Source organism: Streptomyces sp. NPDC001070, assembly GCF_053598835.1.
The window spans coordinates 222482-280152 of record NZ_JBSFLB010000001.1; the positions used below are offsets into that span (position 1 = coordinate 222482).

Sequence of the window (57671 nt, forward strand, 5' to 3'; positions counted from 1 at the left end):
ACCCGGTCGGGGTGGCGCAGCGCGTCGTGGCCGGCGACGACGGCGGAACCGGAGTCGGGCCGGGCCAGGGTGGTCAGGATCTTCACCGTGGTGGACTTTCCGGCGCCGTTGGGGCCGAGCAGCCCGAAGACGGTGCCCGGTTCCACGGTGACGCCCATCCCGTCGAGGGCCCGTACGTCCCCGGGATAGGTCTTGACGAGATCGTGCGCCACGATCGCGGGCGCGGGTGTGCTCATGACAGATTCCTCCGCCTGTCCATGGGGCCGGCCGTGCGCGCACGGCCTGGCGATCGGTCTGGTGACGGGCCGCGCGGCGGACCCGTGGCGGGTCCTGCGCGGGGCCCCGTACGAACGGCCGGACCGATCAACGGGAGGAATGCCGGGCTATCCTGGGTGTGCCGCACCTCGATCGCCCGACGACTGTTCCCGCAGTGGTCCGGTCCGGGGTCACCGCCCCCGGCGCCCGCTGTTCCCGCAGCGCGCGCCGGGGGCGTTTCTCATGTCGGTGTCACGTCGGGGTCGGCCAACCTCCCCAACTCCTCCCTGAAATGCCGTGCGGTGGCGGACTGGCCGCCCCTCTCCTCGATCTCCGTCCAGGCCTCGGGGACCTCCCCCGTCTCCTGCCAGCGGCGCCACTCGGCGGCCCCGGAGACGGTGCCCTTCTCCAACTCGTCGAGGAAGCCGCGGATCCACTCCGCCTCGGCCTCGATCATGTGGACCTGGTACTCGGTCTCGATCAGGAACATCCTGGGCAGGTCGTGCCTGAGCCTGGTGAGCGCGCCGTGGACGGCGGCCGCCTGCACCTCCAGCTTCGCCACCCGCTCGGTCAGCAGCCCGACCACCTCGTCGGCCGGCAGCACGAGCAGCAGCGACAGCGCCGCCTCGAAGGACGGGTACTCGCGGACGGGCACGGCGACCAGGTCGGCGAGCCAGTCGTGCAGCTCCTCGCGGCCGGCCCCGGTGAGCCCGTACAGGGTGCGCTCGGGGCGGTTGCCCTGCCGCTGGACGCCGGTGACCTCGACGAAGCCGTGCTTCTCCAGGTTCTGCACGACGGTGTAGAGCGAGCCGTAATTGATCTTGATGCTCTGCTCCTTGCCCCGTTGCCGGAGCACCTGGGCGATCTCGTACGGATGCATGGGGCGTTCGCCCAGCGTCGCCATCACGGCGAGCGCCAGCGGGTTGCCGAGCTTGCGCCGCTTCGCCATCCCCGCACACCTCCTCGCATCCGTATATCCGTGGCCGAACATATCGCGAGTCACCCTCGCTGACAAGCGCGATACATCGCGAATTGCGAGGGGTTCCCGCGGTGAGCACTTCGGAGCATCGCCGACATGGACGCGACACGTGCACGAAATGGACCGCCCCTAATTTCTGTCACCCGACAGGAATCCAGCGACAGGGGTCCGCCATGACCACCACCGCACCGTCCGCGTCCTCCGCGCCCTCCCCGCCTCCACCCGCCGCAGACGACGGCACCACCCTCGCCGGCTTCGGCTACCGCCAGGAACTCCACCGCAGCATGGGGCGCTACGCCTCCTTCGCCGCGGGCTTCTCCTTCATCTCCGTCCTGACGACGGTCTTCCAGTTCTTCGCCTTCGGCTACTCCTTCGGCGGCGCCGCCTTCTTCTGGACCTGGCCCGCCGTGCTGATCGGGCAGTTGCTGGTCGCCGCCTGCTTCGCCGAACTCGCCGCCCGGTACCCGATCTCCGGGGCGATCTACCAGTGGGCGACCCGGCTCAGCACTCCGTCGTGGGGCTGGTTCGCCGGATGGATCATGGTGATCGGGCAGGTGGTGGTCGTGGCGGCGGCCGCGCTCGCGCTGCAGGTCGTGCTCCCCGCCATCTGGTCGGGATTCCAGCTCGTCGGCGGCGACCCGGCGCCGATCACCCCGACGGGCGCGGCCAACGCGGCACTGCTCGGCGTGGTGCTGCTGGCGCTGACCACCGTCGTCAACACCCTTGACAACCGCGTCTTGTCGGCCGTCAACCGCGTCGGCGTCACCGCGGAGATCATCAGCGCCGCCCTGATCGTCGTCCTGCTGTTCACGCACGCCGAGCGCGGGCCCGGCGTCACCCTCCACACCGGCGGCCGGGGCGGGGCCATCGGCGCGCTGCTCGTCGGCTCCTTCACCGCCGCGTACGTCCTGATCGGCTTCGACAGCGCGGGCGAGATGAGCGAGGAGACCCGCTCACCGCGCCGCACCGCGCCACGCACCATCCTCACCGCCCTCGCCGCGGCCGGCGTCCTCGGCGGACTGCTGCTCCTCGGCGGACTGCTCGCCGCCCCCGGCCTCACCGACGGGCGGCTCGCGACGGAGGGGCTGAGCTACGTCCTCACCAGCAGTCTCGGCACGGGAGTCGGCAAGGCCCTGCTCGTCGACGTCACCGTCGCCATCGCCGTCGCCACCCTCGCCATCCAGACCGCCGGCACCCGCATGCTCTTCTCCATGGCCCGCGACGGCGTCCTCCCCTTCTCCGCCCGCCTGTCCCGGGTCTCGCCGCGCACCGGCATGCCCGCCGCGCCCGCCCTGGTCGTCGGCGTCGCCGCGGCCGCGCTCTGCCTGCTCAACCTCCTCTCCCCGGACGCCTTCCTGGCCATCGGCACCACCTGCATCGCCATGCTGTACCTGGCCTACGCCATGGTCACCGGGCCGATGCTGCTGCGCCGCCTGCGGGGTGAGCGCTTCGGCGCCGGCGGGACGGACGAGCGGGGCCGCCCGCTGTTCTCCCTCGGCCGCTGGGGGCTGCCCGTCAACGCGCTGGCCCTCCTCTACGGGCTGGTCATGACGGTCAACCTCGCCTGGCCGCGGGCCGCGGTCTACGACCCGGCGGGCGGCCACTGGTACTTCCAGTGGTTCACCGTGCTCTTCCTCCTGGCCACCGTGGGCGCGGGCGCCGGATACCGGGCGCTTCGGGCACGGCGCGGGCACGCCGCTCCGGAGGGGGTCCCCTCGACGGCCCCGGCGGCTCCGGCGGAACTCGCCTGAGGCGCGCACGGTCACGCACGGTGATGCGTCCCCGGCCTCGGGGCCACGGGCACGGCTCGGCCGGGACGGCGGCGGGGAGCGGCGGGGCCGGTCAGCGCGAGCGCGCCGACAACTGCCTGACCCCCGGCGTCTCGCGGATCCGCGCGGCCGGGGCGGGACCGGTCGCGCCGGCCACGAGCCAGGCGAGGAAGGCGAGGACGAACACGCCCTCGACGGTGACCGACAGGGGGCCGTACGGCGCCTCCCAGCCCTCCTCGTGGTAGCCGGGCAGCCCGACCGTCCGGGAGAGCGCGAAACCGGCGATCATGCCGGCACTGACCGCCGCGCCGGTCGCCCAGGCGGCGAAGGGCCTGTGCAGGGCCATCAGGCCGCAGGCCACGGCCAGCATGATCACGCTCCCGACCAGGAAGAGGACCCCGATGTAGAACTTCTCCTCGAGGTGATCGGGCACAAGCAGGAAATGGAGCACCGCGTTGGCGAGGGCACAGATCACCCCGGTCCCCGTCAGCACGGCTTGGTTCGTGCGGGACATCATGACTCCAAGGGGCGGTGCACTGTCCCGGTGTACGCCTCCGGGCGCCCGGATGTTCACCAATGCCCTGATTCTTGGTGAATTCCATGAGGTCTCACGACAGGTGGCGAAAGATTGACGCACCGTGTGGACCGCGCCGCCGGCGCGGTCGTCGGATCGGCGGTCGGCGACGCGCTGGGCGCGCCCTTCGAGTTCGGCCCGGAGGGCGCCTTCAGCGCGCGCTTCCCGGACCCGGGGGTGGGCGGCGAGATGTGCGGGGGCGGCGGCTGGAACCCCGGGGAGGCGACCGACGACACGCAGATGGCGGTGCTCGTCGCGGACTCCCTGCTGGAGCGGGGCACGCTGGACCTGCCCGACGTCTTCGCGCGGTTCCTGCGCTGGGCGGCCGCGGAACCCAAGGACATCGGGCTCCAGACCGAGGCCGTCCTCACCTCCGGCGACCCCTGGGACCTCGCCGCCGCCCAGCACTTCCGGACCGGTCACCGCGCGGCCGGCAACGGAGCGCTGATGCGGGCCGCCCCCGCGGCCGTCCACTTCGCCGGACACGGACGGGCTGCGTCCCTCGACGCCGCCCGCCGCATCGCCGCCCTCACCCACGGCGACCGCGCCGCCTGGGAGGGCAGCGCGATCCTCCACGACCTCGTACGCGTCGCCCTCGACGGCGGCGACCCCGTCGCGCCCGCGGTCGTGGCCGACGCCCTGGCGCAGGTGCCGGAGCCGTTCCGCGCCCGGTGGGCCGCCGTCCTCGCGCCGGACTGGCACCCGGGCCTTGCCACCGAGTTCAACGGCGCGGTCTGGCCCTGCCTCGGCTCCGCCGTCTGGGCCGTACGGACCACCGGCGGCTTCGAGGCCGCGCTGCGCGCCGCGGTCGATCTGGGCGGCGACACCGACACGGTCGCCGCCGTCACGGGCGCCCTCGCCGGCGCGGTCCACGGCCTCGCGGCCGTGCCCGTCCGCTGGACGGCTCCCCTGCACGTACCCGTGCCGGGATGGCCGGGCCGCGTCCTGCGTCTCCCGGAGCTGACCGCGATGGCGGCCCGGCTCAGCGGCGGGTGACGCGCGGGCGCGTCACGCCGCCAGAAGGGCCTCGCCCTCGCGGTGCAGGGCGGCGAGGACGTCGCCCGGGCAGCCGGCGACGCGCAGGGCCGCGTCGGCGGTCGCGGAGGCGAAGGCGGCGGCATCGGGGATCGGGGTCTCGCGGCGGATGAGGATGACGCCCTCGATCAGCCCGAAGACGAGGTCGGCTCTGACGGCGAGCGCGGAGGCCGGGAGCGCGGCGCCGGGGGTGGTGGCGGCCAACAGGGCGGCGTAGGACGCCTTCAACTCGTCACGGACGGCACGGAAGTCGGCGAAGCGGTCGGCACGGACCTCGGGAAGCAGGTAGAGCGCGCCGAGGTTGTGCGGGCCGCCGCACAGCAGGGCGACGTCCGCACGGCACAGCGCCCACAGCCGCGCCTCGGCGGGGGCGTCGGTGCGGGCGACGAGCGAGCGGGCCAGGTCCAGCGACGGGCGGACGGTGCCCTCCAGTAGCGCGGCGAGAAGGTCCTCCTTGCCCCCGAAGTAGTGGTACATCGAGGCCTGCCGCATCCCGGCGCGCTCGGCGACGGCGCGGGTCGTCGTGGCCGCGTAGCCCTGGGCGCTGAAGAGTTCGGCCGCGGCGGCGAGGAGTTCCTCGCGGGCGCTCAGGCCGCTGTCCGGCCGCGCCTGCGCGCGCGGCCGCCCCACGCGCCGTCCGGTGCTGCTCACGCCTCGATCCTCGCACAGCCGCCCGAGCCGCCGGCGCCGCACACCCCACCCCTCACCCGGCCCACCCGGCACCCCCTGGCCGATCCCGGGAGCCGTCGCCGCCCCGGCCCGGCCTCGCGCGGGCGCCCGGCGCGCCCCTGCACCTGCCCGGTGAGGTCACACGGGTGCCCAGCGACGCACAGCGACGGTGCCCACGTGCCCGAACCGACCCGTCACAGGCCGGGACACCCCGTCGGAGACGGGCCGCGAGCCCCGGCACCCCAAGGCCCTCCCGTTCCCGCAGGGCACCCGTCGTGGAACACCGTGGCCGCGCGCGGCGCAGCGCCGCGGCCCGCAACGGACCCGGGGCGGGCCCGAGCGGGAACAGGCCCACCCCCCGGCCACCCGCACAGGGCCGGGCCGGGGCCCGGTCCTGTGCGGGCGCCCGACCACCGTGAGCACGCGGTAACCGCACGGAAACGCACGGGCAATGGCGCCGAATCCACCGGACCCTAATTTCTGTCAAACGACAGAAATTGGAGGTGGAACGCCGTGCCGACAGGGACGCCTCACGGAGCCCGGGACCACGCCCGCGCGCAGGAGGGCATGCGCGTGGACGCGATGCCCGTACTGCCCGCCGCCGCCTGGCCGAAGCAGCCGCCGCCCGGCATCGCCCCGCAGGCCCTGGTGTGGGCGGAGACCGTGGCGGGCGGAAACTACACGCACAAGGTGCTGGCCCGCGGCACCGAGCTGCGGCTCACCGACCCGGCGGGGGACGCGTGCGCCCACGTGCTGCTCCACTGCGCCGACCGCCCGTGGGAACGCCTCAACGCCGCCGACACGGTGAAGGTGCTCTGGAACGCTTACCTCGGTGCGGGCCACCTCCTCCTGTCCGACCAGGGCCGGGTGCTCGCCTCGATCGTCTCCGACACCGGCGGCCGCCACGACGCCCTCTGCGGCACCTCGACCGCCGTCCGCAACACCGCGCTGTACGGGGACGGTTCGGCGCACGGCCCCTCTCCCGCCGGGCGCGAGCTGCTGAAACTCGCCGCGCTGAAGAACGGCCTCGAACCGCGCGACCTCCCGGCGTCCGTCTCCTTCTTCCAGGGCGTCCGCGTCGTCGCCGACGGCAAGCTGGAGTTCACCGGCTCGGCGGGCCCCGGCGCGTCCGTCACCCTGCGCGCCGAGCAGCCGCTGACCGTGCTGATCGCGAACGTGCCACACCCCCTGGACCCGCGCCCGGAGTACGTCTGCACACCGCTGGAGGTGCTGGCCTGGCGCGCCGCGCCGACCGCCCCCGGGGACCCGCTGTGGGAGGCCACCCCCGAGGGCCGCCGCGCCTTCCTCAACACCGCCGACCACCTCGCCGCCAGGGGGATTCAGTGACCAGCACCAGCGCCGTCGTACCCGCCCGCGCACCCTGGTCCGCGGTCGTCCGCGCGGGCGAGCACCTCACCGTCACCGACCTCGGCGGCAACCAGGCCGTGGACTTCCTCGCCTACGACGCGCACGACTCGGCCGTCCGCTACAGCGCGCCCGACACCCTCCAGGCGCAGGGCGGGATCTTCCTGACGACCGGGAGCGTGCTGCTCTCCAATGAGCACACCCCGCTGATGACGGTCGTCGAGGACACCTGCGGCTGCCACGACACCATCGGCGGCGCCTGCTCCAAGGAGTCCAACACCCTGCGCTACGGCCACCACACCTGGTCGCAGCACGCCTGCGTGGAGAACTTCCTCGCGGAGGGTGCCAAGTACGGTCTCGGCAAGCGCGATCTGGTGGGCAACGTCAACTGGTACATGAACGTGCCCGTGGAGGCGGACGGCACCCTCGGCATCGTCGACGGCATCTCCGCCCCCGGTCTGCGCGTCGTGCTCCGCGCGGAGACCGACGTCATCGTCCTGGTCTCCAACTGCCCGCAGATCAACAACCCCTGCAACGGCTTCGACCCGACCCCGGTCGAGATGACGATCTCAGGCGGCCGCGCATGACCCACGCCCCCTTCGACACCCTCCTCGTCGCGAACCGCGGCGAGATCGCCGCCCGCGTCATCCGCACCGCCCGCCGCATGGGCCTGCGCACGGTCGCCGTCTTCTCCGACCCCGACCGCTCCGCCCCGCACGTGCGCCTCGCCGACCGGGCCGTACGGATCGGCCCTGCCCCCGCCAAGGCCAGCTACCTGGACGTCGACGCCGTCCTGGAGGCCGCCCGCGCCACCGGCGCGGGGGCGGTGCACCCCGGGTACGGATTCCTCTCCGAGGACGCGGTCTTCGCGCGGCGCTGCGAGGCCGCCGGGCTGGTCTTCGTCGGGCCGAGGCCGGAGCAGCTGGAACTCTTCGGCGCCAAGCACACCGCGCGCGCCGCGGCCGAGGCGGCAGGCGTGCCGCTGCTGCCCGGCACCGGGCTGCTGCCCGACGTCGACGCGGCCCTGGGCGCGGCGGACGCCCTCGGCTACCCGGTGATGCTCAAGGCGACCGGCGGTGGCGGCGGCATCGGCATGCGGGCCTGCCACTCCCCAGCCGAACTCGCCGACGCCTGGGAGAGCGTGCAGCGCGTCGCCGCCGCCTCCTTCGCCTCCGCCGGAGTCTTCCTCGAACGCCTCGTGGAGCGGGCCCGCCATGTGGAGGTGCAGGTCTTCGGCGACGGGCGGGGCCGTGTCGTCACCTTCGGCGACCGCGACTGCTCGCTGCAGCGTCGCAACCAGAAGGTCCTCGAGGAGGCCCCCGCCCCCGGTCTGCCGGACCCGGTGCGCCGGCGGCTCGCCGACAGCGCCCGCGCCCTGTGCGCCTCGGTCGGCTACCGCTCGGCGGGGACGGTGGAGTACGTGTACGACGCCGCGCGCGGCGAGGCGTACTTCCTGGAGGTCAACACCCGTCTGCAGGTGGAGCACCCGGTCACGGAGGAGGTCTACGGCGTCGACCTCGTCGAGTGGATGCTGCGCCTCGCGCAGGGCGACACCGCGGTGGTGACGGAGCCGGGCGCGCCGCGCGGTCACGCCGTGGAGGCCCGGGTCTACGCCGAGGACCCCAGCCGCGGGCACCGGCCCAGCGCCGGGGTGCTGACCGAGGTCGCGTTCCCCGAGGACGTCCGCGTCGACGCCTGGGTGGCGACCGGCACCGAGGTGACCACCGCGTACGACCCGATGCTGGCCAAGGTGATCGCCCGCGGCGCCGACCGCGAGGACGCACTCGAACGGCTCGCCCGCGCGCTCTCGTCGACCCGGATCGGAGGGATCGAGACCAATCTCGGCCTGCTCCTGGCCGCCATCGCCGAGCCCGCGCTGCGCGCGGTGACACACACCACGGCGACCCTGGACGGCGTCCTCGACCCCACGCCGCGCGTCGAGGTGCTGCGGCCCGGCACGCTGACCACCGTCCAGGACTGGCCCGGCCGCACCGGGCTGTGGCACGTCGGCGTGCCGCCGTGCGGTCCGATGGACGACCTGTCGTTCCGGCTCGGCAACGAGGCGCTGGGCAACGACGAGGGCGCACCCGGCCTGGAGTGCACCCTGCTCGGCCCGCGGCTGCGCTTCACGCACGCCACGACCGTCTGCGTCACCGGCGCGCCCGTCGCCGTGACCGTGGACGGCCGGCCGGTGCCGCAGTGGGAGCCGGTCACCGTGCCGGCGGGCGGCGAGCTGGACGTGCCCGCACCGGAGGGGCCGGGGCTGCGGACGTACGTGCTGTTCGGGGACGGCGGCCTGGACGTCCCCGAACACCTCGGCAGTGCGGCCACCTTCACCCTGGGGCGGTTCGGCGGCCACGGCGGCCGGGCGCTGCGGGCCGGGGACGTGCTGCACGGGGGCGGGGTCTGCGCGGGCGCCGCGGTGGCGGACGGGCGGCGCCCGGAGTTCACCGCCGAGTGGCACATCGCGGCGGTCGAAGGACCGCACGCCGCGCCCGAGTTCTTCACCGAGGACGACATCCGGGACTTCTACGCGGCCGAGTGGAAGGTGCACTTCAACTCCGCGCGGACCGGGGTGCGCCTGGTCGGCCCCAAACCCCGCTGGGCCCGCACGGACGGCGGCGAGGCCGGTCTGCACCCCTCCAACATCCACGACACGCCGTACTCGGTCGGCGCCGTCGACTACACCGGCGACATGCCCGTGCTGCTCGGCCCGGACGGGCCCTCGCTGGGCGGCTTCGTGTGCCCGGCGACCGTCGTCACCGGGCAGCGCTGGAAGCTGGGCCAGCTCCGTCCCGGGGACACCGTGCGCTTCGTGCCGGTCACCGAGGACGCGGCGGCCGCGCTGCGCCGCTCCCCCGCCGTCGCCCCGCGCGCCTCACGGCCCGCGCTCGGCGACGGCGGTGTCCTCGGGCGTCTGCCCGAGGACGGGGGACGGCCGTCGGTCACGTACCGGCGCAGCGGCGACGACAACCTGCTGATCGAGTACGGGCCGATGCAGCTCGACCTCGCCCTGCGGATGCGCGTCCACGCCCTCGCGGAGCAGCTGGCCGCCGCAGGGCCGCCCGGGGTCGTCGACCTCACGCCGGGCATCCGCTCGCTCCAGGTGCACGTCGATCCGGACGTGCTGTCCACCGCCAAACTGCTGGACTGCGTGCGCGAGGCGGAGGGGCAACTGCCTCCAACCGACCGCCTCGTCGTGCCCAGCCGCACCGTCCACCTGCCGCTGTCCTGGGACGACCCCGCCACACGCGAGGCCATCGCCCGCTACATGGCGGGGGTCAGGGACGACGCGCCCTGGTGCCCCTGGAACATCGAGTTCATCCGCCGCGTCAACGGGCTGGACTCGGTGGACGAGGTCTACCGCACCGTCTTCGACGCGGAGTACCTGGTGCTGGGGCTCGGCGACGTCTACCTGGGCGCGCCCGTCGCGACCCCGCTCGACCCGCGGCACCGGCTGGTCACCACGAAGTACAACCCGGCGCGGACGTGGACCGCCGAGAACTCGGTGGGCATCGGCGGCGCCTACCTCTGCGTCTACGGCATGGAGGGGCCCGGCGGCTACCAGTTCGTGGGCCGCACGGTCCAGGTCTGGTCGCGGGGCGCGGCAGCCGGCGAACAGCCCTGGCTGCTGCGGTGCTTCGACCGGATCAAGTGGTACCCGGTCGGCTCGGACGAACTGCTGGAGATGCGGGCCGACATGGCCGCCGGACGGCTGGAGCTGCGGTTCGAGGAGGGGGAGTTCGCGCTCGCGGAGCACCAGCGTTTCCTCGACGCCAACGCCGCGTCCATCGCGGCCTTCCGGGCCCGGCAGGCGGCCGCGTTCGCCGCCGAGCGCGACGCCTGGGAGGCGGCCGGCGAGTTCGCCCGCGCCGAGGCCGCGGATTCCCCGGCGGCCGCAGCGGGCGCGGCGCGGGTCGTGGTGCCCGAGGGCGGCAGCGCGGTCGAGGCGGAGTTCGCGGCCTCCGTGTGGCAGGTCGCGGTCCGTCCGGGTGACCGGGTGCGGGCGGGACAGCGGCTGCTGGCGCTGGAGGCGATGAAGATGGAGTCGCCGGTCGAGGCCGCTGTGGACGGTGTCGTGGACACCGTCCTCGTCACCCCCGGGGACCAGGTCGAGGCCGGCACGGTGCTGCTCACGCTGCGCCCGTCGTAGGCCCCTGCGGCGGGGGCCGGGCCCCCGCCGACGGCAGTCCCCCGCACCGGGAGGTCCCCCGCCCTCCCGTCCGATCGCCCCGATCGCCCCGGACGGCCTCCGACCCCCGGGGCCCCGGCCCGAGGCGGCGGGGCCCACCCCGCATCCTCCGTCGTCCCGCCTCCCCCGTCGTCCGGCGACCGTCCCCGGACGGGAGGACGCCGGCCCCGCGTTCGCACGTCCGTACCGGGTAGGGGGCGCACCGGGCGGGAAAACGTCCCCCGAAAAGGAGATCCCCACATGCCCACCCCGACACCGACCCCCTCCCTCGACCGCGTCCGTGCCGCCTACGCGCGCATCGCCGAAGTGGACCGACCCGAGGTGTGGATCACTTTGCGGCCGCAGGCGGAGGTGGAGGCCGAGGCCGCCGCCCTGGACGCCGCGAACACCGCGGACGCTCTGCCGCTCGCCGGGACCGTCGTCGCCGTGAAGGGGAACATCGACGTCGCGGGCCTGCCCACGACCGCGGGGTGCCCGGCGTACGCGTACCATCCGGAGGCCGACGCGCCCGCCGTGGCACGCCTGCGCGCCGCGGGAGCGGTGGTGATCGGGACGACCAACCTGGACCAGTTCGCGACGGGCCTTGTGGGCACCAGGAGCCCGTACGGGGCCGTGCGCAACGCGCACGACCCGGCGCGGGTCAGCGGCGGGTCGAGTTCCGGCTCGGCGGTCGCCGTGGCACTCGGGATCGCGGACGTCGCCCTCGGCACGGACACCGCGGGCTCGGGCCGCGTCCCGGCGGCGTTCAACGGGATCGTGGGGATCAAGCCGACCCGGGGGACCGTGCCCTCGGAGGGCGTGGTCCCGGCCTGCGCGAGCCTGGACTGCGTCACGGTGTTCGCCCGCACGCTCCCGGAGGCGGAGCGTGCGCTGGGCGTGGTCGCGGACGAGCCGCAGGCGCCGCCGCCCGCGCGCCGTCCGGGGCCGTGGCGGGTCGCGGTGCCGCCCGTGGAGCAGCTCGGGGAGCTCGACGCGGGATGGGCGGAGGCGTTCTCGGGAGCGGCCCGGCGCCTGGCCGCCGCCGGAGTGGAGCTGCGCCCCGTCGATCTGGCGCCGTTCTCCGCCGCCGCGGTGCTGCTCTACGAGGGCGCGTTCGTGGCGGAGCGCTACACCGCCGTAGGTGGCTTTATCGACAAACACATGGGGAGCCCGGCCCTGGACCCGACCGTCGCCGGCATCATCGCGGCCGCCCGCGACATCCCCGCGCACCGCCTCTTCGCGGACCGCGAGCGGCTGGCGGCCCTCACGGACCGGGCCATGGCCGCCCTCGGCGACGCGGACGCGCTGCTGCTCCCGACGGCTCCCGGGCATCCCACGCTCGCGGAGGTGGCCGCGGATCCGGTGGGTGCCAACGCGCGCCTCGGCCGGTTCACCAACTCCACCAACCTGCTGGACATGTGCGGGGTGGCGGTCCCCGCCGGGGAGGTGGACGGCCTGCCCTTCGGGGTGATGCTGCTGGGCCGCGCCCGCACCGAGGAGCGCCAGACCGCGATCGCGGGGCTGCTGCGTCCCACCGTCCCGTTCGCGGTCGTCGGGGCGCACCTGTCGGGGCAGCCCCTGAACGGGGAACTCCTCGCCCTGGGCGGGCACTTGCTCCGCGCGACCACCACCGCTCCCGAGTACCGGCTGTTCGCGCTGGCGACCACGCCGCCCAAGCCCGGACTCGTCCGGCTGCCGGAGGCGGAGCACGCGGGCGCGGCCGTCGAGGCCGAGGTGTGGGAGCTCCCCGTCGAGGGGCTGGGCAGGCTGCTGGCCGCCCTCCCCCGCCCGATGGCGCTCGGCGCGGTCCGGCTCGCGGACGGCACGACCGTCCCTGGCTTCCTGTGCGAGCCGGCCGCGCTGGAGGGCGCCCGGGACATCACCGAGTACGGCGGCTGGCGGGCGTACCTCGCCTCCTGACCGCCGCACGGTGCCCGCCCCTCAGGGCTGCGGGGCGAACAGGGCCCAGGAGGCCAGGACGAGAGCCGCCCCGCTCAGCGCGAACCCGACCGCCGCGACGGGGGTGCCACCGGTCAGCGGAAGGCTCGCCGCGGCACCCGCGCCCGCGCCCACCACGGCGGCCAGCGCGCCCGGCCGCCACCAGGGGCGGCCGGTCAGCGTCTCGGCACCGGCCGGGAGGACGAACGCGTCCCGCAGATCGGCCCGGACGGCCGTGTGCTCGTAGAGGAGCACATGACGCGGTGCCCGGCGCCGCGGCCGGCCCAGGGGCACCAGGCGCGTGCCGTCCGGCAGGTCGGCCACGGCCGGCCGGCGACCGCCGCCGCGGACGGTCACCCCGACGGGACCCGGCAGGTCACCGAGGGCCGGATGCCACATGACCCGCTGCCACAGCACCGCCGGTGCCGGGGAGTCCGCATCCGCCAGGGCGAGCCAGGTGGTGCCCGGCTGCCAGGCCACGGCGCGCACCCGCGTGCCGTGGAGCACGGTGGCGGTCATCGGCCGGCCGGGGGACCGGGTCGCCCGGCGGAAGCGCAGCCCCCGTACGGCCCAGGCAGCGCAGAAGAAGGCGGCGATCAGGCCCGCGAAGGCGACGGGCACCAGGAGGTCGTCCTCGGTCGCGGTCTCGCCCGGGTCGGCCGGGAAGCCGCGCGGGTCCGCCTGCCCGGGGGCGTACGCCACGGGGAAGCGGTGTCCGCGGGCATAGCGACCGGTGGCGTAGACCTCGAAGCGCTGCACGTGCTCCCGCCCGGCGCGGTCGGTCCACCGCACGCGGATGTCCTCCGATTCGCCGATGCCGTCCTCGATCACGAGCCCGTCGGCGACAGCGGTGGCCCGGTCACGGGCATGGGTGTACGCGCGGGCGTGGAGGCCGAGCCAGGCACCGAGCAGCAGGAACCCCACCACGGCGGCGGCCGTGCCCAGCAGGGCGACGCGCAGCGCGGGTCCGGGGCGCCTCACGCCGCCGCCCCGGTGGTCGCCGCGGACCGCAGCAGCACGCGCAGGGCGGCGGGGTCGCCGCCGTCCACCGCGGCGGCCAGCGCGTCGTGGAGGTCCAGGACCGTTCCGTCAGGCGCGGTGAGTACAGTGCTCATCCAGCGTCCCGCGGACCGCCAGCCGGAGCCGCGCAGGACCTCGGCCAGGGCCTCCGCCACGGATCCGATGAGCACGGCGCGCGCGGCGAAGGGACGTTCGGCGCGCGGTACCCACCGCAGCCCCGGCTCGACGCGGCGGGCCAGGCGGTGCCAGTCGCCCTGGGCCACGGCGTCCAGCGCGACCATGACCGCCTCGGCCGCCGAGCCGACGCCGGTCGCCTCTCGGAGCGGGCCGCTCCCGTCCGCCGTCCCGGGGACTCGGCGGCCGTCCGGTCCGAGCAGGCGCACCGGGCGCGGCGCTCCCGGGGGGTCGCCGGCGCCTTCGTGTCCCCCCAGCCCGGCGAGCTCACGCACGCACCACCGCTCCAGCGCCCCGGCGCCGCGCAGCGTCACCGGCTCCGTCGCGTCCGGCCCCTCGTCGCCGGCGTCCGGCAGCGCGGCCAGCCGCCGCGCGATCGGCGGATGGCTCCCCAGGCCGTACGGGTCGGTGGCCCCGGACGCCAGGCGGGCGGAGCGCCGCGCCACGTGCGGGTCGCGCAGGGCGGCGTCGAAGGCGGCGTAGAAGTCCTCCGGGTATGCGTCGTCCTCCGCGAGTTCCGCGAACCACCGCTCTCCGAGCCCGTGGAACGCCTCATCGAGCAGGCTCGTACGCTCCAGCGCACCGCGGACGGCCACCACACCCACGATCCGGACGGACGCGGCGTCGGCGGCGAGTTCCGTCTCCCAGGCCCGCTGCCCGGAGGCCCGCAGCAGGGGCGCCACCAGGGGGGTCAGCAGGCCGAGCCGGCCCTCGAGTCGTTCCTGCAGGCCCGCCCGCGCCCGCATCAGCAGCACGGACCGCCGGTCGTGCGCCTCCCGCTCGTGCGCCAGCTCGTGGGCGACGACGGCCGCCACCTGCGCGCTGGTCATCGTCCGCAGCAGGGGAAGCCCGAGCAGCAGCACATGGCCGCGGACGCCGGAGACCCTCGCCGGTCCCAGCGCCGCGTTCGGTTCCGGGACGATCCTGACCAGCAGGGGCGCACGGAATCCGATCCGCTCGGCGACATCCTCGACGAGCGCCGTCAACTCGGGCTGATCGCCGGGCCGCACCGCACGGCCCGGCAGCGGCGCCCGCGCCCGGCCGGCCGCCTGCGTCAGGCCGGACATCACCCAGAGCGCCGGCAGTCCGACCTCCGACCACGGGCCCCACGACCAGAACACGGCCAGCGACCCGAGGACGAGAGCGGCACCGATCCACGGCGACCACGCGACGGCCGTCATGGCAACGGCGAGCGACCACTCGGCCGCGGCGGAGGACCGCCGCCGGCCGGGAGACGTACGGGGGTTCATCGCACTCCAGTCGCACCGCGGATACCGGGCGGATTGTGCCACGACGCAAAGGCCGGGGAGCACGGGCCCCCCGGCGTGCGAGTGCCGCCGACCCGGCCGGGCGCGCCACACCGAGGCGACCCGCCCGGACCGTCAGCCCACCGAGGAGTACGCCACGACGCCCCGCAGCAGACCGTCGACGGCCTTGCGGGCGTTGCGCCGCACCGGGCTGCCTTCGGGGGCCGCGTCGGCGATCTGGCCGAGGACGTCGATGAGCTGCTTCGTCCAGCGCACGAAGTCGCCCGCCGGCATGTCGGCGTCGCGCAGCACCGCGTCCAGGCCGTGCCCGGAGGCCCAGCGGTGGGCGGCCCAGGCGAAGCCGAGGTCGGGTTCGCGCTGGCCGACACCCTCGGCCTGGTTGATGCGGTGCTCCTCCTCCAGGGCGTCGAGGCGGCCCCAGATGCGGACCATCTCGCCCAGCGCCTGCTTGGCCTCACCGGAGGGCAGCCGCGGCGGCAGCGCGTCGTCCGCGGAGCGGGACTCGTAGACCAGGGCGGAGGCGCACGCGGCGAGGTCGGCCGGACCGAGTCCGTCCCACACGCCGTCGCGCAGGCACTCGCTCGCCAGCAGGTCGAGCTCGCCGTAGAGCCGCGCCAGCCGCCGGCCGTCGGCCGTGACCCTGTCGCCCTCCAGGTAGCCGAGGTCGGTGAGCAGGGCGCCGATGCGGTCGAAGGTGCGGGCGATGGTGTTGGTGCGGCCTTCGATGCGGCGTTCGAGCTGCCTGGTGTCGCGCTGGAGCCGCTGGTAGCGCTCGGCCCAGCGCGCGTGGTCCTCGCGCTCGTCGCAGCCGTGGCAGGGGTGGGCGCGGATGGCGGTGCGCAGCCGGGCGATCTCGCCGTCGTCCGCGGCGGCGGAACGCTGGCGGCGCGGCCGCTGCGGCGCTATCCCGGCCGTACCCGCCTTGGAGCGCATGGCGGAGGCCAGGTCGCGCCGGGACTGGGGGCTGCGCGGGTTGAAGGACTTGGGGATGCGCATCCGGTCCAGCGGCTCGACCGGCACCGGGAAGTCCATCTGCGCGAGCCGCTTGACCTGGCGCTCGGCGGTGAGCACCAGCGGGCGGGGACCGTCCTGGTGGAACTGGTCGTGCCGGTTGTGGTGGCCGGGGCTGCGGCCGGCGGGCACGCCCGGGTCCAGGACCAGGGCCAGGCCCGCGAACTTGCCGGCCGGGACGTGGATGATGTCGCCCGGGCGGAGCTTCTCCAGCGCGTCGGCGGCGGCCGCCCGGCGCTGGTTGGCGCCCTGCCGGGACAGCTCGGCCTCGCGGTCCTTGAGCTGCCGGCGCAGCGCCATGTACTCGTCGAAGTCGCCGAGGTGGCAGGTCATGGAGGCCTTGTAGCCCTCCAGGCCCTCCTCGTTGCGCTGCACCTGCCGCGAGATGCCGACGACCGAGCGGTCGGCCTGGAACTGCGCGAAGGAGGTCTCCAGCAGCTCGCGGGAGCGGTGCCGCCCGAACTGGCCGACCAGGTTGACGGCCATGTTGTACGAGGGCTTGAACGAGGACCGCAGCGGATAGGTGCGCGTACCGGCCAGGCCCGCCACGTGCGCCGGGTCGAAGCCGCGCTGCCACAGCACGACCGCGTGGCCCTCGACGTCGATGCCGCGGCGTCCGGCGCGGCCGGTGAGCTGGGTGTACTCACCGGGCGTGACGTCGGCGTGGGTCTCGCCGTTCCACTTGACGAGCTTCTCCAGGACCACGGAACGGGCGGGCATGTTGATGCCCAGCGCCAGCGTCTCGGTGGCGAAGACCGCCTTGACCAGGCCCTTGACGAAGAGCTCCTCGACGACCTCCTTGAAGGTCGGCAGCATTCCGGCGTGGTGCGCGGCGATGCCCCGCTCCAGGCCCTCCAGCCACTCGAAGTAGCCGAGGACGTTGAGGTCCTCGTCCGGGATGGACTTGGTGCGCTCCTCGACGATGGCGCGGACCTTCGCCCGGTTCTCCTCGTTGTTGAGCCGCAGGCCCGCGTAGAGGCACTGCTGGACCGCGGACTCGCAGCCGGCGCGACTGAAGATGAACGTGATGGCGGGCAGCAGCCCTTCGGAGTCCAGCCGCTCGATGACCTCGACGCGGCTGGGCGTCCAGATCCTGCGCTGCTGGCGGCGGTCCCGCTCGCGGTCGGCCTCGCGGACCTTCCCGCGCCGGTCACGGCCGTTGAAGGCGCGCTGGTTCTCCATGCGGGCAAGGCGCACGAGGTCGGGGTTGACGGCGCGCTGCGCGGCCGGGCCCGCCCCCCGCTTCTCCTCGAAGAGGTCGTACATCCGGCGGCCGGCCAGGACGTGCTGCCACAGCGGCACGGGGCGGTGCTCGGAGACGATGACCTCGGTGTCGCCGCGGACGGTGTCGAGCCAGTCGCCGAACTCCTCGGCGTTGGACACGGTCGCTGAGAGCGACACCAGTGTCACGGACTGCGGGAGGTGGATGATGACCTCCTCCCAGACCGCGCCTCGGAAGCGGTCGGAGAGGTAGTGCACCTCGTCCATGACCACGTAGCCGAGGCCGTCGAGGGCCTGGGAGCCCGCATACAGCATGTTGCGGAGCACCTCGGTGGTCATGACCACGATGGGCGCGTCCCCGTTGACGCTGTTGTCGCCGGTCAGCAGGCCGACCCGCTCGGCGCCGTAGCGCTTGACGAGGTCGGTGAACTTCTGGTTCGACAGCGCCTTGATGGGCGTGGTGTAGAAGCATTTGCGGCCCTCGCCCAGGGCCAGGTGGACCGCGAACTCGCCCACGATGGTCTTGCCGGAGCCGGTCGGCGCGGCCACCAGAACGCCCTTGCCGGCCTCGAGGGCCTGGCAGGCCTCGATCTGGAAGGGGTCCAGGCCGAACTCGTACAGCTCGCGGAAGCCCGCGAGTGCGGTGGCCTGCTCTGCGGCGCGGAGCCTGGACGCGGCGTAGCGCTCGGCGGGAGACATCTCGTCGTTCATCTTGAAAACGAGACTACCGGGCGGCACTGACAGTCGACATGATCTTTTTGCCGAAGCAAAACCCGCGACGCGGGGGCCGGGCGTGTCGCACCCGGCCCCCGCGGCCCGTGCCGCGGAGGTCAGATCATGGTGGCCGTGTACTGCTCGACGGCCGGGACCTTGAAGGCGTCCTTCACACCGGCCAGGCCGCCGGGCACGCCCTTGGCCGGCTTGACGATGTAGCTCTCGGTGGCGCTGGGCCGCCACGGGTCGGAGAAGTCGAGGACCGGGCCGAGCCCGGGGTCGAACTCCTTCTGCCTGCGGTGCGCCGCGATGATCCCGTCCCGGCTGAGGTCCTTGGCGGCACAGGCCTCCTTCAGGTCCTGAACGGCGACCGCCATCGTGTTGTGGCCGGTCTCCAAGCCCTGGTCCAGCTTGGCTCCCGGGTAGCGGCGCCGGTAGTCCGCGACCAGCTTCGCGACCTCGGGGGTGTCACTGGTCATCGCCGGGGTGGGGGCGACGAGCAGCAGCATCTTCAGCAGGGCCGGGGCGGCCGGCGTGTCGAGCAGCTGCGGGTCGTAGCCGACGGCGCTGCCCAGGAACGGCACGGTGAGGCCCTGCGCGGCCGCGGCACCGACGGCGGCCGCGGTCTGCGCGGGGCTGGTGCTGATCAGGACGGCCTTCACGCCGGCCTCGGCGAGTTCGCGCACCTGCTGGGACAGGTCCTGGCGGGCCGCCCCGGCCTTCTTCTCGACGAGGGTCATGCCGCGCTTGTCGGCGAGGAACCTGGCCCCGCGCCGTGCGTTGTTCCCGTAGTCGCCGTCGAGGTAGATGTAGCCGATCTTGTCGCCCGGTCCGAGCCCCGGGTCTCCGCCAGGTAGTCGAAGCCGTTGATCATGTCGATGTCGTACGTGGCGTTGATGGTCGTCAGGGTGGGCTGGCCGAGCAGGGTCGAGGAGTAGCCCAGGGACGTCGTCATCACGTCGTCGACCTCGATGCGGTCGAGCAGGGCGTTGATGATCGTCGAGCCGAGGAGCCCCGGCATCGCCGCGATCTTCGGCTCCAGCTCGTTGTACTGCACGACGGCCTTGTCCACGTCGTAGCCGTGGTCGCGGACGATCAGCTTGAGCTTGCGGCCGCAGACACCGCCCTTGGCGTTGACCTGGTCCACGTAGAGCTCCTCCGCCTGCAGCACGGAGCGGCCCAGGGGCCCGTAGGGGCCCGAGAGGTCGGTGAGGACGCCCAGGTTGATGGTGGTGGCGGTCACGCCGGGCCCGGTCGTCACCCCGTTCGCGTCGATCGGACCGTCCTTCGCGGCGGTTCCCTGGTCCCCGCCGCAGCCCGTGAGGACACAGGCGAGGGCGGCGGTGAGGACGACGGTGGACCTGAGGCGCTGTTTCCGGGTCACGGTGTGCTTGCTCCTGGAGGGGTGGGACCGCGGGGGCCGCCGCGGGCGCGGCCAGGAGGGGCCACCGCCCGGGGCCGGTGATGCGGGGAGCTCCATGGCAGGGGATGACGGGCGGTTCGGCGAGGGGCGCGGGCGTTTCTGGTCGGTGTTCCCAACGGCCGCGGGGCCCGGCTGTGCAGCGGCACCGCCCGCGACGGCCGGCACGACCGGGTGTTCGGTGTCGTGCGGGTTCTGTCCGGATGTCGGTCACGTTTGCGTCACCTGTCTTCCAGGGGCGGACTACCTGCGGGTAGGAATGCCCGTGGGACACGTGTGCCGCGCCATCGGCCGGTCCCGCGCCGGCGTCGGGCACACGTGCCGACGGTCACTCACCCGGGCTCCGCACCCGGAGAGCCGAGAGGAAGATCGGATGGCCATCCCCGTGCCGACGCGCCCCATGTGTGCCGCGGATGCCGCCGGCCGGGAGCACACCGACGTACTGAGAGCCGCGGCGCGCCAGGTGCGCGGGCAGGTCGGCCCGGTCGCGGCGCACATCGTCGAGCGGATCCGGGACCGGCACCCCGCCTACCGGGAGCCCGCGCTGGCGCCGTCCGGGTTCCTGGCGGAGACGGAGGGCTCGGTCGCCGCCGTACTCGACTCGCTCGCCGACCCCGGGCGTTCGGCCGTGTCCGCCGAGTACCTGTCGTGGGTGGGGGAACGCAGGGCGTGGCAGGACTTCCCGCTGGAGCCGATGATGGGCGCCTGCCGCACCGCGGGCGACGCGCTGTGGCTGTCGCTGGTCCGGGCAGGGGCCCGAGGGTCCGCAGCTGATCGCCCGCGCGGCCGCGGAGGTCTGGGACCTGTTCGAACGGGACAGCCGGCTCATGGCGGACGCCTATCTGCGGGCCCGGGGCGAGGTGACGTTCCACCGCCAGCGCGGCCGCCGGGCGCTGGAGGGGCTGCTCGCCGGGCGGGTGGACGCGCCCGGCCTCACGGAGGCCGCCGCCGCGCTCGGTCTGCGCGAGTCCGGCCGCTTCGCGGTCGCCGTCGTTCTGGGCGCCGCGGGGACCCCTCGCCCGCCGCGGCAGCGGACCGGGGTGCCGGCCGGGGCGCGCGTGCACCGGGCGTTCCCGCTCGGCGGGGAGGTGCTCCTCGCCGAGCTGGGCGACCTCACGCTCGACGCCTTCGCGGCGGGGCTGTCGGTACCGGCCGGGTCGCGGGCGGGGCTGAGCCCGGAGGTGGACCGGCTCGGCGCGGTCGGCCACGCCCGGGAGCTCGCCGAACTGGCGCTGCGCACCTGCACCCGGGAAGGCGAGGTGGCCCTCCTCGACCGCCGCTACCCGGCCGGGCTGCTGGCGCGTCGTCCGGATGTCGCGACCGAGGTCGCCGCCGGCGTGCTGGGCGGGTTGCGCGACGCGGAGGCCGTCGAGGCCACCGTCCTGCTGGAGACCCTGGGGGCGTGGCTGGACGCCGACGGCTCCGTCGAGAAGGCCTCCGCCGCGCTGTTCTGCCACGCCAACACCGTGCGCCGACGTCTGCGGCGGCTGGAGGAGCTCACCGGCCGCTCGGTGTCCCGGCCGCGCGACGTCGTGCACCTGGCCCTCGCGCTGGACGCGGAGCGGATCGCCGCGGCACACGGCGCCGTGGGGTCCCGGTGACGGCGCGTCACGCGGATCCGGGAGGACAGGACGAGGCCGGCCGGGAGCTGCTGCGCACGGCGGCGGTGCGGATGAGGCCGCGGGTCGACGAACTGTCGGAGCGGGTCATGGCCCGGCTGCACACCGAGGTCCCCGGTTTTGTGGACCACGTCGACGACCCCGACTGCTCCCTCGAGGGCTTCGCGACGATGATCACCATGCACCTGGACCGGCTCGCCGACCCGGATCACGACGCGGCCGCGGCCCGGCACATGCGGGAGGTCGGCCGCAGGCAGGCCGAGCAGGGCATGCCGCTGGAGCTGCTGACGCATGTGTTCGCGGTGGGCGGCGCGGTCGTGTGGCAGGAGCTCGTCGACACCGTCGCCGCGCACCATCCCGGCGGGATCCCGCTCATGGTGCACATCGCCCCGCGGATGTGGGGGTCCCGGGAGCGCACGGCGGCGATCCTGGCCGGCGCCTACCGGGAGACGCTGGGCGACGGCGGGGCCGGCGACAGCAGGCGGGCCGTCCGGGTGCTCGGCGCACTGCTCGACGGGCGCACGGACAGCCTGGGCGTGCGCGCCGCCGCCCAGGCCCTGGGGGTGCCGGGGGACGGTCGTTTCGTGGTCGCCGTGACCAGCGTCAGGGCCTCGGCGTCCGGTACGCCGGGCGACGAGGCCTTCCCGGTGGGCGCCGGCAGCCGGGTGCTCCGGGTGCCCCGGGGCGCGGGCGAGGTCCTGGTCGTGCTGCTGGGCGACCGCTCGCCGGAGGCGCTGGCCGCGCTGCTGGGAGCCGTTTCCGGCCTGCGGGCGGGGGTCAGCCCGGTGGTGTGCGGCCTGGCCGAGCTGCACCGCGCGCTGACGCTCGCGGAACTGGCGCTGCCCACCTGCGCCTCCGACGGCGAGGTGGCGCTGTGGGAGGAGCGGATGCCGACCGTCGTGGCCGCCGCGGACCGGCGGCTCGCCGGGGAGCTGGCCGACCGCGTGCTGGGCCCCCTGCGGGAACTCCCCGACGAGGAGCGGGAGTCCCTGCTGGGCACCTTCACCACGTGGATGGACTGCGACGGCTCCCCCCGGGCGGCCGCCGAGCGCATGGACTGCCACCGCAACACGGTGCTGAACCGCCTGCGCCGCCTGGAGGTGCTCACCGGCCGGCGCCTCACCCACCCCCGTGAGCTGGTCGACCTCACACTCGCCGTGGAGGTCCTGCGTACCGCCGCGGCCTGAGGTCGCCCGGCGGCCCCACCTCGCCGTGCACCGCCCCGGCCACCGTCCCCGCGACGGCGGGCAGGCCCGTCCTCGAACGCCGCACCCGCCGGGCCCGCGTACGACGCCCCCCGGCCCGAGCCGCAGCCATCCGGGGCAGCCGCACCTACGCCGGCCCACGACAGGATCACCGACCGCCCCCGGACGCACCCTTCCGACCGTCATGCGACACCGAGCCGACCGACCTCGAACACCACGCGACCGGCCCCGACGGTGCCCCGATCCGCACGTACGGCACCCTCGCCGCCGGCCCGGGCCGCAGTGATCCCGGCACGGCCGCACCCCGCCCGGACCGCCGCGCGGTCACCGACCGCCCGCGACCACTGACCGCCCCTTGGGCCTATCCCATCCGGGGCGGCGAGAGCAGCCGCAGCGCCCGCGGAACGGTCCGCGCGGTCAGCGGCAGCGGGCCGAGCCGCTCGCCGTCGGCGTAGCCGGTGATGCCGTCGGCGGCCAGCGTGATCGCGGCGGCGCGGTGCACGGTGACCTTCGGATGGCCGGTGTGGCTGCCCCGGTACACCCGGGGGAAGACCCGCAGCAGCGTGGTGCGGCTGCAGGGCCCGACGACGCAGATGTCGAAGCGCCCGTCGTCCAGTTCCGCGTCGGCGCAGATGCGCATGCCGCCGCCGTACGAGGAGCCGTTGCCGACGGCGACGAGAGTCGCCTCGATCTCCAGCTCGGGCCCGTCGTCGAGGCTGATCCGGTACGGGATGGGGCGCAGTGCGGCCAGTTCCGCAAGCATCGCGACGTCGTAGCGCAGCCGCCCGGTAGGCCACCGCAGCCGGTTGCCGCGGTCGTTGACCCGGGAGTCGAAACCGGAGGCCAGGACCGTGCCGAACCACTGCTCGCCGGTGCGGCCCAGGTCGATCTCGCGGACCGACTCCTCCTTCAGCGCCCGCGCGATCATCTCCCCCGCCGCCGCGGGTTCGCGTATCGGCAGTCCCGTTGCCCGCGCGAAGTCGTTGCCCGTCCCGACGGCGACGACGCCGAGCGGCGTGCCGGTTCCGGCCACCGCCTGCAGCGCCAGCGACACCATGCCGTCGCCGCCCACCGCCACCAGGGCCCCGGTGCCGTCCGCGACCGCCTGCCGGGCCCGGCCGAGGGCGTCCGCCGCGTCGGACCCGACGACCGTGCGCACGTCGAAGCCGGCCCGGCGCAGTGCCCCGGCGGCCGGCTCCGCGGCGTGGGCGCCCCGTCCGCGGCCCGCGGTGGGGTTGGCGATGAGGGTGATCTCGCTGGTCACGCGCGGACCCTACCGTGTGGTACTGGAGACGTCGAGATCACCGGCGCCCCTTCTTCGGAAGGGGGTCGTGATCACCCTCGGGGCACCACGGAAGACCACGTTCCGGCCGGAAGGATCGATGGGTCATCGCACATCACACGGGGAGGAAACATGGCGATCATCCAGCGCACGGCACTGGTGTCCGCGGCCGCGGCGGCCGTACTCGGGATCGCGACCTCCGCGCCGGCGAGCGCCGCGAGCGTGGCTCCGCACTGCGTCCACCGGGGCAGCGTCGGCTGCTTCACCTACTCGTGGGGCGACGGTTCGATCACGTGGACGATCTACCACCACAACACCTGCGACACCAGGGCGCCCATCGCAGGCACCACGAACGCGCTGTTCGACAACAAGTGGTGCGCGGTCGTGGGCGCGAACGGCAAGGGCGACACGGTGGTGTGGAACGAGCCGATGACCTTCGCAGCCTCCAGGGGCGACCACTGCTGACGGCCGCCGCCCCATGACGACGGGGCCCCGCCCGGAAGGTCCGGGCGGGGCCCCGTCGGGGGTCCGCGGCGTCAGGTCGCGTCGTCGAAGTCTCCGGAGCGGCGACCGTCCTCGACGGAGCCGGCCTGCTCGGGCACGGAGGCCGTGATGCGCTCGCCGGTGTCGATGGACTCCGGGGTGAGGTCCAGCTCGGAGGCCTCGTCGTCGGAGAGGTCGGCGTCGGGGTTGCGCCAGCGCCGGCGCCGGTCGTTGATCAGGGAGAAGGCGACCGCGCCGAAGTAGAGGACCACGATCGGACCGGACAGAGCGATCATGCTGACCGGGTCGGTGGTCGGCGTCGCGACGGCGCCGAAGACGAACACGCCCATGACCACGCCCCGCCACCAGCCGGCCATGCGGCGGCCGCTGACCATGCCGACCAGGTTGAGCATGACCAGGAGCAGAGGCAGTTCGAAGGCGAGGCCGAAGACCAGCACCATGCGGATGGTGAAGTCCAGCACCCCGTCCAGCTTCAGGAGGTTGGACGAGCCCTCGGGGGTGAAGCTGATCAGCACCTTGATGCTGACCGGCATGATCTTGTAGGCGAGGAAGGCGCCGCCGAGGAAGAGCGGGAGTGCCGCGCCCACGAATGCGTAGGTGTACCTGCGCTCGTGGCGGTGCAGGCCGGGGGCGATGAAGGCCCACAGCTGGTACAGCCAGATCGGACTGGCGCCGATGACACCGGCCATGAAGCAGACCTGCATCGTCAGCGCGAACGGCGCCGTCAACGAGTCGAAGGTGACGATGGCGCAGTTGCCGCCGCTGCTGACGACCCCGGGCCCGCACTTGGGCACCGGAGAGGCCAGGAACTCCAGGAGCTGCTGACTGTAGAAGGCGGCCACGATCGCCACGATCGTGATCGCGAGCACGCTCTTGGCGAGCCGGTTGCGCAGTTCACGCAGGTGCTCCACGAGCGGCATGCGCCCCTCGGGATCCTTGACCTGCTTACTGCGGGCAGACTTGACCAACCCAGGTCCTCATCTCACGCGGTGGCCGGCGTCCCCGCCGGCTTCCCGTACCTGTGCCGTCGTGTCAGCTCTGCGTCTGGCGGGGCTGCTGGGGCTCGGAGACCGGACGGGCGCTGGCGACGTCACCGGGCGCGGCCTGGATGGTCCGCGGCGCGGCGGTGGCGTCGGCGGGCGCGTCGGCCGGCGGGGCCGCGTCGTCCGTCTTCATGGCCTTCGCCTCGCTCTTCAGGATGCGCATCGACTTCCCAAGGCCGCGGGCCATGTCCGGGAGGCGCTTGGCCCCGAACAGCAGCAGAACGACGACAAGGATGAGGATGATCTCAGGGGCGCCGAGCCTGCCGAACATAAGCTTTACCTTCTCACCGAGGCGGCATGGGTTCTTGAGCAGCGGGCCCCGCGTCCGGTGACACGATGTCCGCTCTGCCAGCGATCGTAACGTGCGGGGGTAAACGCCTGGCAATCCCCCGGCATCCTTGCCGTTTGCCGCCCCGCCGCGCTCTCCCGGGGCCGCCCCAGCAGCCTACCTTCCGGAACCGGGAAGGACGAGGTGTCCGAGAGAGCGCTTACCGCACGCGTCGCGGCCCCTCAGCGGGACAGCTCGCCGGCGCCGCGCGCCAGCGGCTCGGCGGCGCGCCGCAGATCGTCGGAGGCGTGCCGCAGCCTGTCGGTGCTCCTCCCCACCTGCCGGGCGAGGCCGCGCACCTCGGCGTACACGCGGAGGGCGAGGACACCGAGCACGAGGAGGCCGGCGGTCGCGAGGCCGACGTACAGGTAGAGCCACCACATGGCAGCCGAGCGTAGCGGTTCAGCCGGTGTGCAGCCGCATCGTGCGGACGCCGCCGTCGGTGAGGAGCTCCACGATGCGGTCGCCCGCCGGTTTGCGCACGGAGGAGCCGCAGTCGGGGCAGGTGAAGGAGTAGAAGGTGGTCCGGTGGCTGCCGCCGATGGCCAGCCGGAGGGCGTCGGCCGAGAGCTCGAAGCTGGTCCGGCACTCGGGGCAGGAGGCCCTGAAGATCACCTCGGGCAGGGTCGTCGTGGGGTCGCCGACAGTGCCGAGGGCGTCGAGGTCGTCCATCGCTCGGTACCCCTCACTCGCCGTAGGCCGCGAGGGCCTGGGCGGCGGCATCGCGGGCGCTGTCGGCGAGACCGGCCGGGGAGACGATGCGCCCGTCACGGCCGAGCCGCAGGGCGAGCCGGCGCAGCGAGCCGGGGTCGGGGGTGCGCAGGGTGATCCGCAGACCGCCGTCGGGGAGCTCCTCGGCGAGATCGTGCGGGTAGTACTCGGCGACCCAGCGGCCGCCGGCGCCGACCTCGATCACCACTTCCGGGTCGTCGCCGGCCGGCTGGACCAGTCCCTGGGACAGGTCGCGGGGCTCGACGCGGGGCGGGTCGCTGGGCTCGTCCAGCAGCCGGATCTCGGCGACCCGGTCGAGCCGGAAGGTGCGCCGGTCCTCCGACAGGTAGCACCAGCCCTCGAAGTAGGTGTGGCCGACCGCGAACAGGCGGATCGGGTCGACCTCGCGCTCGGTGAGCTCGTCCCGGGACGGCGAGTAGTAGCGGATCCACAGCCGGCGCCGCTCGGCGATGGCGCGGTCGACGTCGGCGAAGACGCTGCCCTCGGACTCGAAGGTGACCGACAGGCGCGAGGACGCCCCGGCGGCCTCGCCCGCCGCGCCCTCGATCTTGGCGGTGGCGCGCAGCAGCGCCTGCCGGTCGCTCTCGCGCAGACCCGGCAGGTTTGCGACGGCGCGGGCGGCGACCAGCAGCGCCGCGGCCTCGTCGGCGGCCAGCCGCAGCGGCTGCGCGACGTCGTCCACGTTGTGCCACCAGATCCGCTCGCCGTCGGTGTCGATGTCGAGCAGGTCGCCGCCCCGGAAGCTCGTACCGCACAGCGGCAGCACGTTCAGGTCGCCGATCAGCTCGGCCTCGGTGACCCCGAACGCGCGGGCCACGTCGCTGACCCGGGCGCCGGGGCGCTCCCGCAGATACGTGACCAGGGACAGCATCCGGCGCGTCTGGTCGATCGCGTTGGCCATCTCGTCCTACTCCCCCGCTCAGCCCTTGGCGACGGCGCGCAGCCGGTCCACCACGTCGGCCCGCAGCTCGGCGGGCCCCAGTACGACCACGTCCGGGCCGAACTCCACCAGCCAGGCGTCCAGTCCGTGCCCGTACGGGATCTCCAGCTCGTCCCAGTCGGCGTCGACCGGCAGTATCTCCACCGCCCGGGCCCGCAGCGGGTACCCGGAGTCGCGGCGCAGCCGGATCCGGGCGGTCGCGGTCGCGCCCTCCCCGGCCCAGCTGGCGACGGCGGCGCGCACGTCGACGTGATCGGGCACCTCGGCGGTGAAGGCACCGCCGCGGGTGCGGACCCGTCCGGTGATCCGGGAGAGCCTGAAGACGCGTACCGCGCCCCGGTCGCGGTCCCAGCCGGCCAGGTACCAGTGGCCGCGCCAGCACTCCAGCGCCCAGGGCTCGACCTGGCGGGGTTCGGGGCGCACGGCGTTGGCCTTGCGGTAGTCGAAGGAGACCGGTCGGCGCTCGCGGGTGGCGACCATGAGCGGCTCGAACGCCGGCTCGGGGGTGGGGATACGGGGCTCCAGGGCACTGTGCCCCGCGGCCTCCCGCGCCCCGTCGTTCTCGCGCTCGTCGTCGAAGGGCACGCCCGCGGCACGCAGCTTCTGCAGGGCGCCGCTGGCGGCCTCCGCGAAGCGGGCCTGCTGCCACACCTTGGCGGCCAGGCTGAGGGCGGCGGCCTCCTCGGCGTCCAGGGCGATCTCGGGGAGGCGGTTGCGGTCACGGCGGGCGAGGTAGCCGATCTCGCCGTCGAGGCTCTCCACCGTCTCGATGACCATGCCGAGCTCGCGCAGATCGTCCTTGTCCCGCTCGAACATGCGGTTGAACGCTTCGTCGGAGCCGATCTCGTGGTAGGCCTCGATGGACGCGCGCAGCTCCCGCTTGCTGACCGGACGCCGGGTGTTCATCAGGCACAGCGCGAGGTTCATCAGCCGCTCGGCCTTGGCAATCGCCACTCGACGCAACCTTCTTCCTTCTTCAGCTCTCGGTCGAGACCCTATCGCGACCGGGCCTCACGGCTGAAGCGAAGGCCGGTTCCGGCGGCGGGCCCGGCTCCGGTCCCCCGCACACCGGAGCCCCCGGCGGCCGGCGATGCCGGACGGCGGGGGCTCCCCGGGCGCGATCGCGCGGACGGACCGGTCAGACGGACAGCAGGTCCACCACGAAGATCAGCGTCTCGCCCGGCTTGATCAGCGGGGTCGGGCTCTGGTTGCCGTAGGCGAGGTGCGCGGGGATGGTCAGCTCGCGGCGACCGCCGACCTTCATGCCCTGCACGCCCTGGTCCCAGCCCTTGATGACCCGGCCGCCACCCAGCGGGAAGGTGAAGGGCGAGTTGCGGTTCCAGCTGGCGTCGAACTCCTCGCCGGTGCTGAAGGCCACACCGACGTAGTGGACGGTGACGTTCTGGCCCGCCTTGGCCTCCGCGCCGTCGCCCTCCCAGATGTCCCTGATCACCAGGTCGGCCGGGGGCTCGCCGCCCGGGAAGTCGATCTCGGGCTTTTCGATGCTCACGTACGTGCTCCTCTAGAGGGTGCGGACAACCTGCACAGTCTTACATCACCGCGAGGATGTCGAGGCTGAACACCAGCGTGGACTTGGCCGGAATGCCCGGCTGCTCCTTGTCGCCGTAGCCGAGGTCCGGCGGCACGACGAGCATGACCCGGCTGCCGACCTTCTTGCCGGCGAGGCCCTCCTGCCAGCCCTTGATCAGCTGCTGCAGCGGGAACTGGGCCAACTGGCCCTTCTGGTAGGTGGAGTCGAACTCCTTGCCGCCGTCCCACACGACGCCCTTGTACTGCAGGAGCAGGGTGTCGGTGGGCTTGACCACCTGACCGTCGCCCTCCAGCACGTAGTTGGCGACCAGCTTGGCCGGCGCGGCGGTCTTGGGGACGTCGATCGAGGGGGCCTTGCCGTCGGTGTTGGTGCCGACCCTGGGGAGCTTGGCGTCGTTCTGGGGGACGGCCTTGCCCTTGGCCGAGCTCTTGCCGTTGAAGGTGTTCACCACGTCCACGACGAACACCAGCGTGTCCGTGCCCTTGATGCCGGCGTCCGGCTGGCCCTGCGCGCCGTAGCCCAGGGCCGGCGGGATCGCCAGCTCGACGCGGTCGCCGACCTTCTTGCCCACCAGGGCCTTGTCCCAGCCGCTGATGACCTGGCCGACACCGATCGGGAAGATGGCCGGCGCGCCGCGGTCCCAGGAGTTGTCGAAGACCTTGGCCGTGCTCCAGATCTGGCCGAGGTAGTTCGCCTGCAGGTAGTCACCCGTGGCCACGGTGGCGCCGTTGCCCTGGATCACGGTCTTGACCGCCAGGTCCTTGCTGGGCTCGCCGGGGCCCTTGGCGACCGTCGGCTTCTCACCGAACTTCGTACCGGCGGTGATGTCCGGCAGCGGACCGCTGACGATCTTGACCGTCTCCGACGCGGACGCGGAACCCGACGGGGTGGCGCTGGCCGCGGTCTTGCCGGACTTGTCGTCGCCGCAGCCGGCGAGTGTGAGCAGGCCGGCCGGGACGGCGAGCAGAAGAGAGCGTCGGCGCACGGGAATCCCCATCAGGTCGATCTTGCGTTTTCTGGCGTGCGCGCCACTCTACGGCGTGCGCAGGGCCCCGTACGAACACGTACGGGGCCCCGCGTCGCCTGCACCGGTACCGCCTACATCCCGGCGATGAGCTTCTCCACCCGGTCGTCCACCGACCGGAAGGGGTCCTTGCACAGCACGGTGCGCTGCGCCTGGTCGTTGAGCTTCAGGTGCACCCAGTCGACGGTGAAGTCGCGCCGCTGCTCCTGGGCACGGCGGATGAAGTCGCCGCGCAGCCGCGCCCGGGTGGTCTGCGGGGGCACGGACTTGGCCTCGAAGATCTTCAGGTCGTTGCAGATCCGCTTGGCCTGACCGCGCTTCTCCAGCAGGTAGTACAACCCGCGGCGGCGGTGGATGTCGTGGTACGCGAGGTCTATCTGCGCGATGCGCGGGTGCGACATCGTGATGTTGTCCCGCGCCCGGTAACGCTCGATCAGGCGGTACTTCATCACCCAGTCGATCTCGGTGCCGATCTTGTCCAGGTCACCGCTGGCGATCGACTCCAGGGTCCGGCCCCACAGTTCGAGGACCTGCTCGATGACACCGCTGCGGATGCCCCTCCGCTCGCAGAAGTCCACCGCCTTGGAGTAGTACTCCTCCTGGATCTCCAGGGCCGAGGCCTCCCGACCGGAGGCGAGGCGGACCTTGCGCTGGCCCGTTATGTCGTGGGAGACCTCGCGGATCGCCCGGATCGGGTTCTCCAGCGTCAGGTCCCGCATGACCGTGCCCGCCTCGATCATGCGCAGCACCAGGTCGGTCGCGCCGACCTTGAGCAGCATGGTCGTCTCGGACATGTTGGAGTCGCCCACGATGACGTGCAGGCGCCGGTAGCGCTCGGCGTCGGCGTGCGGCTCGTCGCGGGTGTTGATGATGGGCCGGGAACGGGTGGTGGCGGAGCTGACGCCCTCCCAGATGTGCTCCGCGCGCTGGCTGACGCAGTAGACCGCGCCGCGCGGGGTCTGCAGCACCTTGCCGGCGCCGCAGAGCAGCTGGCGGGTGACGAGGAAGGGGATCAGGATGTCCGCGAGGCGGGAGAACTCCCCGTGCCGGGCGACCAGGTAGTTCTCGTGGCACCCGTAGGAGTTTCCGGCGGAGTCGGTGTTGTTCTTGAAGAGGTAGACGTCACCCGCGATGCCCTCCTCGTGCAGGCGCCGTTCGGCGTCCACCAGGAGGCCTTCAAGGATGCGTTCTCCCGCCTTGTCGTGGGTGACCAGTTCCGTCACGTTGTCGCACTCGGGAGTGGCGTACTCCGGGTGCGAGCCCACATCCAGATACAGGCGGGCGCCATTGCGGAGAAAGACGTTGCTGCTTCGACCCCATGACACGACACGGCGGAAGAGGTACCGCGCCACCTCGTCCGGGGACAGACGCCGCTGTCCCCGGAACGTGCACGTGACGCCGTACTCGTTCTCCAGCCCGAAAATGCGGCGGTCCATGATGAGACCTTACGCCTGATGCGTGGACCTCAAACCGGGTTCGACCGCGGCGATTCGATCTTTTTCCGTCCCGGTTGCCGGGTCCGGGACCGTGAGGTAGCGCCCGCTGGCAAGCAGGACGGCCAGCGCGACCGCGCCGCCGGCCGCCGCCACACCGAAGGCCGCCGCCGCCCCGCCGTACTGCGCGGCCGGTCCCGCGGCCGCCGTGCCGACCGCCGCGCCCACCCCGAACGCCGTGACGATCCATGAGAACGCCTCGGTCACCGTGCCCACCGGAGCGTGCCGGTCGACCACGACGAACGCGCAGGCCAGCGTGGGCGCGAGGAAGAGTCCCGCCAGCACCGCCAGACCCGCCATGAGCGCAACGCCCGGCACCAGCACCAGCGGCAGATAGCACACGGCCAGTCCCGCCATCAGCAGCCGCAGCCGCCGCTCCGGGACCCCGGGCCAGTGCCGCGCCCCGTAGACCACCCCGCCCAGGAGGGCGCCCGCACCGATGCCCGACAGCACGTAGCTCGAGACCATGCCGCCGCCGTGGCCGTCGGCGTACGCGACCGACGCGACGGCGATCGAGCCCAGCGCGAGCCCCACGAAGAAGAACGAGCCGACCAGCGCCCGCAGGCCCGGCGCGCGCAGCGGCCCCAGCCAGTCCGGGGTCCGCGGCTCCGCCCGCCACGCCCGCGACGGCGGCGCGGTGACCACGCTCAGCGCCCCGGCGACACCGACCGCCGCGATCCACAGCAGCGCCGCCGCCTCCGAGAAGGCCGCGACCAGCAGGGTCACCAGCACCGGCCCGACCGCGAACATGACCTCCTGCGCGGCGGCGTCCAGCGCGTAGGCGGCGTGGATCCGGTCCTCGCGCCGCAGCACGCTCGGCCACAGCGCCCGCAGGCCCCCCTCAAGGGGCGGCGTGAAGAAGCCCGCCACGAGCATCGCAGCGTACGCGAGGGGCAGCGGCCGCGGCCCGGAGAGAGCGAAGACGGCCATCCCCGCGGCCGAGGCCACCGCGGCGGGGAACATCACCCGGGGCTGCCCGAGGCGGTCCACGGCCCGGCCCAGCAGCGGCTGGCCCACGGCGTTGGCAAGTCCGTAGACGGCCGAGAGCGCCCCCGCGAGGGCGAAGTCGCCGCCCTGCGCGCGGGTGAGCAGCACGATCCCCAGGGCGGCCGTCGCGTTCGGCAGCCGGCCGATCAGGGTGCCGGTCAGCAGCCGCACCGCGTGCCGGGCCCGCAGCAGGTCCGCGTAGCCGGTCCCCATGCCCGCCCCTTCGATAGTTGTACGTATAACTCGTGCGTCATACGTACCATGAGCCCAGTCCACCGGTCCAGCCGCAGCCATGCGCGCCACCGCAGACCCAGCCGAGAGGGGCCCCCACGGTGACCGACACAGCGCGCCCGACCTCACGGGACGTCGCACGCGCCGCCGGCGTCTCCCAGGCCACCGTCTCCCTCGTCCTCGGCGAGAAATGGCGCGGCCGCGTCTCCGAACGCACCGCCGACACCGTCCGCGCCGCCGCCCAGGCCCTCGGCTACCGGCCCAACCTCGCCGCCCGCAACCTCCGCCTCGGCCGCACCCGCACCGCGCTCCTGGTCGTACCGACGATCACCAACGAGTACTTCGCCCAGGTCTACACCGGCGCCGCCCGCGTCGCCGACGCCCACGGCTTCGGCGTCGTGCTCTACCCCTCCCCCGAAGGCGTCGGCCCCGCCCGCGACCCCTTCGGCTCCGCCCGGGCCGCCCTCGACGGCATCATCGCCTCCTCCATGGCCGCCGACGCCCTCGCCGCCATCGGCGACGGCGGACTCCCCCTCGTCATGCTCGACGCCGACCCCGCGGAACCCGGACCCGCCGCCACCGTCAACCTCGCCATCGCCGACGGCATGCGCCGCATCGCCCGCCACGTCCTCGACCTCGGCCACCGCCCCGAGGACATCGCCCACCTCGCCGCCGGCATCGACACCTGGACCTTCCGCGAACGCGCCCAGGCCCTCGCCGGCACCCTCGGCACCACCCCGCCGACCGAACATTCCCCGCTCACCTACGAAGACGCCCGCCGGGCCACCGAACGCCTCCTCGCCCGCCCCGGCACCCCGCCCACCGCGATCGTCTGCGACGACGACGTCCTCGCCGTCGGCGCCTGCAAGGCACTGCGCCGCCACGGCCTGCGCGTCCCCGAGGACATCTCCGTCACCGGCTACGACAACTCCGCACTCGCCACCGCGGTCGAACCCGAGCTCACCACCGTCGCACTCCCCGCCGACGCCGTCGGCGCGGCCGGCATGACCGCCCTCCTCGACACCCTCGCCGGCCGCCCCGTCACCGGCACCGAGCTCCCCGTGCAGCTCGTCGTACGCGGCTCCACGGCCCCGCCACGCCGCCCCTGAGACGGCCGACGCCCCGGCCGCCACACAGGCGACCGGGGCGTCCCGAACGGGCGGACGTGCCTCACACGTCCTCGTCCAGCTCCGGCAGATCGTCGTCCCCGTCGGCCGGAGCCGCGGGCGGGGCCGCCTTCTCCGCCTTCTCCTCCGGCGGCGGAGCCTCCCCCTCCAGCAGCCGCGCCAGCTGCCGGCCCAGGATCCGCTTGAACTTGCGCTGCTGCGGCCGCGTACGGTCCAGCACCGCGACCTCCAGCTGCTCCGCCGTGAGCTGCCGGTCACTGCCGTTGGTGTCCCGGCTCAGCGACTCCACCGCCAGCTTCAGGGCCTCCGCCAGCGTCATGTCGTCACGGTGCCGCTGGTCCAGGTAGCTGCCGATCTGGTCCGAGTTGCCACCGACCGCCACCGCACCGTGCTCGTCCACGATCGAACCGTCGTGCGGCAACCGGTAGATCTGGTCCTCCGAGGAATCCGCGCCCACCTCGGCGACGATCAGCTCCACCTCGTACGGCTTCTCACCGACGCTCGAGAAGATCGTGCCCAGCGTCTGCGCGTACACGTTCGCCAGGCCGCGCGCGGTCACATCGTCCCGGTCGTAGGTGTAACCCCGCAGATCGGCGTAGCGCACACCGCCGATCCGCAGGTTCTCGAACTCGTTGTACTTGCCGACCGCCGCGAACGCGATCCGGTCGTAGATCTCGCTGACCTTGTGCAGGGCACGGGACGGGTTCTCGGCGATGAAGACGATGCCGTCGGTGTACTGCAGAACGACGACGCTGCGCCCGCGCGCGATGCCCTTGCGGGCGAACTCGGCACGGTCGGCCATGGCCTGCTGGGGTGAGACATAGAACGGCGTCGACACCGGCTATCCGTCCCTTTCTGTCAGTGGCGAGTGCATCTCGGACGACCGGGTCAGAGCAGCCCGGCCCGCGGGCCGTCCGGCTGCTCCAGCCGCCGCTCGTGAATGGCCCGGACGATCTCCGAGGACTCCGCCTCGGTCAGCCTGCGGAAGCCCTCGTCGGTGATGACCGTGACGATCGGGTAGATCCGGCGCGCCAGATCCGGCCCACCGGTCGCCGAGTCGTCGTCCGCCGCGTCGTACAGCGCCTGCACCACCAGCGTCGCCGTCTGCGACTCGGTGAGATCCGGCTTGTACAGCTTCTTCAGCGCCCCGCGCGCGAACACCGAACCCGAACCGGTCGCGGCGAAGCCGTGCTCCTCGGAACGACCGCCCGTCACGTCGTACGAGAAGATCCGCCCCTTCTCGCGGTCGGTGTCGTAGCCGGCGAACAGCGGAACCACCGCAAGCCCCTGCAGCGCCATCCCCAGGTTCCCCCGGATCATGGTCGACAGGCGGTTCGCCTTGCCCTCCAGGGAGAGCGTGGCGCCCTCGATCTTCTCGTAGTGCTCCAGCTCCAGCTGGAACAGCTTGACCATCTCCACGGCCAGGCCCGCCGTGCCCGCGATGCCCACCGCCGAGTACTCGTCGGCCGGGAACACCTTCTCGATGTCCCGCTGGGCGATGACATTGCCCATCGTCGCCCGGCGGTCACCGGCGAGCACCACGCCGCCGGGGAACGTCGCGGCCACGATCGTCGTGCCGTGCGGGATCTCGACCGCCCCCTTGACGGGGGGCAGCGAGCGGTTGCCCGGGACCAGCTCCGGCGCGTGTGCCCCCAGGAAGTCCACGAACGAGGACGAGCCAGGCGTCAGGAAGGCAGCTGGTAGACGCCCGGTGCTACGAGTGTTGGCTTCCACACGTTTCCTTCCACGTAGTCCGCTGCGCGGCGCAGCAGTTCTGGGTTGTCCTTAAACTGCCCCAGACCGCCGTTGCAGTTGAAGCAGAGCACTGATCGCACCATACCCGTCAGATGATCGTGATCCACATGCTGCGGTCCGGGAGTTAGGCAGATCGGACAGATACCGAACTGCTCCTTGATCATTACCTCGACTTCGCCGGCTCCGAGGCCGTACCGGCGCTTCAGATGGTGGTGACGGCTCCCACCGTGCAGCCGGTCCCGGGACTCCCGCGATCTCACGTTCTGACAGGGTTTGCAGTAGGTGGCGAAGCCGGACTTCGTGTTCCGGTTGCGGGGGAATGCCGTGAACGGCAAAACCTGCTCACAGTCCGGGCAACGCCGGTGACCCTCGGGTACAGATTCACGCGGACCGCGGGAGGGGCGCATCGTACGCCCCTCCCGTTCTGCGCGCCGCCGCGCCGTCTCTGCGTTGCGCCGACTCGCGCACAGCCTGCAGTAGTACGCCAGTCCGTCGGGTGAAGACTTGGACCGCCAGAATTCCGCTGCCGCTTTCACCTGGCCGCAGTCGCGGCACTGCTTTTCCGGCGCGTCCAAGTTGATCTACTCTCCGCCCTTCTGTACGAACGAACGTACGAAATCCTCTGCGTTCTCCTCGAGGACGTCGTCGATCTCGTCCAGCACGGAGTCCACGTCGTCCGACAGCTTCTCGTGCCGCTCCTTGAGGTCGGAGGCGGCCTGCGCGTCCTGCGCGGTCTCCTCGACCTCCTCGGTCGAACGCGTGGCCTTCTGCTGCCCGCCGCCGGTGTCCTTGGTAGCCATGTGTCCCTCACCCCGCTCGGTGTCCATGTCCTACAAGATCAGACCCTACAAGGAGGGTCTGACTTCGGCCCCCGGTATTGCCCAACGTCCGGGGGCCACCCCGATGATTCCCGGTTCGGGAGGATTTCAGCCCTGTTCAGCCGCCGGACAGGATCCGCACGAGCTCCTCGGCGGTGCGGCAGCGGTCCAGCAGTTCCTTGACGTGGTTGCGGGTGCCGCGCAGCGGTTCCAGGGTGGGGACGCGCTGCAGGGAGTCCCGGCCGGGGAGGTCGAAGATCACCGAGTCCCAGGAGGCCGCGGCGACGTCGTCCGCGTACTGCTCGAGGCAGCGGCCGCGGAAGTAGGCGCGGGTGTCCTCCGGGGGCTTGCTCATGGCCCGTACGACGTCGTCCTCGGTCAGCAGGCGCTGGATGCGACCGCGGGCCACGAGGCGGTTGTAGAGCCCCTTCTCGGCGCGTACGTCGGCGTACTGGAGGTCGACGAGGTGGAGCCGGGCGGCGTCCCATTCGAGGGTGTCGCGGCGCCGGTAGCCCTCGAGGAGTTCGCGTTTGGCGATCCAGTCGAGTTCGCCGGACAGGCTCATCGGGTCGCTCTCGAGCCGGTTGAGGACGTCCTCCCATCGTGCGAGGACGTCCTTGGTCTGCTCGTCGGCGTCGGTGCCGAAGCGGTCCTCGACGTACTTGCGGGCGAGCTCGCAGTACTCCATCTGGAGCTGGACGGCGGTGAGGGTGCGGCCGCTGCGCAGGGTGACCAGGCGGCGCAGCGTCGGGTCGTGGCTGACCTGGTGGAGGGTGCGCACGGGCTGGTCGACGGCGAGGTCGACGTTGATGAAGCCGTCCTCGATCATCGACAGGACGAGTGCGGTGGTGCCGAGCTTGAGGTAGGTGGAGATCTCGGACAGGTTGGCGTCGCCGATGATCACGTGCAGTCGGCGGTACTTCTCGGCGTCGGCGTGGGGCTCGTCGCGGGTGTTGATGATGGGGCGCTTGAGGGTGGTCTCGAGTCCGACCTCGACCTCGAAGTAGTCGGCGCGCTGGCTGATCTGGAAGCCGTGTTCGTGGCCGTCCTGGCCGATTCCGACGCGTCCGGCGCCGGTGACGACCTGGCGGCAGACGAAGAAGGGGGTCAGGTGGCGCACGATGTCCGAGAAGGGGGTCTCCCGCTTCATCAGGTAGTTCTCGTGGGTGCCGTAGGACGCGCCCTTGTTGTCGGTGTTGTTCTTGTACAGGTGGATGGGCTGGGCGCCCGGGAGCTGGGCGGCACGCTCGGCGGCCTCCGCCATGATGCGCTCGCCGGCCTTGTCCCACAGGACGGCGTCGCGGGGGTTGGTGACCTCCGGGGCGCTGTACTCGGGGTGGGCGTGGTCGACGTAGAGCCGGGCTCCGTTGGTGAGGATGACATTGGCCAGGCCGATGTCCTCGTCGGTGAGCTGGCTGGAGTCCGCGGCCTCTCGGGCGAGGTCGAAGCCGCGGGCGTCCCGCAGTGGGTTCTCCTCCTCGAAGTCCCAGCGGGCGCGCCGCGCCCGGTGCATCGCCGCCGCGTAGGCGTTGACGACCTGGGACGAGGTGAGCATGGCATTGGCGTTCGGGTGGCCCGGGACGGAGATCCCGTACTCCGTCTCGATGCCCATTACTCGCCGTACGGTCATGCGGCCCTCCTTGCCCGGCTCCGGCCCGTGCTGGGCCGGTCGCTCAAGTACCGCTTCGCATATGGCCCTAGTGCGGTACCGCTGAGCCTAGAACGCGATGGCGGTGGTGGGGAGATCATTACGCGCTTTCCTGGGTGGTGCCGGGGTGAAATGCTCCGGCTGCGGGTGCCCCTGCGTGGGCACCCGCAGCCGGAGGGTGGTCGCGTGTTACAGGTACTGGCCCGTGTTGGCGACGGTGTCGATGGAGCGACCGGTGTCGGCGCCCTGCTTTCCGGTGACGAGGGTGCGGATGAAGACGATCCGCTCGCCCTTCTTGCCGGAGATGCGGGCCCAGTCGTCCGGGTTGGTGGTGTTGGGCAGGTCCTCGTTCTCCTTGAACTCGTCCACGCAGGCGGCGAGCAGGTGGGAGACGCGCAGACCGCGCTGGTTGTGGTCGAGGAAGGCCTTGATCGCCATCTTCTTGGCCCGGTCCACGATGTTCTGGATCATGGCGCCGGAGTTGAAGTCCTTGAAGTAGAGGACTTCCTTGTCACCGTTGGCGTAGGTGACCTCCAGGAAGCGGTTCTCCTCGGACTCGGAGTACATCCGCTCGACCACGGACTGGATCATGCCTTCGACCGTGGCCTCCGCCGACCCGCCGTGCTCGGAGAGGTCCTCGCCGTGCAGTGGGAGGGTGGCGACCAGGTACTTGGAGAAGATGTCCTTGGCCGCCTCGGCGTCCGGCCGCTCGATCTTGATCTTCACGTCCAGGCGGCCGGGCCGCAGGATCGCGGGGTCGATCATGTCCTCGCGGTTGGAGGCGCCGATGACGATGACGTTCTCCAGGCCCTCGACGCCGTCGATCTCGGCGAGCAGCTGGGGAACGATGGTGTTCTCCACGTCCGAGCTGACGCCGGAACCGCGGGTCCGGAACAGGGACTCCATCTCGTCGAAGAAGACGATGACGGGGGTGCCCTCACCGGCCTTCTCGCGTGCCCGCTGGAAGACCAGCCGGATCTGCCGCTCGGTCTCGCCGACGTACTTGTTGAGCAGCTCGGGGCCCTTGATGTTCAGGAAGTAGCTCTTGCCCTGGGGCTGCCCGGTGACCTCGGCGACCTTCTTCGCAAGGGAGTTGGCGACGGCCTTGGCGATGAGCGTCTTGCCGCAGCCGGGGGGGCCGTAGAGGAGTACGCCCTTGGGCGGGCGGAGCTCGTACTCCTTGAACAGCTCGGCGTGCAGATAGGGCAGTTCGACGGCGTCGCGGATCTGCTCGATCTGGTTGCTGAGGCCGCCGATCTGGCGGTAGTCGATGTCCGGGACCTCTTCGAGGACGAGCTCTTCGACCTCGCTCTTGGGGACTCGCTCGTAGACGTATCCGGAGCGCGGTTCGAGCAGCAGCGCGTCGCCGGCGCGGAGAGTGCCGTCCAGCAGCGGCTCGGCGAGCCGCACCACCCGCTCCTCGTCCGTGTGCCCGATGACCAGGGCCCGCTCGCCGTCCTCGAGGATCTCCTTGAGGGTGACGATGTCTCCGATGCGCTCGAACTCCATGGCCTCGACCACGTTGAGCGCCTCATTGAGCATGACTTCCTGCCCGCGCCGGAGGTCGTCCAGCTCGACGGAGGGGCTGACGTTCACCCGCAGCTTGCGGCCGCCGGTGAAGATGTCCGCCGTTCCGTCGTCGTTCGCCTGCAGGAACACGCCGAATCCCGCAGGAGGCTGCGCCAGCCGGTCCACTTCTTCCTTGAGGGCCACGATCTGGTCGCGGGCCTCGCGGAGGGTGTTCGCCAGCCGCTCGTTCTGAGCGGAAACGCCTGCCAGGTTGGTCTGCAGCTCGACGATCCGCTCCTCGAGAATCCTCGTGTGCCGCGGAGAGTCGGCGAGCTTACGTCGCAGGACGGCGATCTCCTGCTCAAGAAAGGCGACCTGGCTCATGGGGTCTTCCGATCCACGAGCGGGTCGGCCGCCACGGTTGATGTCGTCGTCGTGGGCCGCCACGGTCCTCACCTCCTCCAAGGGGAGCTGGACGCTTCCAGACCCTACCTGGGCCAGTAGGGGTTGAAACCCCTAGATCACAAAGACGTCCTGGGTGTGTCCGATCTTCACCCTTGCGCACGTCCTCCCGCCAGGGAGATACCCAGCCATCACCATCCGGAAGCGGCCGGTTGTATCGTCGGTTCGGTCAACGCCCGTCAAGGGCGGTCCCTTCCCGAACGATGAACGGCAGGCGAGATACCGGTGAGCGAGGAAGTCGTCGAGGCGCTTGAGGTCTGGATCGATCAGGACCTGTGCACCGGCGACGGCATCTGTGTGCAGTACGCGCCCGAGGTCTTCGAGCTCGACATCGACGGACTCGCGTACGTCAAGGGCGACGACGACGAACTCCGCCAGGCACCCGGGGCCACGGTCCCGGTTCCCCTGCCGTTGTTGACCGATGTGGTGGATTCGGCCAGGGACTGCCCTGGCGACTGTATTCATGTGCGTCGGGTTTCGGACAGTGTAGAACTGTACGGACCGGACGCGGAGTGATCTGTCACACGCTGTTCGCGAGCGGTCCCGGGATCTCGTAGTAGGTCCCGGACCGCCATTCCCAGCTGTACTCGCGCATCTGGTCGGGGCAGCAGCGGGGCACGTCGTCGGTGGAGTAGCCGAGCACGGTGGCCCGCACGGTACGGCCGTCGATCTTCAGGTCCTTGAAGCTGCGCTGCTCCTTGGGATCGACGAGCGTCTCCACGATGCGCGGCGCGGCACCGGCGGTGGGGTCCGCCGAGAGCACGTACAGGCCACTGGGCGGAGTGCCCGTCCCGGAGTGGCAGCGGGCGACGGCGACGGTCTCGGGGCGGCCGTCCCCGTCGAGGTCTCCCGAGGCCTTGTCGACGACGTCCACGGGGGCCCCGGCGCACTCCATCGGGAAGTGAACGGCCTTGGGGTCCGGGGGCGGCACGACCGCGGGCGTGGCGGCCTTGGCGTCGGCGGCGGGCTTGCCCGTGGAGGCGCCGGCGGGCTGCACGAGCGCGGCGCTGCCTATGACGGCGGCGATCACCGCGGCGGTCGTGATCCAGTGCACCGAGCGGGCTCGGGTGTGCGGAAGGGCCGGCCCTGCGGATGGCTGCACGCGCCTGTCTCCTGTGGAGTTGGTCGAGCGGGGGTGGCCAGCATGGTGCCACACGTCACAGTCCGGTGGTACGACCGGGGCCCGTGTTTCGGGAGATGTTCACCGGGGCGCGAGAAAGCGCCGCCGCCGGATCTCCGGCGGCGGCGCTTCGGGGTCGGGTGGTTACGCTCCGGTGGCGGCCGACTTGCCGCCGCCCGGACCGCTGTAGTCCTCGCCGTACGCGCCGGGCGCGGGGCGCCTTCGCCGCAGCGGCGGCTCCACGCCGTCGGCGAGCCGGCGGGCGGTCAGCAGGAAGCCGGTGTGCCCGATCATGCGGTGATCGGGGCGGACGGCCAGGCCCTCGATGTGCCAGGTGCGCACCATCGTCTCCCAGGCGGACGGCTCGTTGAACGTGCCGTGCTCGCGGATCGCCTCGACGGTGCGGGCGAGCTGGGTGGTGGTGGCGACGTACGCGCACAGGATGCCGCCGGGGACCAGGGCCTTGGAGACGGCCTCCAGGCACTCCCAGGGGGCGAGCATGTCGAGGATGACCCGGTCGACCTCGGTGTCGCTGAGGTTGTCCTGCAGGTCGCCGACGGTCAGCTGCCACGCCGGGTGCGGGCCGCCGAAGTAACGCTCGACGTTCTGGGTGGCGATCTCGGCGAAGTCGGCGCGCCGCTCGTACGAGTGCAGCATGCCCTGGTCGCCCACGGCGCGCAGCAGGAACATGCTGAGCGAGCCGGAGCCGACGCCCGCCTCCACGACGCGCGCGCCGGGGAAGATGTCGGCCATCGACAGGATCTGCCCCGCGTCCTTGGGGTAGACCACGGCGGCGCCGCGGGGCATGGACAGGACGTAGTCGGGGAGCAGGGGGCGCAGCGCGAGGTAGGCGACGTTTCCCGTGGTACGGACCACACTGCCCTCGGGGGCGCCGATCAGCTCGTCGTGGGGGAAGGAACCCTTGTGGGTGTGGAAGTTCTTCCCGGCCTCGAGCGTGAACGTGTAGTGGCGTCCCTTGGGATCGGTGAGCTGGACCTGGTCCCCGACCTTGAAGGGCCCGCGACGGCGGGCGGCACCGGTCGGTTCGGACATGCGGACAAGCCTACCGTTCATTTTTCAAGACTCGGTTCGTCTCCGGGCGCTCGCCCTTTTCGAGGCGAACCGAGCCCCTAAGAAGGGCGCGCCATGGCGGCGAGGAAGGCCTTCTCCACGTCGGCGGTGGACAGGACGCCGTAGACCTCGCCGGAGTTCTCGACGACGAGGTACTCCGTGGCGGGGGTGGCACGGAGGGTGTCCAGGAGGTCCTCGCCGGCGAGTTCCGCGGAGACCTTCATGCCGGGCTTGAGGTCCTGGGCCAGGCCGGAGACGGCGACCCAGGGGCGGCGGTGCTCGGGGACGCCGACGATGGCGGACTCGCGGACGACGGCGGTGGGGGTGCCCTGGCCGTCGACGACGACCAGCGCGCGGGCACCGGCTTCGTTGGCCCGGCGCAGGGCCTCGGACAGGGGGGTGTCGGAGGCGACCGGCAGGGCGCGCCGGGTCAGGGTGCGGGCCTGGAGATCGGGCAGGTGCTCGCGGAGCCGGGCCATGCGCAGGCTGTTGCCGGCGCCGGTCCAGATGATGGCGGCGAGGATGGCCGCGAGCAGGGCGTCGGTGAGGGAGTCGAAGCCGGTGGCGCCTTCGCCCCCGTCGCTCATGCCGCCCGCGTACGACAGCAGGGGCAGGCCGACGAGGACGGCGATGGCGAGGGCGCGGCCGATCCAGGCGGCCGCGATGGTGCCGGTCATGGCCTTGCCGCTGATCTTCCAGATGACCGCGCGGAGCATGCGCCCGCCGTCGAGCGGGAGGCCGGGCAGCAGGTTGAAGGCGGCCACGAGCAGGTTGCTGATCATGAGCCCGGCGAGGAGGACGCCGGGGACGGTGTCGGGGTCGACGCCCTGCATGCCGAGGTAGAAGACGCCCGCGAGGACGAGTGAGAGCAGCGGGCCGACGAAGGCGAGGACGAATTCGCGGCCCGGGGTCTCGGACTCCTTCTCGATCTCGGAGACGCCGCCGAAGAACTGCAGCTGGATGCGGCGCACGGGGAGGTCGAACCGGATCGCCGCCACGGTGTGGGCGAGTTCGTGGACGAGGACGGAGGCGTAGAAGGCGACGGCGAAGAAGAGCGAGACGAGGTAGCGGACGCCGCCGAGCTCGGGCAGGACGCGGTCGAGCTGGCCGCCGAACACCCAGGTGATGAGGGCCGCGACGAGGAACCAGCTGGGCGCCACGTAGACGGGCACGCCGAAGAAGCGGCCCATCAGGATGCCGCCGCCGGGTCCCGCGGGGCGTTTGGCGGGCCCGCCGTCGGGTCCGGGAGTCTGCTCGCCGCCCGGCGGCGGCTGCTGGCTCTCGCTCACTGGTTCCCCTCGTGTCGCTGACGGTCCGACGTCGATGGTATTGCCCGGTTGCGGGGAGCCGACACCGGCTGTCGGTGCCACCCCGTAGGGTCCTGCCATGGGCACCAGCACCGAAGCCATTCCACCGAGGCCGCCGTCCTCCCTGTCGCCGTCCCGCGCCGCCGACTTCATGCGCTGCCCGCTGCTGTACCGGCTGCGGGTGATCGACAAGCTGCCGGAGAAGCCGAGCCAGGCAGCGACGCGGGGCACGGTGGTGCACGCGGTGCTGGAGCGGCTCTTCGACGTGCCGGCGGTGGAGCGGACGGCGGACCGGGCGCGGGCGATGGTGCCGGCGCAGTGGGAGCGGTTGCTGGAGCAGCGTCCTGAGCTGTCGGAGCTGTTCGCCCCGGGTGACGGGCAGGGGCTGGCGGAGTGGCTTGAGGAGGCCGCCCGGCTGGTCGAGCGGTGGTTCTCGCTGGAGGACCCGACGCGGCTGGAACCGGCCGAGCGCGAGCTGTACGTGGAGACGGAGCTGGAGTCCGGGCTGACGCTGCGGGGTTACATCGACCGGCTGGACGTGGCGCCCGCCTCGGGTGATCTGCGGGTGGTGGACTACAAGACGGGCCGGGCGCCGCGGCCCGAGTACGCGGACGAGGCGCTGTTCCAGATGAAGTTCTACGCGTTGGTGCTGTGGCGTCTGCGGGGCGTGCTGCCGCGCCGGCTGCAGTTGGTCTACCTGGGCAGTGGCGAGGTACTGACGTACGACCCGTCGGAGGGTGATCTGCGGGCGGTGGGGCGGAAGCTGGAGGCCCTGTGGCAGGCGATCACGCGGGCGACGGAGTCGGGCGACTGGCGGCCGAGGCCGAGCAGGCTGTGCGACTGGTGCGACCATCAGGCGGTCTGCCCCTCGTTCGGGGGGACTCCCCCGCCGTATCCGCTGCCCGTCGTGGGGAAGAATGGGGAGTCCTGAGGGCGAAGGAGATCTTGTGGCTATTCGCGTCCTGTTGGTGGACGACCAGCCGCTGCTGCGCACGGGCTTCCGGATGATCCTGGAGGCCGAGGGCGATCTGGCGGTGGTCGGCGAGGCGGGGGACGGCCAGCAGGCCCTGGAGCAGGTGCGGGCGCTCCAGCCCGATGTGGTGCTGATGGACATCCGCATGCCGCGGATGGACGGGGTGGAGGCGACCCGGCAGATCACCGGGCCGGGCCGGGACGGCCCGGCGAAGGTGCTGGTGCTGACCACGTTCGATCTGGACGAGTACGTGGTGGAGGCGCTGCGCGCGGGCGCGAGCGGGTTCCTTCTGAAGGACGCGCCGGCGCACGAGCTGGTGCAGGCGATCCGGGTGGTCGCGGCGGGTGAGGCGATGCTGGCGCCGAGCATCACGCGGCGCCTGCTGGACAAGTACGCGGGGCGACTGCCGTCGGGCGAGGAACCGGTGCCGCAGGCGCTGCACACCCTGACCGATCGTGAGGTCGAGGTGCTGAAGCTGGTGGCGCGGGGGCTGTCGAACGCCGAGATCGCCGCGGAGCTGTTCGTGAGCGAGACGACGGTGAAGACCCATGTGGGCCATGTGCTGACGAAGCTGGCGCTGCGCGACCGGGTGCAGGCCGCGGTCTACGCGTACGAGAGCGGACTGGTGCGCCCCGGGGCGCAGTAGCGTCCCCGGGGCGTTCGTCGCGCCGTGTCGGTCGTGGGCCGGTCCGCGCGGGCTAGCTGGTCGAGGCGCCCTTGTGGATCTCCCAGAAGCGGAAGACGGTGGAGGCGTCGAGCGTCCACTCGAGGCCGTTGATGTTGTCCTTGGCGACCACGTACTGCTTGCCCTGCCACAGCGGGATGATCGGGACGTCGTCGGCGACCATGTCCTGCAGGTCCTCGAAGTCCGTGCTGGTGGAGGCGCGGACGGCCTGGGCGGCGGTCCGCGGGATCAGCTCGCCGGTGATCCGCTTGTTGACGTAGTTGTTGGACAGCACGTTGCCGTCGCCGAAGAACGGGGCCGTGAAGTTGTCCGGGTCCGGGTAGTCGGGGACCCAGCCGCGGACGTAGACGGCGTACTTGCCGGCCTCGATGTCCTTGGCGTACTGGTCGGCGTCGGTGGTCTTGACGTCGACGTCGAACAGGCCGCTGTCGTTGAGCTGCTTGGCGAGTGCCTTGAGTTCGGCGACGGTGCCGGGCCCGAAGCGGATGGGGGTCGCCCAGAGGGTGAACCGGACCTTGCCGGTGATTCCGGCCCCGGCGAGCGTGGCCTGGGCCTTGGCCCGATCGCCGCCCTCGCCGTAGCGGTCGAAGAAGGCGGTGTTGTGGCCGGTGATGCCCTGCGGCACGATCGAGTAGAGCGGGGCGGCGGTCCGCTGGTAGACGTCGCGGACGATGGCCTTGCGGTCGATCAGGTAGGCGACGGCGCGGCGGACGGCCTTGCTGCCGACGACGGGGTCCTTGAGGTTGAAGACCAGGTGCTGGACCTCCGCGCCGGTGCCCTCGACGACCTGGATGGCGGTGTTGCCGGCGATGGAGCTGCGCTGGAGCGAGGCGATGTCCGCGGAGGCCAGTCCGCGGTAGGCGAGGTCGACGCTGCCGTCCTCGACGGCCTTCTTCAGGGTCGGCTCGTCGCTGAAGAACTTCATCGTCATGCCGGAGTTGCGGACCTCGGCGGTGCCCTTGTAGCCCTCGTTGACCGAGAAGACGGCCTGCTTGCCGGCCTCGTACGAGTCGAGTTTGTAGGGGCCGGAGCCTATCGCCTTGTTGTCCGTGCGGAGTTTGTCCGCCGGGTACTGGCTGTGGTCGACGATCGAGCCGGCGCCGGAGGCGATCTTCATGGGGAAGGTCGCGTCGGAGTACTTCAGGTGGAAGACGACGCGGTCCGGTGCGGGGGTGTCGATCGTCTTGATCGAGTCGAGGAGGACGGCGGGGCCGTTCTCGTCGTTGATCTTGATGGTCCGCTGGAAGGAGAACTTGACGTCCTCCGAGGTGAGCGCCTCGCCGTTGCTGAACTTCAGGTCCTGCCGCAGGGTGCAGTCGTAGGTCCGGCTCGCCGAGTCGGTGAACTTGCAGCTCTGGGCGGCCTCGGGTTCGGGCTTGGTGGCGCCCTTGGGGAAGCTGAGCAGTGACTGGAAGACGTTGTTGAAGACGATCCAGGAGCCGACGTCGTAGCCTGCGGCGGGATCGACGGCCGTGACCTTGTCCGTGATGCCCATCGTGATGGGATCGCCGGTGGCCTCGCCGTCCGACCCTCCCGTGCCGCAGCCGGCGACCACGACGGCGGTCACGGTCGCGGAGAGCGGGAGCGCCAGTCGCTGGACTCGATTCCTCACGAGACTTCCCTCACAGCTTCGTTGTACGGACTGGCCCCGGCTCGCACGGACCCGGGTGGAATGCCCGGGTCCGTGCGAGCCGGTGGCTCATCCTGCCACGCCCTTGCCCAGTTCCCAGAACTGGGTGGTGGAGGAGGAGTTCAGGCACCACTCGGCACCCGTGATGTCGTCGCGCGTCGCGACGTACTGCTTGTCCTGGTAGAGCGGGATCATCGGGAGATCGCGCGCCAGGATCTCCTGCATCTGGCCGAAGTCCTCGTCGGTCTTGCCGCGGTCGGCGGACTGACGGGTGGTGGGCAGGAGCGAGGACTTGATGGACCCGCCCGGGTAGTTCAGGTTCAGGAAGCCCTCGGCGAAGAACGGCGCGATGTAGTTGTCCGCGTCGGGGAAGTCGGGGAGCCAGCTGAGCGAGTACGCCGCCCACCTGCCCTTGACCGCGCCCGGGAGGAACGTGTCCCACTTCGTGCCCTTGAGGGTCACGTCGAACAGACCGCTGGCGTTGAGCTGCTTGCGCAGGTCCTCCGCCTCGGCCTTGTTCGGGGAGGCGGGCCGGTTGGTCGGGTACGAGAAGGTGAGCTTGACCGGAGTGCTGATGCCGGCGGCGCTCAGCACCTGGGCGGCCTTCTCGCGGCTGGGCTCGCCGTACTTGTTGAAGAACGCGTTGCTGTGACCGACGATGCCGGTCGGCACGGCGCCGAACAGCGGGGTGGCGGTACGGCCGAGCACGTCGCGGGTGAGCGCGTCGCGGTCGATGACGCGGGCGATGGCCTCGCGGACCGCCTCCGACTTCACCGACGGGTCGTCGATGTTGAAGAACATGTAGCGCACGGCGCCGCTGGCGGCGTCGGTGACCTTGACGTGCTCCAGCTTGCCCTGCTCGATCTGGTTGATCTGATCGGGGGTGAAGGTGCGCGTGACGACGTCGATGTCACCGTCGGCGAGCGCCTTCTTCATCTGCTCGGAGTCCGGGTAGAAGTGGACTTCGATCTTCTCGTTGTTCCGCGTCACCAGACCCTTGTAGTTGGGGTTGGCGCTGAAGACGGCCTTGTCCTTGCCCCAGGAGTCGACCTTGTAGGGACCGGAGCCGACGATGTCGAGACCCTCGTGGCCCTTGGACGCGTCGTACACCTCGCTGTCGACGATGGCCGCGGCCGGGGTCGCCAGCTTGAAGGGGAAGGTGGCGTCCGGCGCCTTGAGGTGGAAGACGACCTGCTTGTCGTCCGGCGTCTCGACCGTGTCGACGTTCGACAGGAGGCTGGCCGGGCCGAAGTCGCTCTTGATCTTCAGCAGGCGGTCGACGGAGAACTTGACGTCCTGCGAGGTGAGGTCGTGGCCGTTGGAGAACTTCAGGCCGTCGCGCAGGGTGCAGCGGTAGGTCTCGGACTTGGTGTCGGAGAAGCCGCAGGACTTCGCGGCGTCCGGCTGCGGGGTGGTGGCACTGCGCGGGTAGCCCAGCAGCATCTGGAAGGTGTTGTTGAAGAAGTTCCAGGACGCGCTGTCGTACGAGGTGGCCGGGTCCAGGGGAGAGGGCTGGTCCTTGGACACCTCGATCTTGTCCGTCGTGCCGATGACGATGGCGTCACCGCCACCGCCGCCGCCGGTCGAGCCACCGCAGCCGGCCAGTACGGGCGCGGCGAGGCCCAGCAGGGCCGGCAGCACCAGTAGCTTGCGATTCATCCTCGTTGTTCTCCCTCTTCCGGCCCTCGGCCGTGCAGTGTTGAGCGGGGCGACGATACCCGCAATTACCGGTGACCGGCATTCCGGTGGACCGCCCCCGGGCACGAAGAAGTTGAGCCCGCGTCACGGGCGGATAACAGGGAGTGCCGTACCGATATCCGGACAGTGGCACGAACAGCCCTCCGCCCCTCAATCCGGACACAACCGCACTGACTGCACCGTCTTTTGACGGGTCGAAGCACGTCCGGTCCGCGTTGTCGACGCTCACCGACGTGAAAAGTATCACGTCCTGAGGTACTGGCCAGTAAACAATTCGGCACTCCGAATCGTCACGGAAAATAGCCGGGCAAGCGCCCAGAGTTTCCGCTCAATTCATGGCGACTCTCAGTGAACGGACGCAATCAGAGAGCGCAGAAATGGCACGTCGACCCGTTCCAGGGAGCTCACCACCGTCCGCCCCGGCACCGGCTCGATCGCGGCGATGGACGGGACGGCCACGACCCGGCAGCCGGCCGCCTCCGCCGCGGCGACCCCGGTGGGGGTGTCCTCGACCACCACGCACCGCGCGGGGTCCGCGCCGAACCGCGCGGCGGCGACCAGGTAGGGGTCGGGGTGCGGCTTGCTCCGCTCGACCTCGTCCCCGGCCAGGGAGAAGGCGAAGTTGTCGGCGCCGAGGGAGAGCATGACGGCGTCGATGATGCGCCGGTGGGAGGCGGAGACCAGAGCGGTGGGCACACCGTGCGCGGCCAGCTCGGTGAGCAGGCGCTGCGCGCCCGGCATCAGCGGCACACCGCGGCCGATCAGCTCGACGAAGCGCAGGTTGATCAGCGCGGAGAGCTCGGCGAGCGTGGCGTCCGTGCCGGTGACCGAGATGAGGTGTCCCAGGCTGCGCGCCATGGGACCGCCCACGACCACCTCTCGGTGGGTGTCGTCCAGCACGTGGCCGAGTTCCGCGAAGACCTCGACCTCCGCGTGCCACCAGAAGCCCTCGGTGTCGACCAGCGTGCCGTCCATGTCCAGGAGCACGGCCTGCAGGCCTGCCTCCCGGGCCGGCCGGATCTCGATGGCGGGAATACCGCTCGTCATGCGCCCCACTCCTCTGTGTCCAGGGGGCACAAAGGCCGGTCGCCTCGCGCCCGGGTGGTGGGGGCGTGCGACCGGCCAGGTGCCGTTCGGACCGTCCAGTGTACGACGTCCGTCCGACTACCGCGCGTTGAAGTACTTGGCCTCCGGGTGATGGATGACGATCGCGTCGGTGGACTGCTCCGGATGGAGCTGGAACTCCTCCGACAGCAGGACCCCGATCCGCTCGGGCTCCAGCAGCGCCGCGATCTTGGCCCGGTCCTCCAGGTCGGGGCAGGCGCCGTAGCCGAGGGAGAAGCGGGCGCCGCGGTACTTCAGGGCGAACATGTCCTCCATCGCGGCCGGGTCCTCCCCGGCGAAGCCCAGTTCGGCGCGGACCCGGGCGTGCCAGTACTCAGCGAGGGCCTCGGCGAGCTGGACGGACAGGCCGTGCAGCTCGAGGTAGTCGCGGTAGGCGTCGGCGGCGAAGAGCTCGTTGGCCGCCTCGGAGATCCGGTTGCCGACGGTGACGACCTGGAGGCCGACCACGTCGGTCTCGCCGGACTCCTCGGGGCGGAAGAAGTCGGCGAGGCAGAGCCGGCGTCCGCGGCGCTGGCGCGGGAAGGTGAAGCGGGTCCGCTCGGTGCCGTCCTCGTTGAGGATGATGAGGTCGTCGCCCTTGGAGACGCAGGGGAAGTAGCCGTGGACGACCGCGGCCTCCAGCAGCCCCTCGCTCTGCAGGCGGTCCAGCAGCCCGCGCAGCCGCGGACGGCCCTCGCTCTCCACCAGTTCCTCGTACGTGGGGCCGCCGGCGCGGGCCTGCTTGAGCCCCCACTGGCCCTTGAAGAGGGCGCCCTCGTCCAGCCAGGACGCGTAGTCCTTGAGCGGGATGCCCTTGACGACGCGGGAGCCCCAGAACGGCGGTGTGGGCACCGGGTTGTCGACGGCCACGTCGGAGCGGATCTGGCCGCGGTTCTCCTCCGGCTCGGGCACCACGCCCTGACGCGGGGCCACCCGGCGCTGCTTGAGCTCGGGCAGGCTCGCTCCGGGCACGCCGCGTTTGACGGCGATGAGGGCGTCCATCAGGCGCAGGCCCTCGAAGGCGTCGCGGGCGTAGCGGACCTCGCCCTCGTAGAGCTCGTGGAGGTCCTGCTCGACGTAGGCCCGGGTGAGGGCGGCGCCGCCGAGGATGACCGGGTAGCGGGCGGCGAGGCCGCGCTGGTTCAGCTCCTCCAGGTTCTCCTTCATGATCACCGTGGACTTCACCAGCAGCCCGGACATGCCGATGACGTCCGCCGTGTGCTCCTGCGCGGCGTCCAGGATCGCCGAGACGGGCTGCTTGATGCCCAGATTGACGACGTTGTAGCCGTTGTTGGACAGGATGATGTCGACGAGGTTCTTGCCGATGTCGTGGACGTCGCCGCGGACGGTGGCCAGCACGATGGTGCCCTTGCCGGAGGCGTCGGACTTCTCCATGTGCGGTTCGAGGTGGGCGACTGCGGACTTCATCACCTCGGCGGACTGCAGGACGAACGGCAGCTGCATCTGGCCGGAGCCGAACAGCTCGCCGACGACCTTCATGCCCTCCAGGAGGGTGTCGTTGACGATGTCGAGGGCGGGACGGGCCTTCAGGGCCTCGTCCAGGTCCTCCTCCAGCCCGTTCTTCTCGCCGTCGATGATGCGCCGCTGCAGCCGTTCGTCGAGCGGCAGCGCGGCCAGCTCCTCGGCACGGCCGGCCTTGACCGACTTGGTGTCGACGCCCTCGAACAGTTCCAGGAAGCGCTGCAGCGGGTCGTAGCCCTCGCGGCGCCGGTCGTACACGAGGTCGAGGGCGACCTCGCGCTGCTCCTCGGGGATGCGCGCGATGGGAAGGATCTTGGAGGCGTGCACGATCGCCGAGTCCAGCCCGGCCTCGACGCACTCGTGGAGGAAGACCGAGTTCAGCACCATGCGGGCGGGCGGGTTGAGGCCGAAGGAGATGTTCGACAGGCCGAGCGTGGTCTGCACGTCCGGGTGGCGGCGCTTGAGCTCGCGGATCGCCTCGATGGTGGCGATGCCGTCCTTGCGGGACTCCTCCTGGCCGGTGGCGATGGTGAAGGTCAGGCAGTCGACGATGATGTCGCTCTCGGCGATCCCCCAGTTGCCGGTCAGGTCCGCGATGAGGCGCTCGGCCACGGCCACCTTGGCCTCGGGGGTGCGGGCCTGGCCCTCCTCGTCGATGGTGAGCGCGATCAGGGCGGCGCCGTGCTCCACCGCCAGACGGGTGGTGCGGGCGAAGCGGGAGCCGGGGCCGTCGCCGTCCTCGTAGTTGACGGAGTTGATCACGGCGCGGCCGCCGAGCTTCTCCAGGCCGGCGCGGAGCACCTCGGGCTCGGTGGAGTCCAGCACGATCGGCAGGGTGGAGGCGGTGGCCAGGCGTCCGGCGATCTCGTTCATGTCGGCGACGCCGTCGCGGCCGACGTAGTCGACGCACAGGTCGAGCAGGTGGGCGCCCTCGCGGATCTGCTCGCGGGCCATCTCAACGCAGTCGTCCCAGCGGCCGTCCAGCATGGCCTCGCGGAACCTCTTGGAGCCGTTGGCGTTGGTGCGCTCGCCGATGGCCAGGTAGGAGGTGTCCTGGCGGAAGGGGACGGTCTGGTACAGCGAGGAGGCGCCCGGCTCGGGGCGCGGCGAGCGCGGGGTGATCTCGTGGCCGCGGACCCGTTCGACGACCTGGCGCAGGTGCTCGGGGGTGGTGCCGCAGCAGCCGCCGACCAGGGACAGCCCGTACTCGCGGACGAAGGCCTCCTGCGCGTCGGCGAGTTCGCCGGGGGTCAGCGGGTAGTGCGCACCGTCCTTGCCGAGGACGGGGAGGCCCGCGTTGGGCATGCACGAGAGCTGGATGCCGGCGTGCCGGGCCAGGTGGCGCAGGTGCTCGCTCATCTCGGCCGGGCCGGTGGCGCAGTTCAGGCCGATCATGTCGATGCCGAGCGGTTCCAGCGCGGTGAGCGCGGCGCCGATCTCGGAGCCCAGCAGCATGGTGCCGGTGGTCTCGACGGTGACCGAGCAGATCAGCGGCGCGTCGAGACCGGCCGCCTCCAGGGCCCGGCGGGCGCCGATGACCGCGGCCTTGGTCTGCAGCAGGTCCTGGGTGGTCTCCACGACCAGCGCGTCGGCACCGCCGGTGAGGAGCCCGGCGGCGTTCTGCTCGTACGCGTCGCGCAGGGCGCCGTAGCCGATGTGGCCGAGCGTGGGCAGCTTGGTGCCGGGGCCCATGGAACCCAGGACCCAGCGCGGGCGGCCGTCGCGGGCGGTGAACTCGTCGGCGGCCTCGCGGGCGATGCGGGCACCGGCCTCGGACAGCTCCAGGATGCGGTCGGCGATGTCGTACTCGCCGAGGGCGGAGAAGTTGGCGCCGAAGGTGTTGGTCTCCACGCAGTCCACGCCGACGGCGAAGTACTCGCGGTGGACGGAGGCGACGATGTCGGGGCGGGAGACGTTGAGGACCTCGTTGCAGCCCTCGTGTCCCTGGAAGTCGTCGAGGGTGGGATTCTGCGCCTGGAGCATCGTGCCCATCGCCCCGTCTGCGACGACCACCCGGGTCGCCAGGGCCTCTCGCAGTGCTGCGGCTCGGGCACTGCTCGCGGGGATGAGGGACGGCTGGGCCATGGGTGTGCTCCCTGGGGTGCGACGGCTGTCGGCTTGGTGTGTGCCGGTCCTGCTGGTACACACCAGGCCAGCGTAGCCAAGACACCGGATTCCGCCGCCGGGCATTCCGAGGGGCGGACGGCGGTGCCACACTCTTCTCTGGGATGATGACGGTCGGCATCGTCTGACATCGTTCAGCATTGTCGAACCAGTCATATCGGCGCGTGGTCGTTCCTAACGGAGGGGTTGTTCATGCCAGGTCCCATCCAGTCGCTCAGCAGGGCGGCCGCGATCCTGCGCCTGCTGGCCGGCGGCGAGCGCAGGCTCGGCCTGTCGGACGTGGCCTCCTCCCTGGGTCTGGCCAAGGGCACCGCGCACGGCATCCTGCGCACGCTGCAGCAGGAGGGCTTCGTCGAGCAGGACCCGGTCTCGGGCCGCTACCAGCTGGGGGCCGAGCTGCTGCGGCTCGGCAACAGCTATCTGGACGTCCACGAACTGCGGGCCCGCGCCCTGGTGTGGACAGACGACCTGGCCCGCTCCAGCGGCGAGGCCGTCTACCTGGGCGTACTGCACCAGCAGGGGGTGCTCATCGTCCACCACGTGTTCCGCCCGGACGACAGCCGGCAGGTGCTGGAGGTCGGGGCCATGCACCCGCTGCACAGCAGCGCGCTGGGCAAGGTGCTCGCGGCCTTCGACCCGGTCGCGCACAGCGAGGCGGCCGAGTTGAAGCGCGAGCCGCTGACCGCGCGCACGATCACCGAGGACGCGGACTTCGAGGGTGTGCTGGACCTCACCCGCGCCCGGGGCTGGGGCTCGGACCTGGAGGAGACCTGGGACGGGGTGGCCTCCATCGCCGCTCCCATCCACGACCGGCACCGCATGCCCGTGGGGGCGGTGGCCGTCACCGGTGCGGTCGAACGGGTCTGCGCGGACGGCGAGATCCGGCCGCAACTGGTCGCGGCGGTGCGGGACTGCGCCAGGGCGGTCTCCCGTGACCTGGGCGCCGGCCGCTTCTGACACCTGGCCGGGACCCGACTCGGAGACCTTTCCGCAACCTGACGAACCCTTGACGCGCCCGGTTGTGCAGGAGAACACTCTCGTTCGGCGGTCGACATTGTCGAACACCAGCCGACCTAGTCGGTAAGGTGGACACAGCCGTGGGACCGCCGAGGGCCTGGCAACAGGCCCACGAGCCCCGGAACGGGACCGGGGTTCGCCTTCCCCTGGACGAAGGACAAAGGAGTCGCATGTCCAGCGACCACATCTTCATCGGCGAGACCATCGGTACCGCCGTTCTGATCCTCCTCGGCGGCGGCGTCTGCGCGGCTGTCACCCTGAAGAGCTCCAAGGCCCGCAACGCCGGCTGGGTGGCCATCACCTTCGGATGGGGCTTCGCCGTTCTGGCGGGCGCCTACATCTCCGGTTCCCTCTCCGGCGCCCATCTGAACCCGGCCGTCACTATCGGCCTCGCGGTGGAGAGCGGCGAGTGGAGCAAGGTCCCGGTCTACCTGGCCGGCCAGATGCTGGGCGCGATGATCGGCGCGGCCCTGGTGTGGATCACGTACTACGGCCAGTTCCAGGCCCACCTCACCGACGCCGAGATCACCGGCGGACCGGGGGCCCAGGCCACCGCCGTCGCCGAGAAGCAGGCCACGGGCCCCGGCCCGGTGCTGGGCGTATTCTCCACCGGCCCCGAGATCCGCAATGTGGCGCAGAACCTCGCCACGGAGATCATCGGCACCTTCGTCCTGGTGCTGTTCATCCTGACCCTCGGCCTCACCAAGGGCCTGGCGGTCTCCGGTACCGGCACCCTGATGGTCGCGCTGGTCGTCGTCGGCATCGGCCTCTCCCTCGGCGGGCCGACCGGATACGCCATCAACCCGGCACGCGACCTCGGTCCGCGTATCGTGCACGCCCTCCTGCCGCTCCCCAACAAGGGCGGCTCCGACTGGCGCTACGCCTGGATACCCGTTGTCGGCCCGATCGTGGGCTCGGTCCTCGCGGCCGGCCTCTACAAGATCGCATTCTGAGAAGCAGCCCCCGACATCCCAAGGACCTGAGGAGCACACCGTGACCGACGCCCACACCGCAGGCCCGTTCATCGCGGCCATCGACCAGGGCACCACGTCCTCGCGTTGCATCATCTTCGACAAGGACGGCCGGATCGTCTCGGTCGGCCAGAAGGAGCACGAGCAGATCTTCCCCAAGCCGGGATGGGTCGAGCACAACGCGGCCGAGATCTGGACCAATGTCCAGGAGGTCGTCGAGGAGGCGGTCAGCAAGGCCGGCATCACCGCCGACGACGTCAAGGCGATCGGCATCACCAACCAGCGCGAGACAACCGTCCTGTGGGACAAGGCGACCGGTGAGCCGGTGCACAACGCCCTGGTCTGGCAGGACACCCGTACCGACGCGCTGTGCAAGGAGCTCGGCCGCAACGTCGGCCAGGACCGCTTCCGCCGGGAGACCGGCCTGCCGCTGGCCTCCTACTTCGCCGGCCCGAAGATCCGCTGGCTGCTCGACAACGTCGAGGGCCTGCGCGAGCGCGCCGAGCGCGGCGAGATCCTCTTCGGCACCATGGACAGCTGGGTGATCTGGAACCTCACCGGCGGTGTGAACGGCGGACACCACGTCACCGATGTGACCAACGCCTCCCGCACCCTGCTGATGAACCTGCACACCCTCGACTGGGACGAGAAGATCCTCGAGTCGATCGGCGTCCCCGCCGCGGTGCTGCCGGAGATCCGTTCCTCCGCCGAGGTGTACGGCACGGCCGCCTCCGGCGCCCTCGCGGGCGTGCCGGTGGCCTCCGCGCTCGGTGACCAGCAGGCGGCCCTGTTCGGCCAGACCTGCTTCTCCGAGGGCGAGGCCAAGTCCACCTACGGCACCGGCACCTTCCTGCTGATGAACACCGGCGAGAAGCCGATCAACAGCTACAACGGCCTGATCACCACCGTCGGCTACCGCATCGGCGACAAGAAGCCGGTGTACGCCCTGGAGGGCTCGATCGCGGTCACCGGCTCGCTGGTGCAGTGGATGCGCGACCAGATGGGCCTGATCAAGACCGCGGCGGAGATCGAGACCCTGGCCCTGTCGGTCGAGGACAACGGCGGCGCCTACTTCGTGCCTGCCTTCTCCGGTCTGTTCGCCCCGTACTGGCGCTCCGACGCCCGCGGTGTGATGGCCGGCCTCACCCGGTACGTCACCAAGGCGCACATCGCCCGCGCGGTGCTGGAGGCGACCGCCTGGCAGACCCGCGAGATCGTCGACGCGATGACCAAGGACTCGGGCGTGGAACTGACCGCGCTCAAGGTCGACGGCGGTATGACCGCGAACAACCTGCTGATGCAGACCCTCGCCGACTTCCTGGACGCCCCCGTCGTGCGCCCGCTGGTCGCCGAGACCACCTGCCTGGGCGCCGCCTACGCGGCCGGCCTCGCGGTGGGCTTCTGGCAGGACACCGACGAGCTGCGCGCCAACTGGCGGCGGGCCGCCGAATGGACCCCCCGTATGGCCGCGGACGCTCGCGACCGCGAGTACAAGAACTGGCTCAAGGCCGTCGAGCGGACCATGGGCTGGATCGAAGAGGAGAAGTGAACCGATCATGAGCACCCTGCAGCACGTCCCGGCTCTCGGGACGCATCCGACCGCCGGCCGTAACCCGGGCCGCGCCGAGACCCGGGAACTGCTGAGCCGCGCCACCTACGACCTGCTGGTCATCGGCGGCGGCATCCTGGGCACCTCCGTGGCATGGCACGCCGCGCAGTCGGGGCTGCGGGTCGCGATGGTGGACGCCGGCGACTTCGCCGGCGCCACCAGCTCCGCCTCCTCCAAGCTCGTCCACGGCGGTCTGCGCTACCTGCAGACCGGCGCGGTCAAGCTGGTGGCGGAGAACCACATGGAACGGCGGGTCCTGGCCAGGGACGTGGCTCCGCACCTGGTCAACCCGCTCACCTTCTACCTGCCGGTCTACAGGGGCGGACCGGTCGGCGCCGCCAAGCTCGGGGCGGGCGTCTTCGCCTACTCGGCGCTGTCCGCCTTCGGGGACGGGGTCGGCAGGGTCATCTCCCCGGCCAGGGCGGCGGCCGCCAACCCGGCCCTGCGCACCGAGAACCTCAAGGCCGTCGCGGTCTACTACGACCACCAGATGAACGACTCGCGGATGGCGGTCATGACGGTGCGCGCGGCCGTCGAGGCGGGTGCCGTCGTCCTCAACCACGCCGAGGTCAAGGGCCTGCGCTTCACGCACGGCCGGGTCACCGGCGCGGAGCTCAAGGACCGCCTGGACGGCACCGAGTTCGGCGTCGACGCGCGGCTGGTGCTCAACGCGACCGGCCCGTGGGTCGACCACCTGCGGCAGATGGAGGACAAGGGCGCCGCCCCCAGCATCCGGCTGTCCAAGGGCGCCCACATCGTCCTGAAGCGCAAGGCGCCGTGGAAGGCCGCCATGGCCACCCCGATCGACAAGTACCGCATCACCTTCGCCCTGCCGTGGGAGGACCAGTTGCTGCTGGGCACCACGGACGAGGAGTACACCGGCGACCCGGCCGACGTCCGGGCCACCGAGTCCGACATCACGCAGATCCTGGACGAGGCCGCCCACTCCGTGCGGGACGAGAACCTGTCCCGTGACCTGATCACCTACGCCTTCGCGGGCCTGCGGGTGCTGCCCGGCGGCCCCGGAGGCGTGGAGAA

The 57671-nt window shown here is 72.1% G+C and carries 50 protein-coding genes (2 of these 50 running past the window's edge); 17 read left to right on the forward strand and 33 right to left on the reverse strand.

The genetic code is table 11. The features are described 5' to 3' along the window. Together ACWDAS_RS01080 and ACWDAS_RS01085 are read right to left on the reverse strand one after the other, a co-directional pair. Positions 1 to 236, reverse strand: the 5' end (the start) of a protein-coding gene (locus ACWDAS_RS01080; RefSeq protein ID WP_450386204.1) for an ATP-binding cassette domain-containing protein. Its footprint begins 793 nt before the window's first position; 236 of the gene's 1029 nt are visible here — the first part of the coding sequence; its start codon is at positions 234 to 236; the stop codon falls past the left edge of the window. Positions 237 to 496: 260 nt separating this feature from the next. Beyond that, positions 497 to 1204, reverse strand: a complete 708-nt coding sequence (locus ACWDAS_RS01085) for a PadR family transcriptional regulator (protein WP_450386206.1) — start codon at positions 1202 to 1204, stop codon at positions 497 to 499. A 203-nt stretch (positions 1205 to 1407) separates the two neighbouring features. On the opposite strand from ACWDAS_RS01085, the gene ACWDAS_RS01090 reads away from it, so the two are divergent. Beyond that, the gene (locus tag ACWDAS_RS01090; RefSeq protein WP_450386208.1) at positions 1408 to 2985 is read left to right on the forward strand and encodes an amino acid permease; all 1578 of its coding nucleotides are present in this window, start codon (positions 1408 to 1410) and stop codon (positions 2983 to 2985) included. A 91-nt stretch (positions 2986 to 3076) separates the two neighbouring features. On the opposite strand, the gene ACWDAS_RS01095 is transcribed toward ACWDAS_RS01090, so the two are convergent. After that, positions 3077 to 3517: a hypothetical protein gene (locus tag ACWDAS_RS01095; protein WP_450386210.1), complete on the reverse strand. Its 441-nt coding sequence runs from the start codon at positions 3515 to 3517 to the stop codon at positions 3077 to 3079. Between the two features lie 114 nt (positions 3518 to 3631). Between ACWDAS_RS01095 and ACWDAS_RS01100 the strand changes: the two genes are divergently transcribed. After that, positions 3632 to 4573, forward strand: a complete 942-nt coding sequence (locus ACWDAS_RS01100; protein WP_450386211.1) for an ADP-ribosylglycohydrolase family protein — start codon at positions 3632 to 3634, stop codon at positions 4571 to 4573. Between the two features lie 12 nt (positions 4574 to 4585). Here the strand turns inward: ACWDAS_RS01100 and ACWDAS_RS01105 are convergent, their stop codons facing one another. After that, positions 4586 to 5263, reverse strand: a complete 678-nt coding sequence (locus ACWDAS_RS01105) for a TetR/AcrR family transcriptional regulator (RefSeq protein ID WP_450386213.1) — start codon at positions 5261 to 5263, stop codon at positions 4586 to 4588. Positions 5264 to 5848: 585 nt separating this feature from the next. On the opposite strand from ACWDAS_RS01105, the gene ACWDAS_RS01110 reads away from it, so the two are divergent. From ACWDAS_RS01110 to atzF, 4 genes are all read left to right on the forward strand, one after another. Next, the gene (locus ACWDAS_RS01110; RefSeq protein ID WP_450386215.1) at positions 5849 to 6628 is read left to right on the forward strand and encodes an urea amidolyase associated protein UAAP1; all 780 of its coding nucleotides are present in this window, start codon (positions 5849 to 5851) and stop codon (positions 6626 to 6628) included. Further along, on the forward strand, positions 6625 to 7233 hold the full coding sequence (locus ACWDAS_RS01115) for an urea amidolyase associated protein UAAP2 (protein ID WP_450386217.1): 609 nt from the start codon (positions 6625 to 6627) through the stop codon (positions 7231 to 7233). Before ACWDAS_RS01110 ends, ACWDAS_RS01115 begins: the two co-directional genes overlap by 4 nt. Next, the gene (gene uca, locus ACWDAS_RS01120; protein WP_450386219.1) at positions 7230 to 10799 is read left to right on the forward strand and encodes an urea carboxylase; all 3570 of its coding nucleotides are present in this window, start codon (positions 7230 to 7232) and stop codon (positions 10797 to 10799) included. The genes ACWDAS_RS01115 and uca overlap by 4 nt, the downstream gene beginning before the upstream one ends. A 279-nt stretch (positions 10800 to 11078) precedes the next feature. Continuing rightward, complete coding sequence (gene atzF / locus ACWDAS_RS01125) at positions 11079 to 12737, forward strand: allophanate hydrolase (RefSeq protein ID WP_450386221.1); 1659 nt, start codon at positions 11079 to 11081, stop codon at positions 12735 to 12737. Positions 12738 to 12758: 21 nt separating this feature from the next. On the opposite strand, the gene ACWDAS_RS01130 is transcribed toward atzF, so the two are convergent. From ACWDAS_RS01130 to ACWDAS_RS01150, 5 genes are all read right to left on the reverse strand, one after another. Beyond that, a complete protein-coding gene (locus ACWDAS_RS01130) occupies positions 12759 to 13736 on the reverse strand; it encodes a hypothetical protein (protein ID WP_450386223.1) in 978 nt (325 codons plus the stop codon). Further along, positions 13733 to 15199, reverse strand: a complete 1467-nt coding sequence (locus tag ACWDAS_RS01135) for a M48 family metalloprotease (RefSeq protein WP_450386224.1) — start codon at positions 15197 to 15199, stop codon at positions 13733 to 13735. Before ACWDAS_RS01135 ends, ACWDAS_RS01130 begins: the two co-directional genes overlap by 4 nt. A 132-nt stretch (positions 15200 to 15331) precedes the next feature. Continuing rightward, on the reverse strand, positions 15332 to 18160 hold the full coding sequence (locus ACWDAS_RS01140; protein ID WP_450386226.1) for a DEAD/DEAH box helicase: 2829 nt from the start codon (positions 18158 to 18160) through the stop codon (positions 15332 to 15334). Positions 18161 to 18279: 119 nt separating this feature from the next. Then, positions 18280 to 18981, reverse strand: coding sequence for an ABC transporter substrate-binding protein (locus ACWDAS_RS01145; RefSeq protein ID WP_450386599.1), 702 nt, complete (start codon positions 18979 to 18981; stop codon positions 18280 to 18282). After that, positions 18900 to 19547, reverse strand: a complete 648-nt coding sequence (locus ACWDAS_RS01150; RefSeq protein WP_450386228.1) for an ABC transporter substrate-binding protein — start codon at positions 19545 to 19547, stop codon at positions 18900 to 18902. The genes ACWDAS_RS01145 and ACWDAS_RS01150 overlap by 82 nt, the downstream gene beginning before the upstream one ends. An 863-nt stretch (positions 19548 to 20410) precedes the next feature. Here ACWDAS_RS01150 and ACWDAS_RS01155 point away from each other — a divergent pair. Both ACWDAS_RS01155 and ACWDAS_RS01160 read left to right on the forward strand, forming a co-directional pair. Then, positions 20411 to 21184 carry a helix-turn-helix domain-containing protein gene (locus tag ACWDAS_RS01155; RefSeq protein WP_450386229.1) on the forward strand — a complete coding sequence of 258 codons (774 nt, stop codon included), beginning with the start codon at positions 20411 to 20413 and terminating at the stop codon, positions 21182 to 21184. Further along, entirely contained in the window at positions 21181 to 22389 is a 1209-nt protein-coding gene (locus ACWDAS_RS01160) for a PucR family transcriptional regulator (RefSeq protein WP_450386231.1), read from the forward strand. The genes ACWDAS_RS01155 and ACWDAS_RS01160 overlap by 4 nt, the downstream gene beginning before the upstream one ends. 379 nt (positions 22390 to 22768) lie before the next feature. Here ACWDAS_RS01160 and ACWDAS_RS01165 read toward each other — a convergent pair whose 3' ends face one another. Further along, positions 22769 to 23671, reverse strand: a complete 903-nt coding sequence (locus ACWDAS_RS01165; RefSeq protein WP_450386233.1) for a diacylglycerol kinase — start codon at positions 23669 to 23671, stop codon at positions 22769 to 22771. A gap of 150 nt (positions 23672 to 23821) precedes the next feature. Here ACWDAS_RS01165 and ACWDAS_RS01170 point away from each other — a divergent pair, with 150 nt between their 5' ends. After that, complete coding sequence (locus ACWDAS_RS01170; RefSeq protein ID WP_450386235.1) at positions 23822 to 24154, forward strand: hypothetical protein; 333 nt, start codon at positions 23822 to 23824, stop codon at positions 24152 to 24154. A 71-nt stretch (positions 24155 to 24225) separates the two neighbouring features. Here ACWDAS_RS01170 and tatC read toward each other — a convergent pair whose 3' ends face one another. From tatC to ACWDAS_RS01220, 10 genes are all read right to left on the reverse strand, one after another. After that, positions 24226 to 25113 (reverse strand): twin-arginine translocase subunit TatC, encoded by an 888-nt coding sequence (tatC, locus tag ACWDAS_RS01175; RefSeq protein ID WP_450386237.1) that lies wholly within the window; start codon positions 25111 to 25113, stop codon positions 24226 to 24228. A gap of 112 nt (positions 25114 to 25225) precedes the next feature. After that, a complete protein-coding gene (gene tatA, locus ACWDAS_RS01180) occupies positions 25226 to 25507 on the reverse strand; it encodes a Sec-independent protein translocase subunit TatA (protein ID WP_450386239.1) in 282 nt (93 codons plus the stop codon). Positions 25508 to 25746: 239 nt separating this feature from the next. Then, complete coding sequence (locus ACWDAS_RS01185; RefSeq protein WP_450386240.1) at positions 25747 to 25947, reverse strand: hypothetical protein; 201 nt, start codon at positions 25945 to 25947, stop codon at positions 25747 to 25749. Positions 25948 to 25966: 19 nt separating this feature from the next. After that, a complete protein-coding gene (locus tag ACWDAS_RS01190) occupies positions 25967 to 26236 on the reverse strand; it encodes a hypothetical protein (protein ID WP_450386242.1) in 270 nt (89 codons plus the stop codon). Between the two features lie 13 nt (positions 26237 to 26249). Beyond that, positions 26250 to 27197 carry a helix-turn-helix transcriptional regulator gene (locus ACWDAS_RS01195; protein WP_450386244.1) on the reverse strand — a complete coding sequence of 316 codons (948 nt, stop codon included), beginning with the start codon at positions 27195 to 27197 and terminating at the stop codon, positions 26250 to 26252. An 18-nt stretch (positions 27198 to 27215) separates the two neighbouring features. Then, positions 27216 to 28190, reverse strand: coding sequence for a helix-turn-helix transcriptional regulator (locus ACWDAS_RS01200; RefSeq protein ID WP_450386246.1), 975 nt, complete (start codon positions 28188 to 28190; stop codon positions 27216 to 27218). Between the two features lie 184 nt (positions 28191 to 28374). Continuing rightward, positions 28375 to 28746 carry an FKBP-type peptidyl-prolyl cis-trans isomerase gene (locus ACWDAS_RS01205; protein ID WP_450386248.1) on the reverse strand — a complete coding sequence of 124 codons (372 nt, stop codon included), beginning with the start codon at positions 28744 to 28746 and terminating at the stop codon, positions 28375 to 28377. Between the two features lie 40 nt (positions 28747 to 28786). After that, entirely contained in the window at positions 28787 to 29773 is a 987-nt protein-coding gene (locus tag ACWDAS_RS01210; RefSeq protein ID WP_450386601.1) for an FKBP-type peptidyl-prolyl cis-trans isomerase, read from the reverse strand. Between the two features lie 113 nt (positions 29774 to 29886). After that, positions 29887 to 31248 (reverse strand): Pup--protein ligase, encoded by a 1362-nt coding sequence (gene pafA / locus ACWDAS_RS01215; RefSeq protein WP_361802041.1) that lies wholly within the window; start codon positions 31246 to 31248, stop codon positions 29887 to 29889. 9 nt (positions 31249 to 31257) lie between these two features. Next, complete coding sequence (locus ACWDAS_RS01220; RefSeq protein ID WP_450386250.1) at positions 31258 to 32505, reverse strand: MFS transporter; 1248 nt, start codon at positions 32503 to 32505, stop codon at positions 31258 to 31260. A 119-nt stretch (positions 32506 to 32624) separates the two neighbouring features. Between ACWDAS_RS01220 and ACWDAS_RS01225 the strand changes: the two genes are divergently transcribed. Next, positions 32625 to 33632: a LacI family DNA-binding transcriptional regulator gene (locus ACWDAS_RS01225; protein ID WP_450386252.1), complete on the forward strand. Its 1008-nt coding sequence runs from the start codon at positions 32625 to 32627 to the stop codon at positions 33630 to 33632. Positions 33633 to 33693: 61 nt separating this feature from the next. Here the strand turns inward: ACWDAS_RS01225 and prcA are convergent, their stop codons facing one another. The 6 genes from prcA to arc all read right to left on the reverse strand — a co-directional run bounded on the left by prcA (position 33694) and on the right by arc (position 39827). After that, on the reverse strand, positions 33694 to 34488 hold the full coding sequence (gene prcA / locus ACWDAS_RS01230; RefSeq protein WP_450386254.1) for a proteasome subunit alpha: 795 nt from the start codon (positions 34486 to 34488) through the stop codon (positions 33694 to 33696). A gap of 50 nt (positions 34489 to 34538) precedes the next feature. Further along, positions 34539 to 35384 carry a proteasome subunit beta gene (gene prcB, locus ACWDAS_RS01235; RefSeq protein WP_450386256.1) on the reverse strand — a complete coding sequence of 282 codons (846 nt, stop codon included), beginning with the start codon at positions 35382 to 35384 and terminating at the stop codon, positions 34539 to 34541. Then, positions 35336 to 35812 carry an endonuclease VII domain-containing protein gene (locus tag ACWDAS_RS01240; RefSeq protein ID WP_450386603.1) on the reverse strand — a complete coding sequence of 159 codons (477 nt, stop codon included), beginning with the start codon at positions 35810 to 35812 and terminating at the stop codon, positions 35336 to 35338. The genes prcB and ACWDAS_RS01240 overlap by 49 nt, the downstream gene beginning before the upstream one ends. A 174-nt stretch (positions 35813 to 35986) precedes the next feature. Beyond that, a complete protein-coding gene (locus tag ACWDAS_RS01245; RefSeq protein ID WP_450386258.1) occupies positions 35987 to 36205 on the reverse strand; it encodes a ubiquitin-like protein Pup in 219 nt (72 codons plus the stop codon). 136 nt (positions 36206 to 36341) lie between these two features. Next, positions 36342 to 37853, reverse strand: a complete 1512-nt coding sequence (gene dop / locus ACWDAS_RS01250; RefSeq protein WP_450386260.1) for a depupylase/deamidase Dop — start codon at positions 37851 to 37853, stop codon at positions 36342 to 36344. Between the two features lie 207 nt (positions 37854 to 38060). Beyond that, a complete protein-coding gene (gene arc / locus ACWDAS_RS01255; protein WP_450386262.1) occupies positions 38061 to 39827 on the reverse strand; it encodes a proteasome ATPase in 1767 nt (588 codons plus the stop codon). 240 nt (positions 39828 to 40067) lie between these two features. Here arc and ACWDAS_RS01260 point away from each other — a divergent pair, with 240 nt between their 5' ends. Next, positions 40068 to 40358, forward strand: coding sequence for a ferredoxin (locus ACWDAS_RS01260; protein ID WP_450386264.1), 291 nt, complete (start codon positions 40068 to 40070; stop codon positions 40356 to 40358). 4 nt (positions 40359 to 40362) lie between these two features. Here ACWDAS_RS01260 and ACWDAS_RS01265 read toward each other — a convergent pair whose 3' ends face one another. From ACWDAS_RS01265 to ACWDAS_RS01275, 3 genes are all read right to left on the reverse strand, one after another. Beyond that, positions 40363 to 40944, reverse strand: a complete 582-nt coding sequence (locus ACWDAS_RS01265; protein WP_450386266.1) for a hypothetical protein — start codon at positions 40942 to 40944, stop codon at positions 40363 to 40365. A gap of 162 nt (positions 40945 to 41106) precedes the next feature. Continuing rightward, positions 41107 to 42015, reverse strand: coding sequence for a tRNA (adenine-N1)-methyltransferase (locus tag ACWDAS_RS01270; protein WP_361802069.1), 909 nt, complete (start codon positions 42013 to 42015; stop codon positions 41107 to 41109). Positions 42016 to 42092: 77 nt separating this feature from the next. After that, the gene (locus ACWDAS_RS01275; protein ID WP_450386268.1) at positions 42093 to 43322 is read right to left on the reverse strand and encodes a site-2 protease family protein; all 1230 of its coding nucleotides are present in this window, start codon (positions 43320 to 43322) and stop codon (positions 42093 to 42095) included. 97 nt (positions 43323 to 43419) lie between these two features. Between ACWDAS_RS01275 and ACWDAS_RS01280 the strand changes: the two genes are divergently transcribed. Together ACWDAS_RS01280 and ACWDAS_RS01285 are read left to right on the forward strand one after the other, a co-directional pair. Beyond that, complete coding sequence (locus tag ACWDAS_RS01280) at positions 43420 to 44271, forward strand: RecB family exonuclease (protein WP_450386270.1); 852 nt, start codon at positions 43420 to 43422, stop codon at positions 44269 to 44271. 16 nt (positions 44272 to 44287) lie between these two features. Next, positions 44288 to 44959 carry a response regulator gene (locus ACWDAS_RS01285; protein ID WP_450386271.1) on the forward strand — a complete coding sequence of 224 codons (672 nt, stop codon included), beginning with the start codon at positions 44288 to 44290 and terminating at the stop codon, positions 44957 to 44959. Between the two features lie 52 nt (positions 44960 to 45011). Here the strand turns inward: ACWDAS_RS01285 and ACWDAS_RS01290 are convergent, their stop codons facing one another. The 4 genes from ACWDAS_RS01290 to metH form a co-directional block, all read right to left on the reverse strand. After that, positions 45012 to 46610 (reverse strand): ABC transporter substrate-binding protein, encoded by a 1599-nt coding sequence (locus ACWDAS_RS01290; RefSeq protein ID WP_450386273.1) that lies wholly within the window; start codon positions 46608 to 46610, stop codon positions 45012 to 45014. An 87-nt stretch (positions 46611 to 46697) separates the two neighbouring features. Next, positions 46698 to 48287: an ABC transporter substrate-binding protein gene (locus ACWDAS_RS01295; RefSeq protein ID WP_450386275.1), complete on the reverse strand. Its 1590-nt coding sequence runs from the start codon at positions 48285 to 48287 to the stop codon at positions 46698 to 46700. Between the two features lie 384 nt (positions 48288 to 48671). Continuing rightward, a complete protein-coding gene (locus ACWDAS_RS01300; protein WP_450386276.1) occupies positions 48672 to 49373 on the reverse strand; it encodes an HAD family hydrolase in 702 nt (233 codons plus the stop codon). A gap of 117 nt (positions 49374 to 49490) precedes the next feature. Next, positions 49491 to 52997, reverse strand: coding sequence for a methionine synthase (metH, locus tag ACWDAS_RS01305; RefSeq protein WP_450386278.1), 3507 nt, complete (start codon positions 52995 to 52997; stop codon positions 49491 to 49493). 231 nt (positions 52998 to 53228) lie between these two features. On the opposite strand from metH, the gene ACWDAS_RS01310 reads away from it, so the two are divergent. The 4 genes from ACWDAS_RS01310 to ACWDAS_RS01325 form a co-directional block, all read left to right on the forward strand. Next, positions 53229 to 53993, forward strand: a complete 765-nt coding sequence (locus ACWDAS_RS01310) for an IclR family transcriptional regulator (protein WP_450386280.1) — start codon at positions 53229 to 53231, stop codon at positions 53991 to 53993. A gap of 230 nt (positions 53994 to 54223) precedes the next feature. Then, on the forward strand, positions 54224 to 55006 hold the full coding sequence (locus ACWDAS_RS01315) for an MIP/aquaporin family protein (protein ID WP_450386282.1): 783 nt from the start codon (positions 54224 to 54226) through the stop codon (positions 55004 to 55006). Positions 55007 to 55046: 40 nt separating this feature from the next. Continuing rightward, on the forward strand, positions 55047 to 56573 hold the full coding sequence (glpK, locus tag ACWDAS_RS01320; protein WP_450386286.1) for a glycerol kinase GlpK: 1527 nt from the start codon (positions 55047 to 55049) through the stop codon (positions 56571 to 56573). Positions 56574 to 56580: 7 nt separating this feature from the next. Then, positions 56581 to 57671: the 5' portion of an FAD-dependent oxidoreductase gene (locus ACWDAS_RS01325; RefSeq protein ID WP_450386287.1), read on the forward strand. Its footprint extends 520 nt past the window's final position; only the first 1091 of its 1611 coding nucleotides appear in the window; its start codon is at positions 56581 to 56583; its stop codon lies beyond the right edge, outside the window.

Excerpts from the sequence above, each read along its gene's own strand:
- atzF (WP_450386221.1), top strand. The coding sequence starts at position 11,079 with ATGCCCACCCCGACACCGACCCCCTCCCTCGACCGCGTCCGTGCCGCC.
- pafA (WP_361802041.1), bottom strand. The coding sequence starts at position 31,248 with ATGGACCGCCGCATTTTCGGGCTGGAGAACGAGTACGGCGTCACGTGC.
- ACWDAS_RS01095 (WP_450386210.1), bottom strand. The coding sequence starts at position 3,517 with ATGTCCCGCACGAACCAAGCCGTGCTGACGGGGACCGGGGTGATCTGT.
- ACWDAS_RS01220 (WP_450386250.1), bottom strand. The coding sequence starts at position 32,505 with ATGGGGACCGGCTACGCGGACCTGCTGCGGGCCCGGCACGCGGTGCGG.
- ACWDAS_RS01280 (WP_450386270.1), top strand. The coding sequence starts at position 43,420 with ATGGGCACCAGCACCGAAGCCATTCCACCGAGGCCGCCGTCCTCCCTG.
- ACWDAS_RS01310 (WP_450386280.1), top strand. The coding sequence starts at position 53,229 with ATGCCAGGTCCCATCCAGTCGCTCAGCAGGGCGGCCGCGATCCTGCGC.
- ACWDAS_RS01190 (WP_450386242.1), bottom strand. The coding sequence starts at position 26,236 with ATGGACGACCTCGACGCCCTCGGCACTGTCGGCGACCCCACGACGACC.
- ACWDAS_RS01135 (WP_450386224.1), bottom strand. The coding sequence starts at position 15,199 with ATGAACCCCCGTACGTCTCCCGGCCGGCGGCGGTCCTCCGCCGCGGCC.
- metH (WP_450386278.1), bottom strand. The coding sequence starts at position 52,997 with ATGGCCCAGCCGTCCCTCATCCCCGCGAGCAGTGCCCGAGCCGCAGCA.
- ACWDAS_RS01270 (WP_361802069.1), bottom strand. The coding sequence starts at position 42,015 with ATGTCCGAACCGACCGGTGCCGCCCGCCGTCGCGGGCCCTTCAAGGTC.
- ACWDAS_RS01300 (WP_450386276.1), bottom strand. The coding sequence starts at position 49,373 with ATGACGAGCGGTATTCCCGCCATCGAGATCCGGCCGGCCCGGGAGGCA.
- ACWDAS_RS01085 (WP_450386206.1), bottom strand. The coding sequence starts at position 1,204 with ATGGCGAAGCGGCGCAAGCTCGGCAACCCGCTGGCGCTCGCCGTGATG.
- ACWDAS_RS01170 (WP_450386235.1), top strand. The coding sequence starts at position 23,822 with ATGGCGATCATCCAGCGCACGGCACTGGTGTCCGCGGCCGCGGCGGCC.
- ACWDAS_RS01155 (WP_450386229.1), top strand. The coding sequence starts at position 20,411 with ATGGCGGACGCCTATCTGCGGGCCCGGGGCGAGGTGACGTTCCACCGC.
- ACWDAS_RS01315 (WP_450386282.1), top strand. The coding sequence starts at position 54,224 with ATGTCCAGCGACCACATCTTCATCGGCGAGACCATCGGTACCGCCGTT.
- ACWDAS_RS01185 (WP_450386240.1), bottom strand. The coding sequence starts at position 25,947 with ATGTGGTGGCTCTACCTGTACGTCGGCCTCGCGACCGCCGGCCTCCTC.
- uca (WP_450386219.1), top strand. The coding sequence starts at position 7,230 with ATGACCCACGCCCCCTTCGACACCCTCCTCGTCGCGAACCGCGGCGAG.
- tatC (WP_450386237.1), bottom strand. The coding sequence starts at position 25,113 with ATGCCGCTCGTGGAGCACCTGCGTGAACTGCGCAACCGGCTCGCCAAG.
- ACWDAS_RS01245 (WP_450386258.1), bottom strand. The coding sequence starts at position 36,205 with ATGGCTACCAAGGACACCGGCGGCGGGCAGCAGAAGGCCACGCGTTCG.
- ACWDAS_RS01090 (WP_450386208.1), top strand. The coding sequence starts at position 1,408 with ATGACCACCACCGCACCGTCCGCGTCCTCCGCGCCCTCCCCGCCTCCA.
- ACWDAS_RS01140 (WP_450386226.1), bottom strand. The coding sequence starts at position 18,160 with ATGAACGACGAGATGTCTCCCGCCGAGCGCTACGCCGCGTCCAGGCTC.
- ACWDAS_RS01195 (WP_450386244.1), bottom strand. The coding sequence starts at position 27,197 with ATGGCCAACGCGATCGACCAGACGCGCCGGATGCTGTCCCTGGTCACG.
- ACWDAS_RS01110 (WP_450386215.1), top strand. The coding sequence starts at position 5,849 with ATGCGCGTGGACGCGATGCCCGTACTGCCCGCCGCCGCCTGGCCGAAG.
- ACWDAS_RS01295 (WP_450386275.1), bottom strand. The coding sequence starts at position 48,287 with ATGAATCGCAAGCTACTGGTGCTGCCGGCCCTGCTGGGCCTCGCCGCG.
- ACWDAS_RS01240 (WP_450386603.1), bottom strand. The coding sequence starts at position 35,812 with ATGCGCCCCTCCCGCGGTCCGCGTGAATCTGTACCCGAGGGTCACCGG.
- dop (WP_450386260.1), bottom strand. The coding sequence starts at position 37,853 with ATGACCGTACGGCGAGTAATGGGCATCGAGACGGAGTACGGGATCTCC.
- tatA (WP_450386239.1), bottom strand. The coding sequence starts at position 25,507 with ATGTTCGGCAGGCTCGGCGCCCCTGAGATCATCCTCATCCTTGTCGTC.